This window comes from Veillonella ratti, from assembly GCF_003992115.1.
GTDB classification, from domain to species: domain Bacteria; phylum Bacillota; class Negativicutes; order Veillonellales; family Veillonellaceae; genus Veillonella_A; species Veillonella_A ratti.
On the sequence record NZ_RQUX01000002.1, the window covers coordinates 57,672 to 115,342 of the forward strand.

Annotated in this window: 51 protein-coding genes, 1 tRNA gene and 1 pseudogene (1 of these 53 only partly in view); 16 read left to right on the plus strand and 37 right to left on the minus strand. The window is 43.2% G+C overall.

Annotated elements, in window-relative coordinates; genetic code table 11:
* The 4 genes from EO124_RS01180 to EO124_RS01195 all read right to left on the minus strand — a co-directional run.
* A protein-coding gene (locus tag EO124_RS01180; protein ID WP_241230638.1) for a hydrolase crosses the window boundary here: on the minus strand, positions 1-126 show its 5' end (the start). 624 nt of this gene lie to the left of the window's left edge; 126 of the gene's 750 nt are visible here — the first part of the coding sequence; its start codon is at positions 124-126; the stop codon falls past the left edge of the window.
* 127 nt (positions 127-253) lie between these two features.
* Positions 254-1,681 (minus strand): argininosuccinate lyase, encoded by a 1,428-nt coding sequence (gene argH, locus EO124_RS01185; protein WP_127057978.1) that lies wholly within the window; start codon positions 1,679-1,681, stop codon positions 254-256.
* Entirely contained in the window at positions 1,682-2,893 is a 1,212-nt protein-coding gene (locus EO124_RS01190; protein WP_127057979.1) for an argininosuccinate synthase, read from the minus strand.
* Between the two features lie 113 nt (positions 2,894-3,006).
* Complete coding sequence (locus tag EO124_RS01195; protein WP_127057980.1) at positions 3,007-3,816, minus strand: DODA-type extradiol aromatic ring-opening family dioxygenase; 810 nt, start codon at positions 3,814-3,816, stop codon at positions 3,007-3,009.
* 109 nt (positions 3,817-3,925) lie between these two features.
* On the opposite strand from EO124_RS01195, the gene EO124_RS01200 reads away from it, so the two are divergent.
* On the plus strand, positions 3,926-4,879 hold the full coding sequence (locus EO124_RS01200) for a transglycosylase domain-containing protein (protein WP_127057981.1): 954 nt from the start codon (positions 3,926-3,928) through the stop codon (positions 4,877-4,879).
* Between the two features lie 125 nt (positions 4,880-5,004).
* Here EO124_RS01200 and EO124_RS01205 read toward each other — a convergent pair whose 3' ends face one another.
* From EO124_RS01205 to EO124_RS10320, 4 genes and pseudogenes are all read right to left on the minus strand, one after another.
* Entirely contained in the window at positions 5,005-5,265 is a 261-nt protein-coding gene (locus tag EO124_RS01205) for a putative Se/S carrier protein (RefSeq protein ID WP_127057982.1), read from the minus strand.
* A 33-nt stretch (positions 5,266-5,298) separates the two neighbouring features.
* On the minus strand, positions 5,299-6,003 hold the full coding sequence (yedF, locus tag EO124_RS01210) for a sulfurtransferase-like selenium metabolism protein YedF (RefSeq protein WP_241230643.1): 705 nt from the start codon (positions 6,001-6,003) through the stop codon (positions 5,299-5,301).
* Positions 6,004-6,037: 34 nt separating this feature from the next.
* Positions 6,038-7,072, minus strand: a complete 1,035-nt coding sequence (selD, locus tag EO124_RS01215; protein WP_438873606.1) for a selenide, water dikinase SelD — start codon at positions 7,070-7,072, stop codon at positions 6,038-6,040.
* A 97-nt stretch (positions 7,073-7,169) separates the two neighbouring features.
* Positions 7,170-7,370 (minus strand): annotated as a pseudogene (locus tag EO124_RS10320) (DUF951 domain-containing protein); the annotation flags it as partial.
* Positions 7,371-7,960: 590 nt separating this feature from the next.
* On the opposite strand from EO124_RS10320, the gene rbr reads away from it, so the two are divergent.
* Positions 7,961-8,509, plus strand: a complete 549-nt coding sequence (rbr, locus tag EO124_RS01225; RefSeq protein WP_127057986.1) for a rubrerythrin — start codon at positions 7,961-7,963, stop codon at positions 8,507-8,509.
* A 430-nt stretch (positions 8,510-8,939) separates the two neighbouring features.
* Here the strand turns inward: rbr and EO124_RS01230 are convergent, their stop codons facing one another.
* From EO124_RS01230 to modA, 3 genes are all read right to left on the minus strand, one after another.
* Positions 8,940-9,563 carry an ATP-binding cassette domain-containing protein gene (locus tag EO124_RS01230; protein ID WP_127057987.1) on the minus strand — a complete coding sequence of 208 codons (624 nt, stop codon included), beginning with the start codon at positions 9,561-9,563 and terminating at the stop codon, positions 8,940-8,942.
* A gap of 7 nt (positions 9,564-9,570) precedes the next feature.
* Complete coding sequence (gene modB / locus EO124_RS01235) at positions 9,571-10,239, minus strand: molybdate ABC transporter permease subunit (protein ID WP_127057988.1); 669 nt, start codon at positions 10,237-10,239, stop codon at positions 9,571-9,573.
* A gap of 102 nt (positions 10,240-10,341) precedes the next feature.
* Positions 10,342-11,145: a molybdate ABC transporter substrate-binding protein gene (gene modA, locus EO124_RS01240; protein WP_127057989.1), complete on the minus strand. Its 804-nt coding sequence runs from the start codon at positions 11,143-11,145 to the stop codon at positions 10,342-10,344.
* Positions 11,146-11,475: 330 nt separating this feature from the next.
* Here modA and EO124_RS01245 point away from each other — a divergent pair, with 330 nt between their 5' ends.
* The 7 genes from EO124_RS01245 to EO124_RS01275 all read left to right on the plus strand — a co-directional run bounded on the left by EO124_RS01245 (position 11,476) and on the right by EO124_RS01275 (position 19,070).
* Positions 11,476-12,453: an AEC family transporter gene (locus EO124_RS01245; RefSeq protein WP_127057990.1), complete on the plus strand. Its 978-nt coding sequence runs from the start codon at positions 11,476-11,478 to the stop codon at positions 12,451-12,453.
* Between the two features lie 405 nt (positions 12,454-12,858).
* The gene (gene argC, locus EO124_RS01250) at positions 12,859-13,896 is read left to right on the plus strand and encodes an N-acetyl-gamma-glutamyl-phosphate reductase (protein ID WP_127057991.1); all 1,038 of its coding nucleotides are present in this window, start codon (positions 12,859-12,861) and stop codon (positions 13,894-13,896) included.
* Positions 13,897-13,912: 16 nt separating this feature from the next.
* Positions 13,913-15,133, plus strand: coding sequence for a bifunctional glutamate N-acetyltransferase/amino-acid acetyltransferase ArgJ (argJ, locus tag EO124_RS01255; protein ID WP_127057992.1), 1,221 nt, complete (start codon positions 13,913-13,915; stop codon positions 15,131-15,133).
* Positions 15,134-15,231: 98 nt separating this feature from the next.
* A complete protein-coding gene (argB, locus tag EO124_RS01260; protein ID WP_127057993.1) occupies positions 15,232-16,185 on the plus strand; it encodes an acetylglutamate kinase in 954 nt (317 codons plus the stop codon).
* A 74-nt stretch (positions 16,186-16,259) separates the two neighbouring features.
* Positions 16,260-17,456 (plus strand): acetylornithine transaminase, encoded by a 1,197-nt coding sequence (locus tag EO124_RS01265; RefSeq protein WP_127057994.1) that lies wholly within the window; start codon positions 16,260-16,262, stop codon positions 17,454-17,456.
* 29 nt (positions 17,457-17,485) lie between these two features.
* Positions 17,486-18,412, plus strand: a complete 927-nt coding sequence (argF, locus tag EO124_RS01270) for an ornithine carbamoyltransferase (RefSeq protein WP_127057995.1) — start codon at positions 17,486-17,488, stop codon at positions 18,410-18,412.
* A 94-nt stretch (positions 18,413-18,506) separates the two neighbouring features.
* Complete coding sequence (locus EO124_RS01275) at positions 18,507-19,070, plus strand: biotin transporter BioY (RefSeq protein WP_127057996.1); 564 nt, start codon at positions 18,507-18,509, stop codon at positions 19,068-19,070.
* On the opposite strand, the gene ygiD is transcribed toward EO124_RS01275, so the two are convergent.
* The 5 genes from ygiD to EO124_RS01300 form a co-directional block, all read right to left on the minus strand.
* A complete protein-coding gene (gene ygiD, locus EO124_RS01280) occupies positions 19,071-19,895 on the minus strand; it encodes a 4,5-DOPA-extradiol-dioxygenase (protein ID WP_164726526.1) in 825 nt (274 codons plus the stop codon). It lies immediately after the preceding gene.
* Positions 19,896-20,095: 200 nt separating this feature from the next.
* On the minus strand, positions 20,096-21,070 hold the full coding sequence (gene msrA / locus EO124_RS01285) for a peptide-methionine (S)-S-oxide reductase MsrA (RefSeq protein ID WP_127057998.1): 975 nt from the start codon (positions 21,068-21,070) through the stop codon (positions 20,096-20,098).
* A 136-nt stretch (positions 21,071-21,206) separates the two neighbouring features.
* Complete coding sequence (locus tag EO124_RS01290) at positions 21,207-22,409, minus strand: MFS transporter (protein ID WP_127057999.1); 1,203 nt, start codon at positions 22,407-22,409, stop codon at positions 21,207-21,209.
* A gap of 146 nt (positions 22,410-22,555) precedes the next feature.
* On the minus strand, positions 22,556-23,011 hold the full coding sequence (locus EO124_RS01295; RefSeq protein WP_021840366.1) for a MarR family winged helix-turn-helix transcriptional regulator: 456 nt from the start codon (positions 23,009-23,011) through the stop codon (positions 22,556-22,558).
* 308 nt (positions 23,012-23,319) lie between these two features.
* Positions 23,320-23,847 carry an RrF2 family transcriptional regulator gene (locus EO124_RS01300; protein ID WP_021840365.1) on the minus strand — a complete coding sequence of 176 codons (528 nt, stop codon included), beginning with the start codon at positions 23,845-23,847 and terminating at the stop codon, positions 23,320-23,322.
* 268 nt (positions 23,848-24,115) lie between these two features.
* On the opposite strand from EO124_RS01300, the gene EO124_RS01305 reads away from it, so the two are divergent.
* Positions 24,116-25,483 carry an NCS2 family permease gene (locus EO124_RS01305; protein WP_127058000.1) on the plus strand — a complete coding sequence of 456 codons (1,368 nt, stop codon included), beginning with the start codon at positions 24,116-24,118 and terminating at the stop codon, positions 25,481-25,483.
* A gap of 264 nt (positions 25,484-25,747) precedes the next feature.
* Here the strand turns inward: EO124_RS01305 and EO124_RS01310 are convergent, their stop codons facing one another.
* From EO124_RS01310 to EO124_RS01350, 9 genes are all read right to left on the minus strand, one after another.
* Positions 25,748-26,965, minus strand: coding sequence for a PTS transporter subunit EIIC (locus tag EO124_RS01310; protein ID WP_164726527.1), 1,218 nt, complete (start codon positions 26,963-26,965; stop codon positions 25,748-25,750).
* 148 nt (positions 26,966-27,113) lie between these two features.
* Positions 27,114-27,863, minus strand: coding sequence for a TRM11 family SAM-dependent methyltransferase (locus EO124_RS01315; RefSeq protein WP_127058002.1), 750 nt, complete (start codon positions 27,861-27,863; stop codon positions 27,114-27,116).
* A 19-nt stretch (positions 27,864-27,882) separates the two neighbouring features.
* Positions 27,883-28,743 carry a type II restriction endonuclease gene (locus tag EO124_RS01320; RefSeq protein ID WP_127058003.1) on the minus strand — a complete coding sequence of 287 codons (861 nt, stop codon included), beginning with the start codon at positions 28,741-28,743 and terminating at the stop codon, positions 27,883-27,885.
* Positions 28,744-28,853: 110 nt separating this feature from the next.
* The gene (locus tag EO124_RS01325; RefSeq protein ID WP_127058004.1) at positions 28,854-29,759 is read right to left on the minus strand and encodes a DNA adenine methylase; all 906 of its coding nucleotides are present in this window, start codon (positions 29,757-29,759) and stop codon (positions 28,854-28,856) included.
* Between the two features lie 236 nt (positions 29,760-29,995).
* Positions 29,996-30,385: a (deoxy)nucleoside triphosphate pyrophosphohydrolase gene (locus EO124_RS01330; RefSeq protein WP_127058005.1), complete on the minus strand. Its 390-nt coding sequence runs from the start codon at positions 30,383-30,385 to the stop codon at positions 29,996-29,998.
* 8 nt (positions 30,386-30,393) lie between these two features.
* On the minus strand, positions 30,394-33,438 hold the full coding sequence (locus tag EO124_RS01335; RefSeq protein WP_127058006.1) for a DEAD/DEAH box helicase: 3,045 nt from the start codon (positions 33,436-33,438) through the stop codon (positions 30,394-30,396).
* Between the two features lie 350 nt (positions 33,439-33,788).
* Positions 33,789-33,926 carry a rubredoxin gene (locus EO124_RS01340; protein ID WP_021840286.1) on the minus strand — a complete coding sequence of 46 codons (138 nt, stop codon included), beginning with the start codon at positions 33,924-33,926 and terminating at the stop codon, positions 33,789-33,791.
* Positions 33,927-33,983: 57 nt separating this feature from the next.
* Positions 33,984-35,462, minus strand: coding sequence for an FAD-dependent oxidoreductase (locus EO124_RS01345; RefSeq protein WP_127058007.1), 1,479 nt, complete (start codon positions 35,460-35,462; stop codon positions 33,984-33,986).
* Positions 35,463-35,638: 176 nt separating this feature from the next.
* Entirely contained in the window at positions 35,639-36,301 is a 663-nt protein-coding gene (locus EO124_RS01350; RefSeq protein ID WP_127058008.1) for an NAD(P)H-binding protein, read from the minus strand.
* Between the two features lie 203 nt (positions 36,302-36,504).
* On the opposite strand from EO124_RS01350, the gene EO124_RS01355 reads away from it, so the two are divergent.
* From EO124_RS01355 to EO124_RS01370, 4 genes are all read left to right on the plus strand, one after another.
* Complete coding sequence (locus EO124_RS01355) at positions 36,505-36,876, plus strand: pyridoxamine 5'-phosphate oxidase family protein (RefSeq protein ID WP_127058009.1); 372 nt, start codon at positions 36,505-36,507, stop codon at positions 36,874-36,876.
* 239 nt (positions 36,877-37,115) lie between these two features.
* Positions 37,116-37,556: a MarR family winged helix-turn-helix transcriptional regulator gene (locus tag EO124_RS01360; RefSeq protein WP_164726528.1), complete on the plus strand. Its 441-nt coding sequence runs from the start codon at positions 37,116-37,118 to the stop codon at positions 37,554-37,556.
* A gap of 74 nt (positions 37,557-37,630) precedes the next feature.
* The gene (locus EO124_RS01365) at positions 37,631-38,755 is read left to right on the plus strand and encodes a metallophosphoesterase (RefSeq protein WP_127058011.1); all 1,125 of its coding nucleotides are present in this window, start codon (positions 37,631-37,633) and stop codon (positions 38,753-38,755) included.
* Positions 38,756-39,039: 284 nt separating this feature from the next.
* Positions 39,040-39,115: transfer RNA gene (locus EO124_RS01370), tRNA-Thr, on the plus strand.
* 182 nt (positions 39,116-39,297) lie between these two features.
* Here EO124_RS01370 and EO124_RS10155 read toward each other — a convergent pair.
* The 11 genes from EO124_RS10155 to EO124_RS01420 all read right to left on the minus strand — a co-directional run bounded on the left by EO124_RS10155 (position 39,298) and on the right by EO124_RS01420 (position 53,378).
* On the minus strand, positions 39,298-39,450 hold the full coding sequence (locus EO124_RS10155) for a hypothetical protein (protein ID WP_164726529.1): 153 nt from the start codon (positions 39,448-39,450) through the stop codon (positions 39,298-39,300).
* 126 nt (positions 39,451-39,576) lie between these two features.
* The gene (locus tag EO124_RS01375) at positions 39,577-40,377 is read right to left on the minus strand and encodes a TPM domain-containing protein (RefSeq protein WP_127058012.1); all 801 of its coding nucleotides are present in this window, start codon (positions 40,375-40,377) and stop codon (positions 39,577-39,579) included.
* An 80-nt stretch (positions 40,378-40,457) separates the two neighbouring features.
* On the minus strand, positions 40,458-41,012 hold the full coding sequence (locus tag EO124_RS01380; RefSeq protein ID WP_021841513.1) for a LemA family protein: 555 nt from the start codon (positions 41,010-41,012) through the stop codon (positions 40,458-40,460).
* Positions 41,013-41,081: 69 nt separating this feature from the next.
* Entirely contained in the window at positions 41,082-42,038 is a 957-nt protein-coding gene (locus EO124_RS01385; RefSeq protein ID WP_021841514.1) for a magnesium transporter CorA family protein, read from the minus strand.
* Between the two features lie 189 nt (positions 42,039-42,227).
* The gene (locus tag EO124_RS01390) at positions 42,228-44,324 is read right to left on the minus strand and encodes a heavy metal translocating P-type ATPase (RefSeq protein ID WP_127058013.1); all 2,097 of its coding nucleotides are present in this window, start codon (positions 44,322-44,324) and stop codon (positions 42,228-42,230) included.
* A 465-nt stretch (positions 44,325-44,789) separates the two neighbouring features.
* Positions 44,790-45,356, minus strand: a complete 567-nt coding sequence (locus EO124_RS01395) for a Fe-S-containing hydro-lyase (protein WP_006555916.1) — start codon at positions 45,354-45,356, stop codon at positions 44,790-44,792.
* 21 nt (positions 45,357-45,377) lie between these two features.
* The gene (locus tag EO124_RS01400) at positions 45,378-46,220 is read right to left on the minus strand and encodes a fumarate hydratase (RefSeq protein WP_021841516.1); all 843 of its coding nucleotides are present in this window, start codon (positions 46,218-46,220) and stop codon (positions 45,378-45,380) included.
* Positions 46,221-46,903: 683 nt separating this feature from the next.
* Positions 46,904-47,566, minus strand: coding sequence for a respiratory nitrate reductase subunit gamma (narI, locus tag EO124_RS01405; RefSeq protein WP_021841517.1), 663 nt, complete (start codon positions 47,564-47,566; stop codon positions 46,904-46,906).
* A complete protein-coding gene (gene narJ / locus EO124_RS01410; RefSeq protein ID WP_164726530.1) occupies positions 47,563-48,174 on the minus strand; it encodes a nitrate reductase molybdenum cofactor assembly chaperone in 612 nt (203 codons plus the stop codon). Before narJ ends, narI begins: the two co-directional genes overlap by 4 nt.
* On the minus strand, positions 48,167-49,648 hold the full coding sequence (gene narH, locus EO124_RS01415) for a nitrate reductase subunit beta (protein WP_127058015.1): 1,482 nt from the start codon (positions 49,646-49,648) through the stop codon (positions 48,167-48,169). The genes narJ and narH overlap by 8 nt, the downstream gene beginning before the upstream one ends.
* Positions 49,638-53,378, minus strand: a complete 3,741-nt coding sequence (locus EO124_RS01420) for a nitrate reductase subunit alpha (RefSeq protein WP_127058016.1) — start codon at positions 53,376-53,378, stop codon at positions 49,638-49,640. The genes narH and EO124_RS01420 overlap by 11 nt, the downstream gene beginning before the upstream one ends.
* A gap of 262 nt (positions 53,379-53,640) precedes the next feature.
* On the opposite strand from EO124_RS01420, the gene EO124_RS01425 reads away from it, so the two are divergent.
* Positions 53,641-55,068, plus strand: coding sequence for a PepSY-associated TM helix domain-containing protein (locus EO124_RS01425; protein WP_241230644.1), 1,428 nt, complete (start codon positions 53,641-53,643; stop codon positions 55,066-55,068).
* 100 nt (positions 55,069-55,168) lie between these two features.
* Here EO124_RS01425 and EO124_RS01430 read toward each other — a convergent pair whose 3' ends face one another.
* Entirely contained in the window at positions 55,169-55,849 is a 681-nt protein-coding gene (locus EO124_RS01430; protein WP_021841522.1) for a Crp/Fnr family transcriptional regulator, read from the minus strand.
* 436 nt (positions 55,850-56,285) lie between these two features.
* Here EO124_RS01430 and EO124_RS01435 point away from each other — a divergent pair, with 436 nt between their 5' ends.
* On the plus strand, positions 56,286-57,620 hold the full coding sequence (locus tag EO124_RS01435; RefSeq protein ID WP_127058018.1) for an MFS transporter: 1,335 nt from the start codon (positions 56,286-56,288) through the stop codon (positions 57,618-57,620).
* The last annotated feature ends 51 nt before the right edge of the window (positions 57,621-57,671 follow it).

Sequence of the window (57,671 nt, forward strand, 5' to 3'; positions counted from 1 at the left end):
TTCAAGATCTATTCCGGTTATTTTAAACGCCCAGTCTGTCGCCAATTCTTCGGTATCACGACCGCTTGCCAACACGTCCGTGTCACGGCATTCACCTGAACCAATATAAAATAAAGTGCATACCAAAAATCTAATTATCTTTTTGGTATGCACTATATAGTATAACATGATTTGACGGACCTGTAAAAAAGCCGCTTTAAACACTGAGTAGAAATTAGCCGCTAAAGCGCTTATCGCCTCATTGGCAGTCCCCTTAAATTCTTACAGAATCAAGCTGTGCTGCCCATTTAGCCAATTGCTCTTCTTCTTCAGCCACTTGAGCTACCCCGTTTTTACGTTGACGGGCTACACATTCAGGCGCTGTACCACTGTAGTTTTTACGCCCCGCTACACAGGCTTCAATGGTAATAGCATCGAGAATATCCGCTTCAAAGACAGGGGATATTTTTTTGAAATCTTCCACGGTCAAATCCAATAAAACGCAGTGATTCTGAATGCAATGTTGCACCGCTTCTCCTACAATAGCATGGGCTTCGCGGAACGGTACGCCTTTTTTAGCCAAATAATCAGCCATGTCCGTAGCATTGGAGAAATCGTTAGCTAAGACGGAATACGTACGTTCACCGTTAACGGTCATCTGGCGAAGCATATCCGCCATAATCGACAAGGCAAATTGCAAGGTATCGATAGCATCAAAAATACCTTCTTTATCTTCCTGCATATCCTTATTATAGGTAAGCGGTAAACCCTTCATAGTTGTCAAAAGACCTAGCAAATGACCGTAAATACGGCCCGTTTTACCACGTACCAATTCACATACATCAGGATTCTTTTTCTGCGGCATAATGCTGGAACCGGTGCAATGGGCATCATCGAGCTCAATAAAACCGAATTCCGTGCTAGACCACATGATCATTTCTTCGCTGAGACGACTCAAATGCATCATAGTCGTAGCGGCAAAATGTAAAAATTCAAGCACATAGTCACGGTCACTCACCGCATCCATGCTATTTTCGTAAATTTTGCCGAACGCCAATAATTCCTGCGTATAGCTCTGATCGATTGGATACGTCGTCCCCGCCAAAGCGCCGGCGCCCAAAGGCATTACATCGGCATGTTTATAAATGAGTGGCAAATGATCGAAATCACGACCAAACATGGAGAAATAGGCCATCATATGATGGGCGAAAAGTACCGGCTGTGCCCGCTGTAAGTGCGTATAGCCCGGCATAATCACATCTTGGTGTTTTTCAGCCACTTCAAGGAGCGCTTTTTGCAAATTGACCAACAATTCACCCATGTGAACTACTGTCTTGCGCACATACATGTGCAAATCAACAGCCACTTGGTCGTTACGGCTACGGCCCGTATGAAGGCGACCGCCCGCTTCACCGATAGCATCAGTTAAACGCTTTTCAATATTCATATGAATATCTTCAAGAGCCACGGAGAAGTCAAATGTGCCCGCTTCAATCTGTTTCAAAATATCGTTTAAACCGGCCACGATTGCATCGCAATCAGCCTGAGAGATAATTCCTTGTTTTGCCAGCATTGTCGCATGTGCTTTACTGCCGGTAATATCTTCCGCATACATCCGGGCATCAAAAGCGATAGAGGACGTGAAGTCCTCTACCGCTTTGTCAGTTCCCTTTGTAAAACGGCCACCCCAAAGTTTAGCCATTTATTTACCTGCCTTTTCTTTCATTAAAGCATTAATTTTAAGTGGCAAGCCGAAGAGATTAATAAATCCTTCTGCGTCTGCCTGATTATATACATCATCTTCTTCGAAAGTTACAAATTCCTGATTGTATAAGGAATAAGGTGATGTTGCACCGGCGCTGATGATGTTGCCTTTGTATAATTTCAAGTTAATAGTACCGGTTACCGTTTTCTGCGTTTCATCTACGAAAGCCTGTAAAGCTGCCATCAACGGCGCAAACCACATACCGTCATATACGAGCTCTGCATATTTATTAGCTACCAATTCTTTGTAGTGATAAGTAGCTCTGTCGAGGCAAAGGTATTCCAATTCGCGATGCGCATACATGATGATAGCGCCGCCCGGATTTTCATACACGCCACGAGATTTCATGCCTACCAAACGGTTTTCTACAATATCAACGATACCCACACCGTTAGCGGCCCCCAATTCGTTCAAAGTCTGCAACAATTCAAGCGGAGTGCCTGTTTTACCGTTTACAGCTACCGGTACGCCTTCCTTGAAGTCGATGGATACCATGGTTGGAGTATCAGGGGCTTCTTCCGGAGATTTGCAAACTAAATGCACATCATCTTTAGGTGCATTAGCCGGATCTTCGAGGTCGCCACCTTCATGGGACAAATGCCATACGTTCTGGTCCATGCTATATGGGTGAGATTTAGTAGCGACTACCGGAATATCGTGTTTAGCCGCGAATTCCATGCAATCTTCACGGGATTTGAGTTCCCATTCACGCCATGGAGCAATAATTTTAGTATTAGGAGCCAATGCTTTGATAGTCAACTCAAAACGAACTTGGTCATTCCCTTTACCGGTTGCACCGTGAGCAATAGCGTCGGCCCCTTCGGCTTTCGCCACTTCAACTAATTTCTTGGCAATTAAAGGACGGGCAAAGGACGTACCTAATAAATATTTACCTTCGTATACGGCACCGGCTTTAACGGTTGGCCAAATGTAATCGGCTACGAATTCTTCTTGAACATCAAGAATATACGCTTTGGAAGCACCGGATTTGATGGCTTTCTTTTCAACCGCATCATAATCTTCAGGTTGTCCCAAGTTACAACATACAGCGATTACTTCACAGCCGTAGTTTTCTTTTAACCACGGAATAATTACAGATGTATCAAGACCGCCGGAATAGGCTAATACTACTTTTTTAATATCACTCATTATAAACACCTCTTTGAATAATCAGTTACTTACGTTCTTGTCTTTCATGTGTAACATTATACATAGTTGTGAATATTAATGCAAGCATTTTTGTAAAAAAATACAGAATTTTTTTATTTTTTTACATCATATTGTATTAAGCCATAGGTTTCACCGGCCACCGATGAGAAATGATGAGTCCCTACCGTGGCTTTAAGACCGCTCACGGCGCCCAACACAAAAGCCGCCGTACGCAACGAATATTCTTCGCCCACCGGATAGCCTATATTTTGTAATTCACGCGGCTGTTGGTCCCCCAACGCATACATAACATTAATATTGGTATCGAGGTTTTTATCTTGGCCATTTACCCAATGATTCGGCAATAAATTGGCACTGCCGATAACGGCTACTTGCCGCCCCGATGCCTCGGCTGCCAATTGCACAACTTTGCCGAAGGTGTATAATTCCTCATAACTTAAACGGCCCATAGTCAGGCGCACAATCTGCTTATTCCCCAACCCCTGTTCGGCCAGGAAATGGAGCGGAATGGTAGCCGTATGATGCAAAAAATAGTCATCCGTCGAAATAATCGGCAAACTGTCCAAAATACTGGTCAACGGAATGCCCATGCGTTCGCTTGATTTACGCAAAGCCGCGTTAAATGTACTATCCGTCTCCATGCCAACCGTAAAGGTAGTACCATTGGCCAATGGAATAGCGCCACGCAAACGAGCTTGCGGGCTGTAGCCGATAGCATCATTTAAAGTCAACTGATAGCGACTCAATATTAAAATCGTTTGCGGCTTACTGGCTTTTATGGCTGCTGCCGCTTGCTCCATAGCGCCAATCACTTCATTATAAGCACTGCGATCAGTCGCTACCGCTTCATAATATCGAAGAGGCGCCGGCCAATAGGAAACACTAACAATACGTCCCTTCATCGAAACCTCCTTATAAAACTATAATAGTATTTATTTTATTTATTATATTTTACTATGAATAAGTGTAAAAATCACTAGCTTATTTTTTCACATATGGTATGATAGAGCCATGAAACTATTATTTAAATTATTAATCACTATCATCGTATTGGGACTCGGTTTATACTGGTTTGCGGGCTATACGCCAAACGAAACCGGCCAGCAACGTAGCCCTTACACGGTGAAAGAACAGACCTTAGAGTCCACCGAAGACCAATTGAGCCGTACCGCTCGTATCAATCGTTTATTCCACTTCAAAGAAGCCGTTGAAACGGCTCTTGATCAACGAGTGCCTGACAATCAACGCGTGAAAGGAGACGAAATCAGCCAGAACTTAAAGGATGCGTTGGTAGCTACGGAAGATAAGCGATACTACGAACACGGTGCCATTGATCTTTTCGGCATCGGTCGCGCCTTTTACACAAATGTAACAGCCGGTCGCACCGTTGAAGGTGGTAGTACAATCACTCAACAGCTGGTAAAAAACCTCTTTTTATCCTCCAAACGTATCATGTCACGTAAAGTGGAAGAAGTGATTTTGGCATACCTCATGGAATTGTATTACACCAAAGACGAAATCTTAACCATGTATCTTAATACTATTTATTACGGCAATAATTATTACGGCATCGAGCAAGCTGCCAAAGGCTATTTTGACACCACCCCGGCTAAACTCACTTTAGGCCAAGCAGCATTACTGGCCGGCATGCCGCAAGCGCCCTCCTATTATAATCCGGTGACGAATTACAAAGGCGCTAAAGAGCGACAACGCACGGTTCTTACTTTGATGACGCAGCAAGGTTTAATTACTAACCGCGAAGCGGATAAGGCTTATTATTCCAATTTAAATTTACAGCAAACACCGGCAACAGATTCAGAAATTATGGAAGCGACATCACCGACTGAATCCGATAGCCATGACGACAATACTTCCGATGAAGCTTCATCGTCCGCCGGCTCTAAATCAAACAAATCAAGCACTCATCATTCATCTTCATCCACGAAGTTTTCTATTGATGAATAATATCGGTCTGCTTCTACGGGATGCGCTTTAATAGCCGCCAATAAAATCAACTAAAAACCGCCTGTCAGATACACTCTTTACCGAGATGTATCAAACAGGCGGTTATTTTTTACCCGTACAAACCATCATTCTTGTGTAATTTGCACTTTAGTACATTTTTTAGAAGCTCGGTCATAAGTATACAAACCCGAGTGAGTGATATGTGCCGCTTGTAACAGCTCTAAAATTCGTTCCAAGTCAGACTGGGCACACAGAATACAAAGACCGCACATATTATGCAATGCCGGCGGGGTCGGAATGAGTTGCAATTTAATACCTTCCGCTTGCAACATTTTTTCCGCCTTATAGGCAAAATAATAATTTGTAAATACTATTAAGTTTTCCATAATCGGCCTTTCTCGTATCGGGGCAATGCCACACTACAAGGTTACCATCGACTCTGTGAGCATCGCTTCCGTAATGGCATAAAGATTAGTAATGGAGCCGACAACTACTTTTTCCTTCAGTCCATAAAAATCAAGGCAAATACCGCAAGCAGCAATATCGACGCCGGCTTCAACCAAGTTGTTCAAGTTTTCAAGATGTGGTGATTCTTCCGTCACCATTTTTACACCGCTGTTAATAAAATAGATTTTAGACGGTTTTACATCAGATTCAGCCAGGCAGAACATAAATGTTTTCATCAAAGTGCGGCCTAATTCTTCATTACCTTCACCTAAGTAATCTTTGGTAATTAAAAGGACTTTGCCACCAAAGTTTTGCGATGAAGCAGATGCTGCCGGACTCTTTGGAGCCTCCGAAACGACCTCTGTGATTGAAGACTGAGATGCTGAAGCTTCAGGGGCCACTGCGGCAACTTGTGTACCGGCCGGAACCATAGTTAAATAATGTGTTTTCCCATCAGTCGCTACGGTTACTTCACACTGTCTGGACTTACCAAACTTAGTCACATTATCACGACTGACCTCATTATCTACAAGGGTTGTAATAACTGCTCCCTGGTGTTCTTCCATAGCTTTCTTCGTCGCAATCACCGGCATCGGGCATAAAGAACCGCGCATATCAACGACTACACTGCCCTTTACAAGCCACTCTTTTTTCACATCGTTCGGTACTTCCGTCATAGAGCGTAAATCAGCTCCATAGACCGCCTTAACTTCATCGGACATAAACGTCAAAATCTCCTCTCGCTACCACCTTGCCAATCTGTTTAGCCGCGTAAACACCGGCCTGATGCAAGGATTTAACCAATTCTTCCGCCTCTGACAGGGGCACAGCCAATAACAAGCCACCTGACGTTTGCGGATCAAAACAAATGTCACTCCACACAGATTCCAATTCATCTAAACCGGACACAGCCGTAATCGCTTTGCGATTGCCGTAGGTAGCCGCCGGCACCAGGCCCATCTCGGCCGCTTCGACTACATGGGGAAACAGCGGCAAAGCTGCCGTATCAATTTCCAACGATACATCGCTGCCACTTGCCATTTCAGAGCCATGCCCCATCAAACTAAAGCCTGTAATATCCGTACAGGCATGAACCGTAAAGTTTTTAGCCACTTCACAGGCCAGTTTGTTTAGCATACTCATGCTCGCCACGGCCGCCTGAGTTCCTTCAGGAAAGAGATCTCCTTTTAAGGCCGTACTCATAATACCCGTACCTAACGCCTTTGTTAGAACCAGCGCATCGCCCACTCGGGCGCCGCGATTCCGCCAAACCTTATTGGGCTGTACCTGACCGGTCACGGCGAGTCCAAAGATGGGCGTTTCATTTTCTATACTGTGCCCGCCCAATACAACTACACCGGCTTCTTCAAGCGTTGCCATGGCTCCCTTTAACACATCCGTTAAGGCGCCTGCTTCCACAAGGGGCACCGGAAACCCTACAATGTTCAAAGCCGTCAAAGGACGTCCACCCATAGCATAAACATCACTCAAACTATTGGCTGCTGCAATGCGCCCAAATGTATACGGATCGTCCACGACGGGTGTGAAAAAATCAACCGTCTGCACTAAACCAATCTCTTCGTTTAGCACATATACCCCCGCATCTTCAGCGCCGCCCATAGCCGTCAAAACATGGTCATTCGTAGGGAATTGAACCGATTTGAGCACAGCATCTAATATATGAGGCCCTATTTTACAAGCGCAACCGCCCTTGGCGGCATACGGTGTTAACTTAATCAACCGTATCGCCTCCTGCCGTATTAGCCGGTGCGCTTATATTCACATCCGTTTGTGCCGCCACTTTTGCCTGAGAGGCCGCTTCTTTTTTAGCGGCCTCGGCCGCCTCCGCTTCAGCTGAACGAATCACAATCTTTTTAACCGCTTTTTCAAATTTAGGGCGCGATAACATCACTTGATGACCACAACCGCGACAAACAATCGTAAAATCTGTACCAATACGCTTAACTTCCCACTCCGCGCTTCCACAAGGATGGGACTTTTTCATTTTTACCACATCGCCCACATAATATCGTACAAATGCCATTGCATGTCTCCCTTCTTCGATTTACAATCAACCAATTCAAATTATGTCAGATAACAGTACGGACGCTTACTAATTCTATCCTAATATATTTATTATATACCATTTAGAGTTCCATGCCGAATACATTATATGCAAAATAAAGTAGTATTTTGCTAAAAAAATACTATCAAACGAAACGAATCTGTTATATTTACAATTTCAAAGGGGCCTCGGCTGCCACCCCAATTCGATTAAATTTTTAATTCCTATTAAAATGTAGGAATTCTCATTTTGCAAACTTGAATCGCTGACATTCATTCTCAATTGTGTTTTTAGGGCTATAATGCTGTTTCCAAAGTGCCAATGCTCCAAAAAGTCAGTAAATATGCGTATTGATAAGCTTTATCAAATAAAACTTTTTTAAATTTTTCAAACTTTTAGGCTTGATTTTCTCAATTTCATGGGCTATAATGTAATCAACAATGATTATTCATTAGTTTGAATTGTTGTGAAATAAAAGTTTATTTCTAAGCTATTTTAATTCTTTACTTTATTTCGTAAGTACATTATGAATTGTGTCAAAGTTGTCACAACAAAAAGGAGAGATTAATATGTCAGAATTAAAAGGTACAAAAACTGAACAAAACTTACAGGCCGCTTTTGCCGGTGAATCTCAAGCTAACCGTAAATATACATACTACGCTTCTGCAGCACGTAAAGCCGGTTTAAACAAAATTGCTGACTTCTTTGAAGAAACAGCTGTAAACGAAAGTGCTCATGCTAAAGTTTGGTTCAAATTATTACATGGTGGCGACGTTAGTGCTGATACTGCAGTAAACTTAAAAGACGCTGCAGCCGGCGAAAACTACGAACACACTGAAATGTACCCTGAATTTGCTAAAGTAGCAAAAGAAGAAGGCTTTGCTAAAATTGCATACCTTTTCGAACAAGTTGGTAAAATCGAAGCTCGTCATGAAGAACGTTATCTTGATCTTTTAAGCTATGTAAATGGCGGTAAAGTATTCAAACGCGAAGAACCGGTTGCTTGGATTTGTGCTAACTGCGGTTACATCCATGTTGGTACTGAAGCTCCTCAGATTTGCCCTGTATGTGCTCATCCACAGGCTTTCTTCTCCCAACACAGCGAAACTCTTTTATAATTTAAAGTAAGTAACAATTTTTGTATATACTCAAGTGAGCAACTTATAACCTATATTAAACAAGTGTTATTTAACCATCGACGAGTGTCATTTATTGCATACAACAAGTGTTGTCTCTTATTATCATCAAGTGATGAACCGATATAGAAGATAGAACTCCTAAAAAATTATGTATGCTAACTAATGATTTAGTTGCAGTATACGGGAAATAAGTATTTCCTCTCACTATGTATGAAAAGTTCACATGTTGTTAGCGCCAAGTGGCGTAACATACTATAGAAACCAAGTGGTTTCACCCAAAAGAAAAGGGTCCCTTTCGGGGCTCTTTTCTTTTTTACTGCAAACAACCGATACATCCACGAAATAAGATCGATACAATCACACACAAAAGAGCGGCGTCATACGACGCCGCTCTCAAAATCATATATAGTTATGTGTGCAATAGGCCGTCTTTAAATTGCCAACGACTATCGCCGACCGCACTTGCTTCCGCTTCATTATGAGTAACCCACAAACAAGGGATACGCCATTCCTTGATGATTTTCACAATATCATCCTGCACCTGTTCGCGCAATGTCCAATCTAAGGCTGATAAGGGCTCGTCTAAGAGCAAAATACACGGTTTAGCATATAAAGCCCGCCCCAGAGCTACCCGTTGCTGTTCACCGCCGGATAGATTACCGGCCTTCGTATTCGTATATTGTTCCAGATGCAGTCGCTCCAAAATACGATCGAGCAGTTCTTTATCGCCCCGTTTGCTATAGGTAATATTATGAACCACATTCATATGGGGAAACACGATATTCCCCTGCGGCATATACCCCACTTCACGGCGTTGCGGTTTTACAAATATATTTTTCTCCTTATGAAACCAATACGCTCCATCATGACTAATGAACCCCGCTTTGGGTTTAATTAGTCCGGCCAAGCTTTTTAGCAAAGTAGACTTCCCGTTCCCAGAAGCCCCGGTGAGCGCAGTAATACCTTCGCTCAATATGCCTTTACCTTGCACCAGAATAGTAGGGCGCTGTACTTTAATATCAAATTCTATCATACTGCGCCTACCTTTCTTCACGGTGCTGGAACAAAGAACCTTTAGTAATAAAGTGAACCGTCCACAATAAACCCAACGTGAGGGCGCATATATAAAGGACCAAGCTAAACGCCCCTTCATAATCGCCGAATTCGACCAAGGAGTAAATAGCCAGCGGCATGGTTCGGGTAACACCCGGAATATTGCCGGCAATCAGAATGGTCGCACCAAATTCGCCCAAAGCACGACTAAAAGCTAAGATACTCCCTGTCAAAATACCTTTCCACGCGAGCGGTATAGATATGGTAAAGAATATACGAAGTTCTGAAGCCCCTAAGGTGCGGGCTACATCCTCAACTGCAGGATCAATGGACCCCAAAGCAGAACGCACCGTCTGATAAAACAAAGGAAACCCGATAATCGAAGAAGCGAGTACCGCCCCCGCTTTGGCAAAAACGACTTGCCAGCCGTTAGCATCGAGCCATGCCCCCAAACTATTGCCCGGTGTAAATATAACAAGTAACATAAAGCCAACTACTACCGGTGGCAATACAAGCGGCAAGGTAACAATGGAATCAATCAATGCCTTACCGGGGAACGAATACCGTTTTAATATATAACAAAGCAACAAGCCTACTACCATTATATTAAACAATGCTATGCAAGCTACTTCCAATGACAGCCATAATGGAGTCATACGCCACAACCTTTCAAACGAACTCTATAATCTACAATAGGCGGTTCAGCACCTGAACCGCCTATGCGTCCTTATATACTCTGTCGATGACCGTGCGTCATTTTATTTTGCGCTATTAGCTACACTGGTGAAGCCGTATTTTTGTAATATCTGCTGCGCTTCATTGCTGGTTAAATACTCATAAAATTGCTCAGCCAATTCATTGTCATATTTCGTTACAATGCCGATTGGATAACGAATCGCATCATGACTGTCACTAGGAGCAACCGCTGCCACCTCTACGCGATTTTGCAAGTCCATAGCATCGGTTTTATATACAAAACCGGCATCAGCGGACCCTTCGGCTACATAAGCGCCAACCGCTTTAACATCTTTAGCGTAAACGATTTTGCTTTCTACCTGATTCCAAAGGTTTAATTTGGTCAATGTCTGTTTAGCATATTTACCGGCCGGTACAGTTTCAACGGTGCCGATTGCTAAACGGTTAACGGTAGGTAATTGTTCGATAGTAATTTTTGGCTTATCTTTAGGTACGATTAATACCAAGGAGTTTTCTACCAATGGTTTTACCTTCGTCACTAAATTCTTTTCTTTTAACTGCGCCATATTTTTTTCGTCAGCAGAAATAAAAATGCTGGCCGGTGCACCACTTTCAATCTGTTGGCGCAATGTTCCGGAACCACCGAAATTAAGTGTAATCTGAGTAGGATCTAAATGACGAGATTTCACAAAATTATCTTTCAATTCATTAGCGGCAGCTTGTAAACTGGCCGCTGCCGATACAGTAATTGTTTGAGACTTAGTAGCTTGCGCATCTTTTTTATCGGTATCAGTTCCACCGCAACCGGCTACAACCAATGCCATCGCACTCATAGCAATCAACAATAACTTTTTGTACCCTTTCATGTACATTGCCTCCTTCGCCTCCATCATGTGGCTTTTAATACTACGTTTACACTTCAAATTACAGAGTATATATTTGCCGGATAATCACATAAGTGATTATTTGTAAACCTATTATAGTCTTATTATGACATAAATATAAATAAAATCAAAGGTTTTAATTCCCTATTTTTTAGCGGTATTTAACATAAGGAGTTAATCACATTATTATATAGCCAACAAAAATCAAACTCACTCATCAATTTACTAGTAAAACCGCGACCTTTTAAAGGTTGTTTTTTTATACTCAATTGGGTATAGTATAGATAGATTACACCAAAGGAGGGTATCACCGTGGGGTTATTTTTTCACATTTTTTGGACAAGTGTTGTACCTATTTTAGCCTTAGTAGCGGTAGGTTTTATATTAGATAAAAAATTCAATCTGGATTTACGCTCATTAAGTAAGTTAAACTTCTTTATCTTACTGCCGGCTTACGTTTTCCGCTCATTATATACAGCTAATCTTACCCTCGAAAGTGTCGGTATATCGGTCTGTGCCTTTATTATCCTGTTTTCCAACAGTTACATGGCCTTAGGCGTATCCAAACTTCTTGGCTATGACCGGAAAAAGACCCAAATCGTGCGTAACGCCACGATGTTTAACAATGGCGGCAACATCGGTATCGCCATTGCCACTTTCGTATTCTCCAATGAACCATATATCGTAAACGGTCAAACGCCCTATTTAGATGCAGCCATTGTGGGCGTAATCGCCACCTTTATTATTCAAACAATTTTCTGTAATACCTTAGGCTTTTATCAGGCCGGCACCGGTTTGCTCACACGCCACGATGCACTTAAATTAGTATTCCACATGCCCGTACTCTACGCGGCTCCGGCTGCCCTCTTAGCACGACTTATCCCTTACGATTTAACATCTTTGGTATTATGGTCGCCACTCCATATTTTTGCCAACGCCTTCGTCGGCATGGCCATGATTACCTTAGGTGTGCAAATGAGTCGTACGCCTTATAACTTCTTAAAAAAAGACGTTTTAGTTACTACATCATTGCGACTTATCGGCGGCCCAATCTTAGCAGCCTTTGTTATGCTCCTTTACATCGTATTATACGAACCGGTAAATCCGATTTCCGCCCAAGCTGTAATTATTACCTATAGTGTACCATCAGCTGTAAATACAGCGCTCATAGCCTTTGAAATGAAAAATAACCCGGAACTGGCCACGCAGATTGTTATGTCTACAACACTCTTGTCAGCCGTCACCATGCCGCTGGCCATCCTATTTGCATACTATATGTTCCCGGTTTAAAATTATTACCTGATTCTTTGAGCCATAACGCTGAGACAAATGTCTTAGGGATTGTAATAAATCAACATCAAATTGCATATTAATTCTTAACACCATCAGTGTAAACTGGTGGTGTTTTTCTTTATAATTACTGAATTATTACATATCATCATACTTAACATGTCAATCTTCTATCCTGTCTTACAAGAATTTTTATGATTAATTGTTGCATTTTTATGCAATCAGGTCTATAATGCCAATCATAGAATTTTTATTCAAATAAACTGTATATTTACTTCATCTTCCATTAATAAAACTGTTTAATTGTTGCGTAATTTTCGAAAGTAAATATACATAACGAATACCATAAACCGTATTATTATACCCACATCAAGTGTAAAACCATTCTACAAAGGAGCGATTCATATGACCAAAGTCAGCATCCTCGGTGCTACCGGTTACGCCGGAGCCGAACTCGTAAAATTAATATTACAGCATCCGAATGCTACATTAACCCATATTACTTCGGAAAGTCATACCGGCCAAACCTTGGCCGATGTATATCCTCATATGCGAGGCATTACCGATTTGACTTTGGAAAGTATGAATAATCTGGAAGCCATTGCCAAAGACAGCGATTTTATTTTCATTGCACTGCCTCACGGACACGCTATGGCCGTCGGTAAAGCCCTCGCGAAGACACCGGTTAAAATCATCGATCTCGGTGCCGACTACCGCTTCAGCGACACTAAAGTCTATGAAGCGTGGTACCATGTACCCCACACTCATCCCGATGCCCCCAGCGTTTATGGCTTAGCCGAACTAAATCGGGAAGCCATCAAATCCGCCAAAATCATCGGCAATGCCGGTTGCTACACAACGGCTTCCATTCTGGCGTTGGCTCCTTTAGTAAAAAATCATATGATTCAAACTAATTCCATTATCATTGATGCTAAATCCGGTACCTCCGGCGCTGGCCGAAGTGCTAAACTCGATACCCATTATCCCGAGTTCTACGACGCCTTTAAAGCCTACGGCGTAGCTACCCACCGCCACACACCGGAAATTGAAGCAGCCCTTGGCCAACTTAACGGTTCCCCGATTATGCTTAATTTTACGCCCCACTTAGTGCCAATGAGCCGCGGTATCTTAGCTACAGCTTATGCCAACTTAAACGAAGGCGTAACACCGGACGCAGTAAGCCAAGCTTTTGAAAAAGCCTACGCCGCGGAGCCCTTCGTCCGATTACTCGGCCTCAATGCCTATCCAAACACTAAATATGTACGCGGTTCCAACTTCATTGATATTGCCTGGCATATTGACGAACGAACCGGACGCGTCATCGTCCTCAGCGCCATCGATAATCTTGTAAAAGGCGCTGCCGGTCAAGCCGTTCAAAACTTTAACATCGCTTGCGGCTATGAAGAAACAACAGGACTCAAACTCGTTCCCATGTACCCATAAATTAGGAGGTTCTACCATGAAACAAACAATAACATTAGATACACAATCTCACGGCGTTACTTACGCCAAAGGTTTTGAAGCCATCGGCATTCAAGCAGGCCTAAAAAAGAGCGGCAAACATGATTTAGCTCTAATCTATACTAAACAAAAATCGGCTGTAGCCGGCACCTTCACACAGAATAAAGTGGCCGCCGCTCCGGTCTATGTATCAAAAGAAACAGTTGCTACCGGCACGGCGCACGCCATCATTTCAAACTCCGGTTGCGCCAATGCCTGCACCGGTCCGCAAGGCTTAAAAGATGCTCATACCATGGCGTATCACACGGCCCAAGCCTTAGCTTGTGATCCTACCGACATCATCGTAGGCTCTACCGGTATCATCGGTCAACAATTACCTATCCACGACATCGTAAAAGCCATTCCAAACCTCGTAGATTCCTTATCCGAGGATGGCAGTGAACTGGCCGGCAAAGCCATTTTAACAACCGACACTTACTCCAAGACGGCCTCAACCCATTTCACCGTCGACGGTCAAACCATTCACATGGGGGCCATTGCTAAAGGCTCCGGCATGATTCGCCCTAACATGGCAACCATGCTTTGCTACATCACCACCGATATCGCCATTACTCCGACGCTTTTGCAAAAAGCCTTACACGCCTGTGTCGATAAATCCTTCAATATGATTTCCGTCGACGGCGATATGAGCACCAATGATATGGCCATCGTCCTCGCCAATGGGGCTGCAGGCAACAAAACGATTACCGAAGAAAACGAAGATTTCGAACTTTTTCAAGAAGCCCTCATGGCTATTACCGTATCCTTAGCTAAGCAAATCGCCGCTGACGGCGAAGGAGCCAGCAAATTTATCACCATTGATATTAAAGGGGCTACCGATTTCGAGAGCGCCAAAACAGTGGGCATGTCCATTGCCAATTCGCCACTCGTAAAAACAGCCTTCTTCGGCGAAGATCCTAACTGGGGTCGTCTTATCTGCGCTGCCGGTTATGCCGGCGTACCAATGAATCCGGCCACTACAGTTTTAAAAATCGGCGGTGTTACCATTTTTAAAAACGGCATGGGCGCGGTATATAACGAAGCCACTTTAAAGCAAATCATGAACGAACACGATATTACGGTCACCGTTGAGCTCAACGAAGGCAATGCGAACGCCACTGTTTGGACCTGCGACCTCACCTATGACTATGTGAAAATCAACGGCGAATATCATACCTGATACGGCTATAACCGCACTACCAACCCCATCACATTAGCGTAACGTATCAATCGGACACAAACTACCAAACCAACGAACCTTTCGGAAAGGAGCCTCCTATGATTAACGAATTAAACGCCTTCAACATTGCCACCGTCAACACGCCTGACGAAGTCGCTGCGCACACCACTATCAGTGCCGCCGGTAAAGCATCCATACTCATTGAAGCACTGCCATACATCCAAAAATTTGCCGGCAAAACCATGGTCATCAAATATGGCGGCAATGCCATGATTAGCGAAGAATTAAAGAACAAAGTAATGCAAGACATCGCCCTTATGAAATGTATCGGTATTAAACCGGTCATCGTCCACGGTGGCGGTCCCGATATAACCTCATTTTTAGAAAAAGTGGGCAAAACCAGCCAATTTGTAAACGGTCTGCGCGTCACCGACGCAGAAACGGTAACTATCGCCGAAATGGTATTAGGCGGTAAAATCAATGCCGAAATCGTAAGCCGTCTCAATACCTTGGGCATCCCCGCCATCGGTCTTTCCGGGAAAGACGCCAACTTGCTGATGGCCCATAAAAAATTAGCCGAAGTTCACGAAGCGGGCGGCCAAATCAATCACGTAGATATCGGTTTCGTCGGCGAAGTAACGAAAGTAAACACCGAGATTATTAACGACCTGTTAGATAAAGGCTATGTACCGGTTATCTCCCCGATTGGGGCGGGTAAAGGTGAAACGACCTATAACATTAACGCCGATTATGTGGCGGCTGAAGTAGCCGGCGCCTTACAAGCTGAAAAACTACTCATGCTCACCAATACGAAAGGGATTTATACCTCCCTTGATGACCCGAAGAGCTTCTTATCCAGCATCTTTAAAGCTGACGCTGTCGCTATGATTGAAGATGGCACCATCCAAGGCGGCATGATTCCTAAAGTGGAAGCCGTTCTACATGCCCTCGAGTGCGGCACTAAACGTGTTACCATCATCGACGGTCGCGAACCACATGCCTTATTGCTCGAACTATTTACCAACAAAGGGATTGGCACGGAAATCATTTAAAGTAACCATCACGCCCCACCTTCGGCATCGCCACAGAGCATGCCATGATTAATCCATGACTAAGGAGGTTTCCCATGAATACAACGGATATCATAAACCACGATAAACAAGACTATTTTCCCGTCTTTGCCCGGTACGACATCGTCCTCGACCACGGCGACGGCGCTTATTTATACGATACTAACGGTAAAGCCTATTTAGATTATCTCGCCGGCATCGCCGTTAACGTAGTAGGTCATAACTATCCGCCATTAGTTGATGCTATCGCTACGCAAGCCGCTAAAATGATTCACTGCTCCAATTTATACTACACGGAAGTACAAGCCGAAGCAGCGGCAAAACTCAAAGCCTTAAGCGGTATGGATAAAGTCTTCTTTGCCAACTCCGGGGCGGAAGCTAACGAAGGAGCTATTAAATTAGCTCGTAAATACGCCACCGCCAAAGACCCGGAAAAAGTACAAATCATCACCGCCTTACACAGTTTTCACGGTCGTACTTTGGCTACCTTAACCGCCACCGGCCAAGAAAAATATCATCAAGGCTTTGGCCCCTTGCCGGGTGGTTTTGACTACGTTCCCTTCGGCGACATCGACGCTATCAAGGCAAAAATTAACGACAAAACCTGTGCAATCATGCTGGAAGCCATTCAAGGTGAAGGGGGCGTCCATGTTCCCGATGCGAACTATCTAAAAGAAGTAAAAGCCCTTTGTAAACAGCATGACGCCTTACTCATTATCGATGAAATCCAAGCCGGTATGGGAAGAACGGGTAAATTCTTCGGCTACGAACACTTCGGTATCCAACCGGACATCGTAACACTCGCCAAAGGCCTGGCCGGCGGGGTGCCTATCGGCGCATTTTTAAGCACCCAAAAATTAGCTAATACCTTCCATGCCGGCGATCACGGCTCTACCTTCGGCGGTAATCCCTTAGCTTGTGCCGCCGCCAATGCTGTACTCACCGCCATTAAGGCTGAAAACTTAATGGCTAATGCAGCTACTATCGGCGATTACTTAATCGCACAACTAAAAACCTTGCAACAATCTTTTCCGACGCTCATTACCGAAGTGCGCGGCAAAGGTCTCATAGTTGGCATGGAGCTCACTAAACCGGGCCGCGATATTGTTAACGACTGTCTTGCCAAAGGTCTCATCATCAATTGCACCGCCGGCAATGTCTTGCGCTTTGTGCCGCCACTAATTATTACTAAAGACGACGTTAACACCTTAATTACTATTCTAAAAGAAGTATTACCGGCTTACGCAAACTAGCCGTTCGCACTATATGAAAGGAGCCTATTATGAAAAAAGGTGACGATTTTATTTCCATCCACGACCTCTCCACAGAAGAAGTTTGGCAGCTGCTCGATTTAGCGGCCGATTTAAAACAAAAACAAAAAGCGGGCATTCCCCATCCCTATTTGCAAGGTAAAACCTTGGGCATGATTTTTGAAAAAGCCTCCACCCGTACCCGTGTTTCCTTTGAAACCGGCATTTACCAACTGGGCGGTCAGGGACTTTTCTTATCCGGTCGCGATTTACAAATCGGCCGTGGCGAACCCATCAAAGATACAGCCCGCGTTCTCTCTCGCTATGTGGATGGCATCATGATTCGTACCTTTGCTCATGATACGGTACTCGAACTGGCCGAATATGCCAGTGTGCCGGTCATCAATGCCCTTACCGACTTACTCCATCCATGCCAAGCCATGGCCGATATGATGACGGCCATCGAATACAAAGGAAAAGATTTAAAAGGTAAAAAACTCACCTTTATCGGTGACGGTAACAATATGGCCCACTCCCTCATGTTCGCCTGTGCCAAATTAGGTCTCAACTTTGCCTTTGCCGGACCTAAAGGGTATGAACCGAATCCGGACATTATTGCCAAAGCCGAAGCGGATGCCAAACAATCAGGTGGATCCATTGAAATCTTAAACGATCCAATGGCTGCGGCTAAAAACGCCGATATTTTCTACACCGACGTCTATGCCAGCATGGGCCAGGAAGCGGAATACGAAGAACGGCTACAGATTTTCAAAGGCTTCCAAGTTAACAGTCAATTGCTCAGCGTGGCCAATACCAATCCGATTGTGATGCACTGCTTGCCGGCTCACCGGGAAGAAGAAATTACCGACGAAGTATTTGAAGCTCAGGCTAATGTTATTTTTGACGAAGCAGAAAATCGTTTGCACATGCAAAAAGCCATCATGGCTACGATTATGTAAGATCGCATATTGTAAACCCTATCAAAAGTGTAGGTTGATAAAATAAGCCTCCCCTAGTATACTTAGAACAGGTATAGTAGAGGAGGTTTTTCAAATGAAAACACGTTTATTATTTCGCGCCGCTTTAATGATTGCCCTATTGACAGTGGGTGCGCGTATCCAGATTCCATTGCCTTATTTCGATTATTACACGTTGCAGTTTACCTTCGTACTCTTAGCTGCGGTAATTTTGCCGCCTCGCTACGCTTGGGGCTCCGTTGCCACCTACGTACTCATGGGCCTTATCGGCATCCCTATCTTCGCCGGTGGCGGTGGTCTCGGTTACATTGTACGCCCAAGCTTCGGTTACCTCATTGGCTTCATCATTACAGCCGGTGTGTTGGCTGAATTGAAACAACGTTATAAAATTCACACGCTCAAGTGCTACTTTACACTGAATACTATCGGCATTGTCATCACCTATATCTTTGGCTTATCCTACAAAATCGCCATTCTAGCCTGGTATTTGAACCAGAGTGTACCATTGAGCGATATCTTCTGGGTAGCCTTTGCCTTCGACATTCCGGCCGACTTCATTATGATTGTCATTCTTTCGGCAGCGGAAGTGCCTATCGTAAATGCATTGCAATCCTTAAATCAGCGTGCCACGGCACATTAATTACTTCAGCCCCCAAGTCAAGCTGGTCATGCTTAAGCTGCCCCATACATAATCATGGGTATGAATGGCAACCGGTGGCAAGGTAAGCTCTTTTACATCGCCTTCACCTACTACAGCACCAAGGCAGTAGTAGAACGGCGCCAAGTGATCTGGTGATTCAGCGGCTACACGAGCCCCTTCAAGGGCTTCCCATTTTAAGGCACCAACTAAATCGTTTTCCTTTTCAGGATTTATCTTAGCAAGTATGGCTTCCTCGAACGCTTCCGCTTCGGGGAAGCCTTTATTGCCCATATTCGGATTGATTAAACGCAAATTATGAACAATGTCACCACTGCCTAAAATCAAGACACCTTCATCGCGCAAAACGGATAACGCCTGTCCCATAGCAAACCATTCACGAGCATCAGCCTTATAGTTAACGGATAACTGCACTACCGGAATCTTTGCATCAGGATACATTTTCAAAAGCGGTGCATACGCACCATGATCATAACCGCGGTCTTCTTTGACTGCCACCTGAGCCCCCAAACGTTCCTGAACACGTTCGATTAACGCTTTAGAAGTTTCGGCTGGATACTGCAATTGATAAATCGGATCAGGGAAACCATACATGTCATAAATCATAGCCGGTTTTTCATCCACTTGTACAAAACTGCCGGCCGTATACCAATGTGCCGAAATCATCAAAATAGCTTTTGGACGCGGTGTAAGCTTAGCCAGTGCTTCCCATTCCTTTGTCCAAGGATTATCTTCAATTAAATTCATAGGTGAACCGTGGCCGATAAACAGTACCGGCATTTTAGACGTATTAATTGTTTCACTCATAGTAGAACTCCCTTTCTTACTACATTCACTTTCATCGTATGACTTCATTATAAGATGTAATATAAAATATTACAAGTATTTTTTGAAAATTTTCACTTTTGCCAAACATATAAAAAGCCGGCACAGCAGACTATACTGACTGTACCGGCTTTTACATTATGTCGCTGATTACGACCCAAAACCTTATTTCGTATTAAAATTTATACTTCTCCATCCAATAACGGCAACCAAGCGCCATAGCCTTCTTTGGCCATATCTTCAGCCTTAATAAAACGCAAGGACTTACTGTTAATACAATAACGAAGACCACCCAAATCTTCTTTGCCATCTGTGAAAACATGGCCTAAATGGGAATCGCCATGGGCACTGCGCACTTCTACACGAGGACGACCCGGAATCGAAAGATCTTCTTTATATACTACCGAATTTGCCGTAATAGGCCGCGAGAATGCCGGCCAACCGCAACCGGAATTAAATTTAGCTGCGGATATAAAAAGCGGTTCCCCTGTTACAATATCCACATAAATGCCTTTTTCAAAAAAGTCATCATATTCACCGGTAAACGGATGTTCCGTCGCACTTTCCTGGGTAATGGCGTACGCATCATCACCGATACGAGCTCTTAAGGCGTCCTTATCTTCCTTCACATAAGCCGGCAAATCCACCAATGGTTCGGCCGCTTTATATAAAGCCACATGGCAATAGCCGTTCGGATTTTTATCTAAATAATCCTGATGATAGAGCTCCGCATCAAAGAATTGTTCCAGCGGCAATACTTCTACGGCAAATTTACCGTCCGGATCAACGGCCTTAAAAAGGCGTTCAACACGGGCTTTATCCGCTTCATCGGTATAATAGACGCCCGTACGGTACTGAGTGCCTACATCGCCGCCTTGCTTATTCACAGAATAAGGATCGATAATTCTGAGCAAATGAAGTAGAATTTCTTCCAAGGAAATAATGTGGCGATCATACTCGAGGCGCACCGTTTCCGCATGACCCGTATCATTATGACATACCTCTTCATACGTCGGGTTTTCCGTTTTACCGTTCGCATAACCTACGGCAGTCCCCAAAATGCCGGCTACACGTTTAAAATACGCTTCTACACCCCAGAAGCAGCCACCTGCCACATAGATTGTTCGTTTATCTGCATAAACACTTTGAATAGCCATAAATTGACCTCACTTTCTCTTTTAACTCTCTTTTATCTCTCATTTCATCTCATATAATGCTCTGATTAACATCATATTACATCATATTGATAACACTATACCATTAAATCGAAAATATTGAAAGTCTAAATGTATATTAGAAGGCATCAGCCGCTTTAACACGGCGTTGATACACTTGGTACGCCACGAACATCAAGAGCACGCCGGTTACTAAGAATACATACTGAATCCCAAAAAATGTGGTTACACCACTCGCAAATAGCGGTCCCACCATGCAACCGAACTGGTTGGCCGTCGTGGCCATACCGAATACACGACCGCGAAATGCCGGTTCTGTATAATGAGCTAACGCCGCACTCAACAACGGGTTGACCCCTACGATGAAACAGCCTACCAAAATCTGCAAGCTGCCGAACCAAGTAATGCCAAACGGCATACTTTGTAAAAACAAGAATATACCGGTACCGCAAAGGGCATAAAATACGGCTTTAAAATAGCCCTTACGCTGCCCGAAAGCGGCCCAAATATTGGTTGTTACCGCACCGGCCAAACCGCCGACACTCAAGATTGTACCGGCCAAGAGAGCGGCCCCTTCCATCGTACCTTGCAGCTGTCCTACATAGAGCGCCAAAATAGGCTGCAGCATTAAGATAGCGGCCTGCATAATGAAATACAACCATAATAAATCCGTCAATACTTTACGGTCTTTAACAAAATTCCAATCTTCTCGGAACGAAGTCGTTTCAACTGGCTGCGCATCGCCCATATGCGGTTCTTTTACAAAGAAGAATACCACTGCACTGGCCACGAATAAAACGCCACCGGCAATGAAAAATACAGGCCTCATGCCCACAACCGCTTCAATCAAACCGCCAAGAAGCGGCCCGATAACGTTACCTACGATTAAACCGGTCTGAAAAATCCCCAGCGCCGTACCGGTTTTTTCTTTCGGCACACTGAGGGATACCATGGTCATCGCCGCCGGCATAAAGCCGTTGGCAAAGCCCATCAAAGCTCGTGTCGCAAATAATTGCCACGCATCTTGTACAAAACCCGTTAAAATATAGGAAATACCGATTAAAATACCGGCACGAATGGCCATGAGCTTCTTACCCTTCGTATCCGCCATGCGCCCCCAAATCGGAGCCATGACGCCGGCTACAAAAAACGTAATGGAAAAGACAACGCCGGACCAAATAGCCACGCTATCGTGGCCCACACCTAATTCTAACAAATATACCGGCAAAAACGGTATCAACATCGTGTAACATATGGATAAACCCGTCATACAGCCGGTTAACAGCCATACATTGCGCATTCCGCCTCTCGCATCTGCCATATGATTCCTTCTTTCTTCAAAATTTGCCCTTCGGCAATTCATTTCACAATTTTAAGGCAACATTTGTTGTCACATACTTATAATTTGATTCAAACAAAGCAAAGCTCCTTGATCATACTCAAGGAGCTCACACTAAATAGCTACAATTATACTTTTTGTTCCCGTCCGGTTAGCTGCGCAATCAATTTGTACAACAGTTTATACATGGTAGTGAATTCTTCATCCGTCAGGTTTACCACCTGCGCCATCGCCTTCGGCACATGGGCTACCCGCTGTTGCAATTCGCGGCCTTCATCCGTAATGGAAATAATGACGGTTCGTTCATCTTCTTTGGAGCGCGTCCGTGTTAAAAAGCCTTTAGTTTCCATTTTACGCAGTAAGGGCGTAAGCGTTCCCGAATCGAGATATAAATACTCGCCCAAGGACTTTACATTCAAATGGCTGTGTTCCCACAAAACCATCATCACAATATATTGCGTATATGTTAAATTTAAAGGTTCCAATAACGGCTGATAAGCTCTTACAATCTCCTTCGCACAGGCGTACAAGGGAAAACACAACTGATTCTTTAGAGCCAGTTCCTCTATATTTGTATCTATCAAGGTTTTTCTCCTTATCTCAATTAATTAGTTCACAATATAATTCTATACAATGCGACTACCCCTGTCAAGGTGAGTGCCTCGGCTCAAGAGAGTAACCTGCTCATCTTCCAAACGTTTAGTGCCACGCCCCCATGCATCCGGCTGTGTCAAAAAGAAAAACACCTTTTAGCATCAGCCCGCACTTTTACCATAAAAAGTAAATGCAGATTGTACCACTCAAAGGTGTTCTATAACTTCAAACGTTCTTTTGGTATACTGTATCGCTATTTACTTTTTACTACAGTACCGTCCGTTACAATTGTCTTCAATTAGGCCGGTGTACTCTTACCGGTTACGTCAGCGGAAGTATCGTCAGTGGCTGTCTCATCAGCAGTTTTGCCTTCCGCCGAGTGAGCCTCTTCATCATCTTCGGAATCATCAGATACATCAAACTTTTTGTCCAACACATCCTGCAATGTTAATTTTTCCATATATTCTTTGAATTGAGCCTGCATATGTTCCCATAAAGGCAAGGTCATGCAAGTTTTGCTGCGTGGGCACTGGTTTACTTCATCTTCCAAGCAAGCTACGAGAGCAATAGAATCTTCCGCAGCGCGCAAAATATCATATACCGTGTAATCTTTCGGCTCCATCGACAAGCGATAACCGCCGTATTTGCCACGTACACTCTTTACATAACCGGCCGCACTCAAGCGTGCTACAATGCCTTCTAAATATTTATCGGAAATACGCTGACGTTCCGCAATTTCGCGGATAGACACGTTCTTCTTAGTACCATGTTCTGCAAGGTCAACTAATACGCGCAAAGCATAACGACCCTTAGTTGAAATTTTCATAGTTCATATACCTCTTTCACAGTAGGAATTACTAAATTCATTATATCACAAGATTTATCCCCTATCAAAGAGGGGAATTAAAATTCCTCGCCACATTTCTTTGATTTACTTCCTACTTTTTTGAATTACCTTGCTAATTATCGCTATTTATCTTGCTAATTACGTCTATTTACTTTGTGAATTTTCTCTATTTACCTCTCTACTTTTCTGATTTACCATGATACAATAGGGGTGAATTTATAATTCTAAAACATATAGGAGGTCACATATGTTAGAAAAACTGTTTGCGCTCAGCGAGCGTAAGACAACGGTGAAAGGTGAAATTATCGCCGGCTTAACCACCTTTATCACCATGGCGTATATTCTTTTCTTGGCGCCGAACCTACTCAGCATCGCCGGCATGGATAAAGACGCAGTCCTCATCGCCACAGCCTTAGGCGGCGGTATCGTAACGATTGCCATGGGGCTCCTCGTTAACTATCCAATCTGCTTGGCACCGGGCGTAGGCCTACTCGCCTTTTATACCTTTACCGTCGTACTCGGTATGGGCGTCGCTTGGCAAACCGCATTGGGGGCCGTATTTATTTCCGGTATTGTTTTCCTCATTTTGACCCTCACTACGGTGCGTCAACACATTGTTGAAGGCATTCCGGCGTCTATGAAAATTGCCATTACCGTCGGTATCGGTCTTTTCATCACCATTATCGGTTTGAAATTATCCGGTCTCATGGCCATTACCTTATCCTTGTCGCCGGACAGCTTGGCCCAAGTGATTGCCACCAAAGGCCATTCCACACCGGGTTCTTCGGAAACCATCCTCACCTTAGGTAACCTCATGGATCCACAAGTAGCGTTGGCCCTCTTCGGTCTCGTTTTCACAGCCCTCTTGATGGCCCGCAACGTACAAGGCTCCTTCATTATCGGCGCCGTTGTTACCAGTATCTTAGCGTATGCAACCGGTAATGCCCAGTTACCTGAAAACTTCTCCATTATCGCTGTGCCTGATTTCAGCAAAGCCGCTTTCTTCCAATTAGATATCGGCAGCGCCATGAGTATGGGCCTCGTAACCATTATCTTCTCGTTCACCTTCGTTGAATTATTCGACTCCATGGGTACCTTAATCGGGACAGCCACTAAAGCAGGCATCGCTAATCCTAAAGAAGGTAAATTCCCGGGACTTGGCAAAGCCATGACCGTCGATGCCGTCGGCGTAAGCTTCGGTGCTCTCTTAGGGGCCAGCACCATTACCGCTTTCGTAGAAAGTGCGGCCGGTGTCGGTGCCGGTGGTCGTACCGGTCTAACCGCCGTTACTTGCGGTATCTTGTTCCTCTTGGCATTGCTCTTTGCGCCATTAATCACCCTCGTGCCTAACTGTGCGACAGCGCCAATCTTAATCTTAGTTGGTGCCTTGATGATGGAACCGATTCGCGACATCGATTTCTCCGATTGGACAGAAGCCTTCCCGGCTTTCATGGTAATCGCTTTGATGCCGTTCACTTACAGCATCGCTAACGGCGTATCCGCCGGTCTTATCATGTACCCACTTCTTAAAATCGTTGCCGGCCGTACCAAAGAAGTTCACTGGATTATGTATCCGTTGGCCATCATCGTATTGATTCGTTACATTTGGTATTAATACGAGGATTATTGTGAAAAATCTGAAAAGATTTCACTTTAAGCCCTGAGCCCAAAAACTTAAATAAAGAAAAAAGACTTATCTCCGCTGTTTGCAATAATGCTTAATCACTAAGTTGCTTACAGCTTCGAGATAAGTCTTTTTTATTAGAGCAAATATCGTTAAATTCAAATGCTTACTTCAGGGTGGACAAAAAGTGTGGGTAAAAGTAATGATAAAACCAGATACTTACTGCACTAATTGAATATTAAAATTAACTTTCATTTATTCCTCTATCATCGTTACCTCTGAATACTTAATATCTTTAAATCCAACTATCAAAGTCAGCACAAAACTCAGCCCAAAGGCAATCCCTAAAGCTGTCAAATACCACATAAAAGATGGTCCCATGAATACCGGTAACGTAGTAACCGCCGGAATGGCAAAGGAAGGGGCACTTACTTTGAAAAAGCCTGCCAAGGCACCGCCTAAACCACCGGCCACACAGGCACAAACCATAGGTCGTTTCAAACGCAAAGTAACCCCGAATACAGCCGGTTCCGTAACCCCGAGCAAAGCAATAAGCCCCGCGGAAAAGGCTTCCGTCTTAAATACCTTATTTTTACTGCGCACCGCTACCGCCAGGGCAGCGCCCGCCTGAGCGAACATGGCCGTACCGAATAAAGGCATTAAGGTATCAAAACCGTATACGGCCACATTGTTAATAGCAATCGGGAAAAAGCCCCATTGGAGCCCCAACATGCCGATAAACGGTTGCACCGTGCCCACAATAAGGCCGGCTATCAACGGACTGAGGCCGTAAACTAATTCATAACCGCCGCCCAATAAAGCACCAAGCCAGGTACCGATAGGTCCTAAAATAACTAAGGTAAACGGTGTCATCACGATAATACAAAGGGGTGGCGTAAATAACCCGCGCACCGCTTCAGGGAAAATCTTTTTACCCAACTTTTCTACATATTGCAAACAATATACGGCCAATAAAATTGGAATCACCGACGAGGGATACATAACCTGCCCCATGGGCCAGCCAAATAAATCAGGACCTTGCCAACCACCGGCACCACCTACATGACCGAACATCGTTGCCACGGCACTACCATCGCCGGATTGTCCCATAGTCGCCGCCAAGCTTTGCACCAATGCTTCTACCGACTCCATACCGCCCGCTCCGGGTGCTTTCATGAGCTGTGTCACATCCGGATACACCAACACACACGCCAGTAACATGGCCGTAAAGGGATCTGTATTAAACCGCTTCGCCGCCGTGTAAGCAAGAAAAACCGGTATAAAGTAGAAGAACGCATCGCTCATAGCGTTCAAGATTACATACGTACTCGAACCTTCCGGTACCAAGTGATTTACAGTGAGAAGAATGAAGATACCTTTTAAAATACCAGTCGATACCAGTAAGGCAATAATCGGTAAAAACAGGGCTGATAGTAGATCTATCGCCCCGTCGGCAAAGCTTTTAAGTCGCATATATAGTGAAGTCGTGGCAGACATGAAATACTCCTTTAGATTGAATCTTTAAATATATTTATTGATTATGTATATCAATTTAAACCAATATAAGTATAACAAAAGAGAGCCCTCTCGACAATTTCGAGGGGGCTCTAAGGTCTACCTATTATTTTCTAAATACGAACAAATATTCATGGGCAATCAATAAGAAATTATATTTTACACTATTTGTTTTCCAATACCCCGTCGCCCTACAATTATGTTGCTCTTTAATGATTAATTCTTTTAAAGTAAAGCCGGCGTCTTGGAATATTTTCATAACGTCAAACGACATAGGCTGCATACAGCCTTTTTGTCGCGTATCTCCCATGAGGATTGCACAAAACTTATCTTTCTTTAAAACGCGGTAACATTCATTGACAACCGGTTTCATTGCTTCTAAAAAGTCTTTAATTTTAAGTTGTGATAAATCTTCCGGAATACCATCACTATACTTAATAATATTAGCGTATGGAGGATGCGTACAAATCAAATCAATACTTTCATCCGCAACAAAATCAAGATTTCTGGCATCGCCTTTACGCACCACAACTGTACCATCAGCGCCATCATGTTCAAAATCTATTTTTTCTTCACAACGTGCTAACGCTACATCATTACAATCAACCCCAATAATATTACGATTTAATAACTTAGCTTCAACTAAAGTTGTGCCCCCACCGGCAAATTGATCCAATACTAAATCACCGGGTTGAGAGTATCTTAACAAAATATTTCTCGGAATATATGGTGACCAATTGCCACGCCACTTCGCATCATGGGTAGCCCAATCCCCCCTTTTTGGAAAAGACCAATGAGTTGTCATCTCCAATTCAAAATCTTCAGGTTCCCATTTTTTAATTTTCTTTACAGCCATAACTTACAAATACACTTCCTCATTTTATAACTTTTGAAATAATATCATTTTCCAAATCTTTTATATTATAAATATGGTCCATTATGTCAAAAGTTTCTTCTAAATTATGTCTGGCACTGTTCCAGCCTTTACCATCAGTAAACCAAACAAAAGAAAATCCATCAATCGTATTCAACTCCATCGCCAATGTCTTATAGCTACGAGCTGTTTCATTCAACTTACTACCACCACCGGCATAGAAATTAGTTTCAATACCATATACCATAGCCTCGGTCTTTATAACAAAATCAAATCGTTTTTCACTGCGCCCTCTATCAGAAATCGCAGATAAATCAATTCCCCAATTTCGAGTGATATCACGAATATACATTTCCTTGAAGTAGCTTACATTACGCTCAAAACCAGCTTTTTTAATATATGATTCTACTAAATCCTCCATCAAATGACCACCACGATTTTTACGTCCGTTTGAGTCTAAGCCGGTTTCTACGCCGGTTGCATAATCAATGAGATTACTGATAATATGATTAGCCATTAAATCAAACAAGCCTGTTTTTCTCATGAACATTTTATACGCATCAGCTGAGTAGTTCATCTTTTTAAAATTGAATAAAAACTCCCCATCATCATCTATTGCATAGATTTCGTTTGCTCTAACAGCCAATAGAAGTGGGATGCATTTGAGAACTTCCGGGTATTTAGCTACTAGACCTTCAAACTCAGACTCGATATTTTTTGAGCCAATTAGAGAGTTTAAAATATTTAGTTCAATCCTAATTTTATCAATATTACCATATATTTTTTCAAAATTTATGTAGTACTGATAATTAGCAATACTGTCCTTAAATTCTGCTAGCCAATTAATAAAATCACGTTTCATGATACTATCCTCCCTATACACTATTCCTAATACAATAAATACCTAAAAATAAATTAACAGCAAATAGCTATTAATGAATGCCCCTAAATTTAATTTTGCTTTCAAAATTATTAATTACTAATCAACAATTCGGTAATCTTACCACGTTTTGAGCCCTTGCTATTTATAGCTCGGTTAGCAAAAATTCTTTCGATTTTAAATCCACTATAGATTTCGTCAAAAAACTCATCGTCCGGATTCGTATTTTTGGGATCAGAATTACTTAATAACACACGAACTCCCTTACCATCTAAATGATGTGCGAATTCCGCTAACTCTCGTTGTGAATCATCATTAAATTCATATTCGCTGTATGACGTAAAATTAGCTGTTTCCGAGAGAGGGCGATACGGCGGATCAATATAGACAAAAGTCTGCTTATCTGCAAAATCATCTACAGCTTTATAAGTATCACAAACAATGTGCACTTTAGCTAAAGCTTTAGCAACCTCGACAAGGTTTTCTGCATCACAAATTAATGGTCGCTTATACGCCCCCATAGGTACGTTATAAAAACCATTGCGATTAACCCGATATAAGCCATTAAAGCAGGTACGATTCAGGAAAATAAAGAGCGAAGCCAACTCAATATGTTTATCCGTCAAAGGAGCTGTATTAATATTTTCCAGAAATTTTAAACTTAGCAGCTCATTATATCTATCCCTATTTTTATAAAAAAGCACTTTTCTGCCCTCTTGTTCCATAGGCCAAAACTTTTCTTGATAAGCTTCTAATTGTGCTATAACATCACCAACATTCTGCTGAATGCTTTTATATGTATTTATTAAACTTTTATTTACATCACTGATATAAACATCATCTAAATCATATTTACTCAATATATCAAATAAAACAGCACCGCCGCCAATAAAAGGTTCCGCATATTTATTTATATTTTTATCTTCAAATGGATAATACGCCTCTATGTAAGGGAGCAACTGATTTTTGCCGCCAGCCCATTTTAAAAAAGGTTTCATCGTTCCAATTGCCTCCTTATGTATCACAAATTAAATCTACTAAAATACTGCAACGTCTATTGCGTTTTGATCTTTATTATATAAGTTTAACTACGATAAGTAAATTAAAATACACCAATAGTCAAGAATCCACTATTGGTGCGAGTCAACTACTATTAAAGTAAAACGACTCTAGATAAAACTAAAGCAAAAAGAGGCAAGGAATAAATCCTCACCTCTTATTACAGCACAACTAATTATTTAGCCCAAACTTTTAGTTTTTCAACGACCTCAATATCTGCCGGTAGCCAATCAACACTATCTAACGCATCAATTGTTAACCACTTAGCCGCCTCATGTTCCAACAAAGTAATTTTAGAGTCCACTAGCTCACAAATATAGCAATGCATCGTAAGATGGAATGTATCGTACTGATATTTCACCGTACACAGAAAGTTTTGAATTTCAATATCGACAGCTAATTCCTCTTTAATCTCACGTTTCAACGCTTCCTTAGGCTCTTCACCGGGCTCTATTTTACCACCGGGAAATTCCCAACCATCTTTAAATTCACCGTATCCACGTTGAGTCGCCAAAAACGTATCATCATGTCGGATAATTGCTGCGACTACTTCAATTTGCTTCATTTTATCTCCTATTCTACGTCTATATCCACAGTTGTAATATAGTCATAAATATCTTCACGCACTGGTTGGTCCAAAATATAATGAATTTCAACCGCATTCACAAGCTTATTACTTTGGACCTTAGCTTTTCCTTTTTCAGCCTTTACCGTATTATTAGTTGGTCTCTTAATCGCCTTAGTTTCTCCATTTGATTGCATTGTTCCCAAGTAATAAAACTCTTTAGACTGTTTAGACTTCTTAGACTTCTTAGATTTTTTAGACTTGTTATCATCCTTATTTTTACGCACAAATAGAGCAATTATAATATTATCTTCATTTTTATTTGCTAAACGGATAACCTCTTGCGATGATTCAGTCCGATTTACTCTAGAAAGACCTATTAAATGGCTTCGATGTACAAAGCGGTCCTCATACGCAAGGCTATGAGATATATTTTCTTTTACATAATTTATAAACACCGGCATCGTATTAGTAAGTACATTGTATACATATCCACCCATATTTTTTTCAACAATCTTCTCTGGCCATTCTAGTAAGCGGCACACATCTTCATAGGTATATTTAGCATATAACTGGAACGGTCTTTTTTTGAATAGTTTTCCATACTTTTTTTTGTAATTATGAATGCCATACTCGATATGTTTTTCAATAACATTGGCAAATTCCTCTTTATCCATTGCCTTTGCAAATATCGGCGATTTCTCTATTACGCCATTATTTTCAATAATAAACGGATGGTCTTTATAAAGCTTAACCGCAAAACCAGTATAAAAGTCGCCGGATAACACATTGAATACACTATCATGCAAAGACTTGGAATTCTCTAAATTATACATTGTCTCAAGTTTATTTACAAAATCGCTCCATTTAATAGCATCACTATTAACAATTGTTTCCAAGAGCAATAACTCATGAATACGCTTACCCGGCATATATTTCTGAGATAAAATTTTTATAAACGCCTCTTCATCAGCATTAAAAGCAACTGTATACTCAGGCTCATATTTTTTTAAAAATTCATGATATGACCCAGAATAATTAATGATCATGAACACATCTATAGCACCAAATTTATCAAAATCTTCAAGCGCCGGAATTTTTCCCAATTTATTTTTTAATTTAATATATTCATCTTTTAAAAATTTGACTGCATTAAGTTTAGCCTTATCAATAGCCTTATAAATTCGGTCCTTCGTAACTGCATCAAAGTGAATAGTAGAGCAACCCGGAATCTCACTCGTTCCCTCGCTTACATAACGGCGCATATTGTCTTTATTATAAGTACGGTCGCCAGACAACGCTACCGGAATCATAAAGTTATTATTGTAGTTGCCGATAAAATCTAGCACTACCACATATTCTTTATTGTTCGCCTTACGCAAACCACGACCTAATTGTTGCACAAATATAATCGGCGACTCCGTTGGACGAAGCATTATAACTTGATTAATATCAGGAATATCAACACCTTCGTTAAAAATATCAACCGTCAAAATATAATCTAGTCGTTCAGATTCAGGCACAGTGTCATCGCAAAGACGTTTAATAGCATCTTCTCGTTCTTGCTGCGTATTAGCCCCAGACAAAGCCAATGTACGCCAACCTTTTTTATTAAATGCCTCTGATAATTTCTCAGCCTCTTTTACAGTTGAGCAAAATATGAGGCCTTTAATTCTGTCGCCACTATGGCCATAATATTTAGCATAGTCCATTACGTATTCTACACGATCGTTGCTTACGAGTCGACTAAAGTCTTGAATCTTTACACTTTCATCATCAATTTTTAAATCAGCAATGCCAAAATAATGGAACGGGCATAAAAGTCTATCTTCTAATGCATGTTGCAAACGTATTTCATAAGCAATATTATAATCAAATAACTCATAAACATTAAAGTTATCCGACCGTTCGGGCGTAGCAGTCATCCCTAAATACAAAAAGTTAGGCTTAAAATAGTTCATAACCTTCTGATACGTCGCCCCACCAGTTCTATGTGCTTCATCAAAGATTACCACATCAAAGGCCTTTTTTGAAAAACTGTTTAATGTTGTATCCTTTGATATAGTTTGAATCGTCGCAAAAATAAAGTCACAATTCTTTACAGTTGCATTATTTGAGTTGCCCGATAAAATCCCCATATTACGATTATTACCAAAGACCTTCTTATACGTATCCATGGCTTGCTTTAAGATTTGTTCGCGATGGACAATAAATAGAATCCGTTTAGGTCGTAATCGTTGTATACCAAATGCCGAGGCGTAGGTTTTACCCGTACCGGTAGCCGAAATCAACAATGCTTTTTTCTTGTCCGCCTTGAATAAATTATACAATGAATCCATAAATGCTACCTGCATTGTATTTGGTTTTAACGTTGCTCCCTGTGCTATTAAAGCATTTTGTATAGCAGTCTGTTGTTTCTGAAATTGTAATTGCTTTTTCTTAGCCTCATATATCTTGGTATAGTCATCAATACAGTCCTTATACCATTGACTGGCCGGACTATTCCACATCTCATCAAATTCACCAACTATCGTTTGTGCGTATGCACCTTCAGTTGTAGTAACAACCTTCGTATTCCACTCTTTGTTAACGGATAAAGCATACTGTGTTAAATTAGCACTGCCAATAATAATATGGTACACTTCTTCATCCGAGAAAATATATCCCTTAGTATGAAATCCTTCAGCACCATCACTTTGAGTGCGATAAATTTTCAAGTCAATATTAGATAGCTGTGCAATCTTTGCCAACGCCTTTGGCTCAGTAAAACATAAATAATCTGATGTTAAAATTTGTCCCTTAATACCTTTTTGTTCTAGATCTTTTAAAGTACCAAGCAAGCCTTCAATACCACTATCAGTAATAAAAGCCACGCTAAACTTAAAGCTGTCACAACGATATAACTCACGTTGCAATGTAGCTATTACCTTCGACTTCTCTGTCGGATTATTAAGTACCAATTGAGGTTGGTACATAATATCCGACACTTCATGCTTACTAATAAAAGCTGTTTCAATCCCCTTACGAATCCGTTCAATTTGCTCTTCAAACATGATTTAGCTCCTAAAAAAACTCCCTCTAAGTTGACCAATAGATCAAGTTTAATAAGACATTGACACATCAGTAACTTCAGCACATTAACTACTGAAAGAATATCCAATTAAAGTTGAAAACTATTATACCTGTTGAGATTATTGTAGCAGCTTTTAAATCAAATTCATACAAATTATTTCCTACAAACGCAGAATAGCCCCTGCTCAACCGAGCAAGGGCTATTCTCCGGTAAACATTTATTTTTACCGCACTTCAATTCACTCTAATCAAAAGAGCACCTTCAATCCACTCCACACAAGGTTTCCACTGCTAAACGCCTCGCATGAAGACATTTACTACTTAAAACCTCTTACATCTTTTCAAACTGAGATTTTGGCACGCCGCAAGTAGGGCATTCCCAATCATCAGGCAAATCGGCAAATGCTACGCCTTCAGCTGCTTCATCATACACATAACCACAAACTGTGCAAACATATTTGTCTTTCATACGTCATTCCTCCTTAGGAATCAAACAACAGCCACTTGGCTTATATTCTTCAGCAACTTACAACTCACCCATGATTTCTTTAGCAATCACATAACCTTGGGTGTAGTTGTGGCCCAAGTTAAGACCGAATACATCCAACGGATAATCCGTACTGCCATAGAAATGACCGGCTAAATTGCCTGCCGCGTAAAGACCTTCAATCGGTTTATCGTCATCGTCAACGACTTGCAGCCGTTCGTTAACTACCATGCCGGAGCAAGAAACGGTAAAGCGAATATGACGATGAATACCGTAAAACGGTGGTTTGAGCACCGGGCAGAGATTTTCTTTCGCCACGCCGAATTCCACGTCGCGTCCGTCCGCCGCCATTTCATTATAACGTTTAACGGATGCCAAGAATGTCGGCACGTCTTTTATCTTTAATTTTGCAGCCAATTCTTCTAAGGTATCAGCCTTAAAGGTAGCAATGAGCCCCGGTACAACGCCGGTGTGTTCCACATCTTCTTCCGGCATCCATTTTTTAATGGACTCGAAATCTTCGTAGCCAAGCCCCAGTCGTTTGGCCTGTTCAATATAATCACTGTCAAAAATCTGGCAATAATGACCTTCGTCTTCCTTGCTCGTCAAGTAGCAGTTCATAAGATCCATGCCCAATGCTTCGTCGCAGAAGCGCTTACCGTTCATTTTAACACGCATATACGGCGAATCCATCATCGACGCCGGGCCCGCATCCATATCATGGGCCATCTTAGTATGTCCCACATTTTCCATGCGACCGCCTACCCAGGCAATCATCTTGTGACCGTCACCGTCATAACCGAAGCGTTTGCGTTTCAAATTATCCATATCCGGCATGTAATAATGCATCATTTCAGCATTATTTGCATAGTCACCGGTGGCAAGGACAACGCCCTTCGAGCCGTTCAATTGAATATAGCCGTCCGGCGATTTAGCGATAACGCCGATAACACGACCGGTTTCATCCTGTACGAGCTGTTCACCCGGCGTACCGTAGTAAATATCGATGCCCCGTTCTTCGGCCAGTTTACAAAGAGCCTTCATGCCCTGCCCCGTGTTATACGGTTTCGGTCCAAACACACAAGTAGTAAACTCAATCTTGAAGCCATGTTTTTTCAAAAGTGCCGTATGTACCGGTGTGCCCATGTCTTTTACTTGAGCACCGGCGAGTTTTGCCTGTTCAATCACCCAGCTTACTGCTTCCCCGGAATGGTTGGCCCACATTTCAATGAGGCCCCGTTTCGCCCGGTGATCGGCTGACGCCTCTAAGAGCGTCACCAAACGAGCTACATCATAGGGATCGCTCTTATCCAATAAGACCCCGGCTCCGAAGTTACCGCCCGCCATAGCGGATTTTAACTTCTGTACAATGGCAACTTTAGCGCCCAATTCAGCCGCCTTCAACGCACAAGGCACGCCCGGCGAGCCGGCGCCCACTACGACGATATCATACTGCTTGACATCCTTAATATCCGTAATCGGGTCCGGCTTTTTAAAGAAAGCTAACTGTTCGTTCATAAACATTACCTCTTTTCCACCTGAAAAAAATGTAATACTAAAACAAACGTCATTCAAGCTACTACGTTTACCTCTATTGTACGCCTTATATCTACAAATATCAACTTGAAAAGGACTTCAACTATTTTACAACACAAGTCTCCCTATTAAAACGTATGCCGTCTCACCTTGTGCCTTTATTCCACAGTATCGTAAGCAAGACCGGAATTCCAAATAATCGGCGGTTCCCAAATTTCAAGGGCCCGGTCTTGAATCTTCGTCGACATAATCATAGCTTTAGCCAGCACATCCGTAGGCATCGGCTTTTTATCTTCAAAAAGGCCTTTATCATTAAAAAAGTTCAGTAAGCCCACACTGACAGTCTCGGTCCATCGATCCGTGTGTTTACGCTCCAAAGCCGGTGGTCTGAGAATCGTTGTTTTTGCAAAATGAAGTCCCTTCACAGCCTCTTCCAACTCGCCTTTCATACGAGTATAGAAAAAGTGCGAATTCGGTGACGCCATTACCGTAGATAGCAACACATAATGTGGCACTTCATTCTTTTTAGCGGCTTTAGCAAACTCCATCTGATAATAAAAGTCCACCAACCACTGCTGTTCCTGACTGCCCGCATCCTTACGAGTCGTGCCGAGACACGCAAATAACACATCGCCGGTTACAGACTTTGCCCATAATTCCGGATTATCAAAATCTATAATATGGGTAATCAACTTTTCGTGGATAATTTCCGGATTACGCCGTACAAAAATCTCAACGGAATCAAACATCGGATTGGCCAATACCAACTCCAATAAATCGCGCCCCGTAGCCCCGGTCGCGCCCACTATAATTGCCTTCATAAAACCTCCCACATAGCTTCAAACTGAAGCTATCTTATATCAACTTCATGTATCATTTTACCGATTTTTGATATATATAATCATTTCATATATCAATTTATATCGATATTATGCTATAATAATTATAACGTATTTATGTTCAATAGTACATTTTATTAATCATTGAAATTTTGAATAAACGAAAGAAAAAAGGAGGATTCACAATGTTTCCGGACAAATTTTTTGAAGTATTAAAACACGAAGGTGTTGTTTCCATTACGACTTGGAGTGATAATGAAGCTCATGTAACCAACACGTGGAATTCCTATTTAAAGATTAAAGACGATACAATCTTAATTCCTGCAGCCGGCATGACTTCTACCGAAGCGGACATTAAAAAGAACGACCGCGTTATTGTAACCATGGGCGCTCGTGAAGTAGAAGGCTTCAACGGCTACCAAGGCACCGGCTTCCGTGTAGAGGGTACGGCAAGCTTCATCGGTGAAGGTCCTATTTACGATGAAATGTATGCGGACTTTCCATTCTTAAAACGCGTATTAGTTGTAAAAGCCGAATCGGCTAAACAGTTATTATAATCTGTTTTAAAACGCTATATACATAACTAAATACTATATCCGGTAGAACCGGTAAGCCCACTTCGGTGGGCTTTTTTTCATACAAAAAATATTGACACTTCTAATAAATTCGATGTATCATATATTAGTCCATAAATGGACTGTTAGATTTTCAGACTAACCATAATTTTACAATTAGAAGCTCAAATAGAAGATATATCTGTTTTATATAAATATACTTTTAGTCGATGGAGTGTTTAATGAAACCAACTATAAACGATCAAATTGCAATGTACTGCAATCTGTTAAACGAGTGGTATGTGGCTTATGAGGCCTATGCGAAATCCATGGGCTTATCAAATACGGCACTCGATATTTTGACAACAATTTATGAAAACCCAAATTTCACGCAAAAAGAAATTGCCGATAGCTGTCTTTTGCCAAAGCAAACGGTAAATGCCGTTGTGACTGCTTTTTTAAAAGACGGTTGGGTAACGCTTGAAGAGTTGCCGACGGATCGTCGCAATAAAACTGTCAACTTAACTGCTGAAGGTATGACGAAGGCCCAAGAAATCATGGACAAGATTCATAATTGCGAAGTAACGGCTATGAGTCAACTAAGTGAAAGCGAACGGGAAACCTTGCTAAAACTTACCAAACGATATATTCAAAATTGCAGTAAGGCTATGAGCGTTGAGTAATAGTACCATTTTACAAGCTTACGGCCATATAATTCGACCGATACAACGCATTGGAAAAGAGAGGAGTTCTTATAATGATGTGGTTAATACTATTTGGCAGCCTGTTCCTGTTGGGTGGCGCCAGTTTATTATTTCTTATATATAGCGTAGGCCGCTTGCCGTTTATCGAAATGCTGGCTAACGGCAGCAAACTAATGACCTGGCTCATCAGCGCCCTCATTATTATCGCGCCTACAGCCTTAATCTGGATGTCATATACCGTTACTAATGCCATAATTGTGCTACTTCACCTGACAGTCTTCTGGGGACTTGCCGAAATTCTGCGCATCTTGGCCATGAAATTTGATATCGTCACCGTCTCCCGTTCGATGAGTGCGGCCGCAGGTATTCTGATTACTGTTTTATACCTCGGACTCGGTTGGTATCAGGCTCACCATGTAGCCCAAACCGATTACACCGTTATGACCGATAAAAAAGTGGGCAATCTGCGCATCGCTCTCATCGGGGACTCTCACTTAGGATCCACCTTCGACGCCGACGGTTTTGCCAAACATTTAAAAACGATTGAAAAAGCAAAACCGGATTTGCTCGTCATTGCCGGTGACTTTGTAGACGAGCGCACCACTAAGGCGGAAATGATTAAGGCCACGCAAGCGCTCCAAGATGTTAACACGCAGTACGGCGTATATTATGTATTCGGCAACCACGATAAAGCCCTTTACAGACCGGATTCACGTGATTTCACGGGCAACGATTTAGTAGCCGAGCTTGAAAAAAACGGTGTCATCGTACTTCAAGATGAAAGCATCTTGTTAGATGACCGTTTCTATATCGTAGGCCGTCAGGATGCGTCCGAAGAATTCGATTTTGGTCGCTCCCGTGCAGCTATCGCCGATTTAATGGCTCCGCTCGATCACAGCAAATATATCATCGTGCTCGACCATCAACCGCGCGATTACGCGGCTGAAGCCAAAGCCGGTGCCGACCTCGTATTGTCCGGCCACACCCACGGCGGTCAGATGATTCCACTCAAGCAATTAATCAATTGGTTTAGTATCGGGCAAAACGACCGTATTTATGGCTTGGAACAACGTGACAACACCAACTTTGTCGTAACCTCCGGCATTTCCGACTGGGCCATCCAGTTTAAAACCGGCACCAAATCCGAGTTTGTCATCGTGGATGTAAAAGAGCCGTAAGCTATCAAGCATACACGTTAATGTAAATTAAACATAGAATTGAACGTCGAATTTAATATTGATTAATAAAAATGACTGCAACGAAAATGCTAATTAACATATTCGTTGCAGTCGTTAATTTTGGGAATATTTGAAGCCGTATCACGTAGTTTTGAGGTGACAATATGCAATGGCAATGTGATATTTTAGTTGACTTCAAAATTCATAGAGCTTAATTTTTCAACCTTTTACTTCAACATTCTTGACGTTTTGTCAAAAATCCGCTAAAATAACTAAATAGTCATGCCGGCATAGCTCAGTTGGTAGAGCGGCTCATTCGTAATGAGTAGGTCGTAGGTTCAAGTCCTATTGTCGGCTCCATTATTTTTAAAATTTAGAGGAATATTTCAAATTGCTGATAAATACAGTAATCATAAGCATTTGTGATTCTGTTCAGTGATTTGAAATATTTCTCTTTTTTTCTTATTCACAGGAAGCACTCCCATTTTTTCGCCCATTATTTTTGCCCATTAGAGTATTAAGCTCTAGTGGGCAAAATAACACTATGATTCAAACTTACGTTTTCTATAATTTTCCTTAACATCGCCCACAGAAAGCCAGCCATTGATTTCAAATAAGCCCTCTTCCATCTCGATTAATTTCATCAGTCGTTTTTTCTGTATTTCTTTATATTCTTCTGATTCTATCTGCTTCATAATCTAACCTTCTAATTAACGGACGCCATATATTCCTTACACAAACAATCGCAAGGAAGCATATGGCGTCTTTTCTATTCGTATTCTATTTGATACTTTCCTTTTCACAAAACTACTTTATAATTCTTACCAGCCTCGGCCGGCACCACCGCCACCGCCGGATCCGCCGCCAAAACCACCGCCGCGACCGCTGCCGCCGCCGAAGCCCCCACGACCTCCTCCGCCGCCACCGCCGCGGAAGATAAACATGGTAAGCAGCATCCGGGTAAGTTCCCCGCCAAAGAAAATGGCATCAACCATGAGGAACAAAATAATCCCTCCGCCGATGAGCAACACCTGCCACCATGACAGTTCAATGGTATTGTCAGGTTGTGCCTGTTGATTCACATTTTGGCTTTGTTTACTAATATCCGGATCTACGATTTGAGCCGTTTGCCAGACCGTTCTTACAATGCCCGGTCCAAATTGCCCCTGACGAAAACTCGGGATGGCATAGGTGTCCAATAGTTGCCCGATTTTAGCATCGTTTAAGACCCCTTCCAAACCGCAACCTACGGTGAGAAAGATTTTCTTATCTTCCATCGCCACGGCTAGCACGAATCCATCATCTTTGCCGCTGTGTCCGACGCCCCAACCACGCAATACGTTTAGCGCGTAATCAGCGGGAGCCACATCACCGAATGAAGGCACTACGACAACGGCCAGTTGCCCTTTACCAGAACGATCAAGCATGGTGCCGATGGCATTAATAGTTTGTACTTCTTTGCTCGACAGTACGTTTACCTGGTCGACCACATATTGACCGGCCGGTGGTTTAGCCGGAATATCTGCTGCGTGAACCGCCAGTGCTTGTAAGGCGATGATGGCGGTAAGCAGCAACATCACGACAACTTTCCAAAGGCTGTTTTTACGCATTATCCAAGCCATCAAGCCCTCCTAACCAATCTTTTTTTACAAAACAAAGTTCGTTGCCACAATCCTATGAAAATAAGTATATGGATTTACGGTTAGAACTCCACTTTAGGAGCGGATTGAGCCGCTTGGTCTGCCTGGAAATACGCTTTTGGTTGGAAGCCTAACATCCCCGCATAGATGGATGTAGGGAATGTACGTACTTTAGCATTATATGCATTAACTACATCATTATAATCTTTACGTGCTACGGCAATGCGGTTTTCAGTGCCTGCCAATTCATCCTGCAAAGCGCGGAAATTCTGGTCCGCTTTTAAGTTCGGATAGTTTTCCGTAATCATGAGTAAACGGCTCAAAGCGCTGGATAATTCACCGTCAGCCTGAGACATTTCTTCTACCGTACGGGCTCCGCCCAGTTTAGCACGGGCATCGGAAACGGCTTGAATGGCCGCCTGTTCATGAGACGCATAACCTTTAACAGTGCTTACCAAGTTCGGGATTAAATCGTTACGACGCTGTAACTGCGTTTGAACCTGTGCCAACTTGTTGTTTACACCTTCATCCATGCCTACCAAACCGTTATAGCCGCTTACTACCCAAGCACCGATAGCAATGACAACAGCAATTAAAATTAACCAAGTTTTTTTCATGAGTATCCTCCTTACAAAAAAAGTCTGCGTGAGCCCATGGTTGAGCCGCGCAGACATACATACATTAACTTATAAAAAGTCGTTTTTCCAAAGTAGCAGGCCTACAATGAACGTAACCACCGCGGCAATACCGATTACAAAAGGAAACCCTTCGGCACCCGATTCAGCCCATGGAACGGGTACGTTAACGCCCCACAAACTGAAAATCAAGGTCGGTACGGATAAGATAATCGTTACACCGGCCAAGAGTTTCATCACTAAGTTCAAGTTATTGGAAATAATGGAAGTAAAGGCGTTCATCATATTCATGAGAATATTTGAATACATCTCAACCATTTCAATAGCCTGCTTGTTTTCGATAATAACGTCTTCCAATAAATCTTCGTCTTCTTCATACATTTTAAGCAAATGACGGACATCTTCATGACTACGGAGGCGCAAAATACGCTCCATTACGGTGCCGTTTGTTTTCAAAGCGGACGTAAAATAGGTCATGGATTTCTGTAATTCCAACAGTTGGAAAAAGTCCTTATTTTTAGTCGTATGACGCAATTGAATTTCAATGTCGTCCGTACGGCGGTTAATTTGTTGCAAATAACGCAAGAACAAAGTCGCTGTGCGATACATTATCTGGAACAAGAAACGTGTTTTTTTAAAGGTATAAAACGTAGCAACTTGATTGTTTATAAACGGATATAACACATCCGATTCTTCAAGACACACGGTGATGAAGAAATCAGGTGTCAAAAATATACCGAGCGGCACTGTATCATAGCTGTCGCTACCGCGCAATGCCGGAATATTGATAACAACAAAAATGTAATTTTCTTCAATTTCCACGTGCGAACGTTCTTCCGTATCCAAAGCTGTTTTCAAAACGTCCGTAGGGATTTCCGTCATAATATTGACGAGCGATAGCTCATCGGGGTCCGGATTCACCAAATTAATCCACGAGCCCTTACCCGCATCGGCTACCGTTAAGTCCGATACAAGCTCGCCTTCGTCATGTGTATATACCGTGAGCATACGCCACCTCCCATTCATTAGCTTATACTTCATCATATCCAACAAAGAAGAGGTTCGTCAAGTGTTGAATCGGGTAATTTATAAGAAAAAATCGCTCTTGAAAGAACCTGACTGCTTTGTCTTTTCCCAAGAGCGATTTTACCGTATGAGGCGTTCATCAACGCATTCTAAACGTTTTTGAAAACCTTATTATTTTTTATATAAAATACGAATGGAGTTTAAAATGCAGAGAATGGAAACACCCGTATCGGCGAATACGGCCACCCACATATTGGCAAAGCCGAAGAGCCCCATAATCATAACGAGGATTTTAACCCCTAACGCTACGACTACGTTCTGCCATGCAATAGAAATCGTGTTTGAGGAAATGCGAATTGATTCAACTACAGCGCTGATGCTGGGACGCATATACACTACATCGGCTGCTTCAATGGCCGCATCGGCACCGCTGCCCATGGCACCGCCCACGTCGGCACCGGCCAATACAGGGGCGTCATTGATACCGTCACCTACGAACATGGTGGAACCGTATGTTTCACGAAGTTCTTTCATAACACTTAATTTATCTACCGGCAATAATTCGGCACGAACGTCATCAATACCGGCTTCTTTCGCCATGTACCGGGCACCCGCTTGAGTGTCACCGGTCAGCATAATCGTGCGTAAACCGCGTTTGGCAAGTTCTGCCACAGCTGATTTAGTATCTTCTTTCAAAGCATCGGCAATCAAGATTGTGCCTGCATATTGACCGTCAAGGGCTACCAATACTTCGCTACCGTAATCGGCAGGTTCACCGTAACCTGTAATTTGTAATTCGTTGAATAAACGACGATTACCAACGGCTACTTTAACACCATTTACCACACCGGTCATACCACGACCGGACAATTCTTCGAGATCAACAACTTCTGCTAACTGAACATTGCGTTTTTTAGCTTCATTGGCAATACTTACCGCTACCGGATGAGAGGAACGTACTTCTAAGGCCGCTGCCTTAGCCAATATGTCTGCTTCGTCAAAACCTTCAGCTGTTGTAATAGACTGTACCGCAAATTCGCCGGTAGTCAAGGTACCTGTTTTATCCATAGCAATCGCTTTAATATTACGCAATGCTTCCATGGACAAACCGCCTTTAAAAAGGATGCCCGTTCTGGACCCGCGACCGATGCCGGAGAAGAAAGCGAGCGGTACGCTGAGTACCAATGCACATGGACAACTGATAACCAAGAATGTTAAAGCGGTATATACCCAGTAATTCCAGTTACCGGTAATTAAGGATGGGATTACGGCTACCAAAGCGGCTAACAATACTACGATTGGGGTATACACGCGAGCAAAACGCGTAATAAAACGGTCGATACGAGGTTTGGTAGCGGCTGCATTTTCAACAGCATCAAGCACACGCGTAACCATAGAGTCTTTTAATTCTTTATCAACGCGCATCAAGATGCGGCCACTCTGATTGATACAGCCGGATAAAATTTCACTGCCCGGTTTAACTTGTACCGGAACCGGTTCACCCGTAACCGGCGCTGTATCGATACGTGTAGTCCCTTCAATTACGGTACCGTCGAGCGGAATACGTTCGCCGGCTATTACTTCGATAGTCTGACCGATGCGAACTTCTTCAGGGCTTACTACTTTGGACTGACCTGCTTCATCTACCAAGCGAACTTGTTCCGGACGCATATCGATAGCATCCATAATAGCGCTACGACTTCTGGCCGTTGCTTTTTCTTCAAAATAGGTACCGATACGATAGAAGAGCATAACCCCTACCGCTTCCGGCATTTCTCCGATAATTACGGCCCCCAAAGTGGCCACACTCATGAGAAAGTTTTCATCAAAAACTTGGCCGGAACCGATGTTTTTAATAGCATTCCATAAAACACCCCAACCAAGTAATAAGTAGGTCGCAAGAAGTACACCAAAGGCAATGTCTTCCGGAATGCCGTCTACAAAGGAGTATACGAGCATCACCACAACCCCGATAATAATGCTTACCAGACCGCCGCCGTGAGCATGGTCATGGTCGTGATGATCATGAGCCCCCTTAGTTTTACGTTCGTAGAGCTGTACTTCTACACCATCTTCAATAGAATCACAAACACCTTGAATTTCGGTAATCAAATCATTGGTGTCGGGAACTGTGGACGTAATTCGCAATTGTTGCGTCCCTACGGAAAACGATGCAGCACTTACTGTTTCCATTTTTTTAATCTTGTCTTCGATCTTGGCCGCACAATTCGCACATGTTAAATTTTTAAGTAATAAAATGCGTTCCATTGCTGTTTCTCACCTCTACTATATACGTATGCCACTTACACTAAATACTTACACTATTCCTGCGGTTAGCTTTTACGGCTAACACTACTCTAAATACCCGGATTTTTAACTGTAAAAATCTGTTCCGCAAACATATGAGCAACTATTCATATGTTTCTATAATTTAATTATAGATTCTTTCATCAGCCTTGTCAATATAAAAATACCGGCTATAACAATTAGATATATGTAGCAATCAGCATAAAGAAGAATATATGAGAGACTATTCCTACTATTTTTAGATAAAACAAAAAAACACAGCTATAAAAGCCGTGTTTTAACGTGTAACTACTTTTTTGTTGGAATGCAAGTATATGTTACATTATACAGCTGAGCGGATCCGCCCTTACGGTCGGGCGGTCCCTCAGTTATATATATCATTAGATTGGAACGGATACTACTATCCGTTTAGCTGACTAATACTAATTAGTCTTCTTGACGATAAGGTTCTTGACCGATTTTGTAGAAGTCGTTACCTTCGCTATCGATAACTACGATGCAAGGGAAATCTTCAACAGTCAATTCAGCCAAAGCTTCAGGACCTAAGTCACCGTAAGCAATAACTTTGTAGTCTTTAATGGATTTAGCAATTAAGGAAGCGGCGCCGCCAACTGCTGCGAAGTAAGTTACACCATTTTTCTTCATGGATTCAACAACTTCTTTGGAGCGGGAACCTTTACCTACCATGCCTTTGATACCCTGATCAAGCATTGTTGGGGTGTAAGCGTCCATACGACCGGAAGTTGTAGGGCCGGCTGCACCGATTGGGTCGCCTGGTTTTGCAGGGGATGGTCCAAGATAGTAAACGATTTTGTCGTGCCAATCGATAGGAAGTTCTTCGCCACGTGCCAATGCTTCAGTCATAACTTTATGAGCAGCATCACGAGCGCTGTAGATTTTACCGGTAATCAATACACTGTCGCCGGCTCTTAATGTTCTGGACACTTCTTCAGTTAAAGGTGTCGTAATATGGATTGTTTTTGATTCAGCCATTGTTATCTTCCTCCCCTTGAATTAAAGAATTTCTTCGGCATGACGGCTTGCATGGCAGCAAATTGTCACGGCTACAGGAAGACCGGCAATATGGGTAGCGGCCCATTCGATGTTAACTGCTAATGCTGTAGTGGTACCACCAAGCTGAGGTCCGATACCTGTTTTGTTGATCATTTCCAACAATTCTTCTTCTAATTTAGCATATTCAGGCATATCGTTGCGTTTTTTAGTGGAACGAAGCAATGCTTTTTTAGAAAGTAATGCTGCATAGTCCATAGTACCGCCGATACCAACACCAAGAACCATTGGAGGGCATGGGTTAGGGCCGGCTTTTTTAACGATTTCCATAACGGCATTTTTAACGCCTTCAACGCCATCAGCAGGTACCAACATTTTTACGCCGGATTTATTTTCGGAACCGAAACCTTTAAGTTCCATGTCGATTTTAACTTTGTCGCCAGGAACGATGCTTGTATAGATGATACAAGGAGTGTTGTTACCGGTGTTTTTACGGTTAAATAAAGGTTCTGCCACTACGGATTTACGTAAATAACCTTCTACATAACCTTTAGCAACGCCATCTTGAACAGCTTGCTGTAAGTCGCCACCTTCGAAGTGAACGTCCTGACCTACTTCCAAGAATACGATAGTGTAACCGGTATCCTGGCAGATAGGGCGATCTTCTTCACGAGCGATTTCGGCATTTTTAATGATTTGGTCTAATACAACACAACCAACCGGAGATTTTTCTGTTTCACGACCGGCTTTTAAACCTTCATATACGTCTTGTGGTAAATAGTAAGCCGCATTTTTACACATTTGGGCTACTGTTTCCGTCACTTTTGCTACGTCGATAGTACGCAAAGTAATCCCTCCTCAACTTAAAACGAGATTTTCTGATGACTTAATCATAGCACACATCAAGAGGGCTTTCAAACGCAGTCTATGCAGTTTAATCAAGTATTTATGTCTATTGAGAACTTTTCGCAAAATATCAATTATTGCGATTCTAATCGCACTTCGTTGACAATCGATATACTAAAAGTACACTTGTTTTGTCATATTCAGGTATTAATATGCATAGAATATACATTTAAAAGCGGTCAAAAAATCCCATCTGCATAAACATTAGTCTTTTATATACCCCCTCTTCTAAATCAATGCATAAACCTTTATATTTTTGTGTTAAGCACATTCGTTTTTTCTGTACACACTGCCAATTCATAAGATTACTTTTTGTGGTAAATACACATCTTGCCATTAATTTTTCTAAAAACTCAAGTCTCGCAATTTGAATCAAAGCTGTATTTTAATGATAATAATTACCAATTATATATTTTATTTTCTAATTTTTGACGCTCAACAAACAAAAAATCCGAACAATCCAACCCATTTTTTGACGTTTTACGGACACCTATTCACAATCGGTATAACCTATTCACTAAATTAATCATTAACTTAACCAAAAGAGGCCTCCACACACGGAGACCTCTTTTTGTGTTTTACTATATATAACTATATATGTAATATGCTATTACAAGCATCTACTAGCGGCGGCGATACACGATGGCGCTGCGCCACAAGTACAAGAACGGGAAGCTCAGGCAATGCACTAAACGGCTGAATGGGAAGATAAAGCAAACCGCCATCCAGGAGAACATGTGCACTTTAAACATCATCGGAATATTTAGCATCAATTCCGGTTTTGGTTGCATGATGAGCAAGCTACGGAACCATGGGCCGATATATTCACGATAGTTAAACGCACCATCGGCGTTGAGCATGGTCCCGGCGAAACCCGTCAAAATGGTGAGTCCCAAGAATAAGAAGAGCCATACGTCCATTGACGATGTATTGACTTTCATGTACACCGAGGTAAAACGGCGTTTCATAAGGAGTAAAAAACCTACTACCAATAAAATCCCGGCTACCCCACCGATGTAGAGCGCCCCCATGTGATAGAGATGCTCGTCAATACCAAACATTTCCGTCACTTCCTGCGGTACCAAAATGCCACCCACATGCCCCAAGAACACGAGGAGCAAGGCAAAATGGAATAAAGGACCGGCAATGCGGAGCTGCTTTTTCTCCAAAAATTCACTGGACTTCGTGGTCCACGTCCGTTCCGACACGGTGTAGCGAACGGCGGAACCGAATACTAAAAAGGTAAACGCAAGATAGGGCAAGGCGACCCAAACAAATTCACTCATCCTAAAGTTCCCTCCCAACGTTCTACAATCTGTAATACTACATCAAGCACAAAAGCATGAACCTGTTTACCGTCAATGAGTCGCTGACGAAGCGTTGCCAAGGCGTCTTTGCCGTGTTGTAAAATCTCCAACGCCGCCGCAGGTTCTAAGGTACTGCACAACTCGAGAATGGCCGGCACATAATCCGGCAACTCACGAGCAATGTCATAACCATGCTTTTGAAAAAACTCTTTATATTCCAATAGCTCCGACGCCTGTTCTTCCGCATTCGTCGCATCATAAGAGGTCAGATACATATTGGTGTTACTGCTAAAGTCAAAGACGCGTACATATTCGTCCTCGTATTCGCGTGGCTGTTCATTGAGGATATAATCAAGGACCGCACCGAGACTTTCTTTCAAGGGACTATCCGCCCAAGCACGCCACGCCGCCTGCACGTCCGGCAAAGCTTCACGCCACTCGGCCGAAGGATAGCTCAATAAATAAGCACTTAATTGTAACGCTTCTTTATCCAAGGCAGTCTGATCCGGCAGAACTTGACCCTCTGCCATTTGATTCAGCTTCGTTTGATTAGCTGTTTGTTTCGTTGTTTCCATAGAATTACTCATGGCCACCTCCGGCACATCCGTTACAGCCGGAAGCGCTCGGAGCAGAACCGCTACAACCGCCGAAGGCACAATCACTAAAACCACCTACACCTTGATGCAAACGTTTTTCTTCCTGCGTTGCATTGACGCCGGCCGGGATGCGATAACGATCGCGATATTTAGCAATACCAAGCAAGCGATACATATCATAGAGCGTATGCTCACCATATTTAGTATCAAATTCAGTCGTTGCTTCGCCGCGGGTGCGCTGTTGCATATAACGACGCAAATCAAGCAAAGTATTAAGCACACGGCGGATAACATCTTCATTACCGGCGGAGAAAATCTGTGCCAAATAAGCTACCGGAATGCGCATGGCTTCCGCTTCTGGGAAATGTACCGACGCCGAATCTTTATGTAAAATCGGGCTCATTGGCGGCACATACCATACCATCGGTACCGTACGATATTCTGCATGAAGTGGCAACGCAATTTGCCATTCTTTAATGAGACGGAATACGGGCGATTCTTTAGCCGCTTTAATCCAGTTGTCAGGGATACCCTGTTCTTTAGCAGCTTTCGCAACGGCCGGATCATGCGGGTCGAGCAACACATCAAGCATATTGTCATAAATGTCTTGCGGATTTTCCGTGGAGGCCACCGCTTCCACTTTATCCATATCGTAGAGTAACACGCCTACATAGCGCATGCGACCGACGCAGGTATCGGCACAAATCTGTGGTAAACCGTTTTCCAAACGAGGGTAACAGAATACACATTTTTCAGCCTTATTGGTCTGCCAATTATAATAAATCTTTTTATACGGGCAGGCGGGCACACAATGACGCCAACCGCGACACACATCTTGCGAAATGAGAACAACGCCGTCTTCATCACGCTTGTAGATGGCACCGGACGGACAAGCCGCTACACAGGCCGGATTCAAGCAGTGATTGCAAAGGCGCGGCAAGTATTTCATAAAGATATCGTGGAAATCAAGGGCGATGTTCTGACCCATTTTTTGAAGGTTAATGTCGGCACGAGCCGTATTACCGCCGGCTAAATCATCTTCCCAGTTAGGGCCCCATTCAATTTCCATTTTTTCTTTCGTAATCAAAGAGCGGGGACGCGCCACCGGCTGATTGTTTTTACGTTTGGAGTGAATCAAGGTTTCATAATCATAGGTCCATGGCTCGAAATAATCTTTCAGCTCCGGCTGTTCCGGATGGAAAAAGAGTTTCATCAGACGGTTGCCCTTAGAGCCCGTAGCGAGCTGCAGTTTACCATCTTTTAGAGTCCAGCCGCCCTTCCAACGGTTCTGGTCTTCCCAATGTTTCGGATAGCCGATGCCCGGTTTCGTTTCTACATTGTTAAAATACATGTACTCCGCACCTTCGCGGTTGGTCCACGTGTTTTTACAAGTAATCGAGCAAGTATGACAACCGATACATTTATCTAAATTCATGACCATCGAAATTTGTGCTTTAATCTTCAAGCCAATCAACCTCCTTCATCTTACGCACTACCACAAGCATGTCGCGCTGATTACCGGTAGGTCCGTAATAGTTAAACCCATAACTCAATTGACCGTAGCCCCCAATCATATGGGTCGGTTTCATGTGAATACGTGTCGGCGTATTGTGGGTGCCGCCACGACCGCCCGTAAGCGATGTGCCCGGCACGTTGATGTGACGATCCTGTGCATGGTGCATGTAGACGAGGCCGCGTGGAATACGCGGTGTTACTACGGCACGGGAGGCCACAACACCATTGCTGTTATATAGTTCAATCCAATCATTGTCGGCTACACCGATTTCGTTGGCATCATCTTCGTTGAGCCATACGGATTGACCGCCGCGGAACAAGGTCAACATATGTGGCGTATCAAAGTACATACTGTGGATACTCCACTTGTTGTGCGGCGTTAAGTATTTAAGTGTGATTTCACGAACACCGTCATTCGGCAAGCTTTCACGCATCGGTGCATAGGCCAAAATCGGTTTGAACGTCGCCATCTGTTCACCCCATTCTGCCATGATGTCATGGTCGAGGAAGTAGGACTGACGGCCCGTAATCGTGCGGAACGGCATGAGGAGTTCCACATTATTAGTAAACGGCGTATAACGGCGATTATCTTTGCCGTTGCCCGTGAAAATCGGCGTGCTGATAACGAGGCGCGGTTGTGCTACGATATCTTCAAAAGTAATCTGTTCACCGCTGCGACCGCCCGTCATCTTGGTTAAGTCTTTAAGACCGGTTAATTCTTCCGCCTTCGCCCAGCTCTTATGCGCTACGGCGCCGTTCGTGGCGGAGGACATAGTCAAAACAGCCTGACAAGCTTGGTACGCATCTTCAATAGAAGGACAACCGGCACCTACGTCATCAGTTGTAGAAATCACATGACCGGCACCATCGGTAGCTCCTTCAGGAGCGGTGGAGCCTTGGGCACGACTGCGAATCACACCGTTACGCGCTTTCAGCTCTTCGTATTGTTCAGCGATGTTAACGGCAATACCGTGAGCCCCTACTGTGCCGTTAGCTAAGTTCGGCCCTAAAGCACGTTGTTTTTCAAAAATACGGGTATAATCGCGTTCCACTTCTACGAGCTGCGGCATTGTTTTGCCCGGAATCGGTTCACATTCACCGCGGCTCCAGTCTTTCACAAGGCCGCCCGGCTGAGCGAGTTCCGCTTCCGAATCGTGTCCTAACGGCGTAGCTACGATGTCGCGATATACCGGCATATTCACTTCTTTAGCCAGCTTAGAAACAGCCTGACCCAAAGTGAGGAAAATATCCCAGTCCGTTTTGGCTTCCCAGCCCGGATCAACGGCCGGTTGGAACGGATGCACGAACGGGTGCATATCGGTAGACGATAAGTCGGTTTTTTCATACCAAGTAGCGGTCGGAAGCACGATATCCGAATAGAGGGCGGAACCGGCCATACGGAAATCGAGGTCAATGAGCAAGTCAAGTTTGCCCTTGCCCGCTTCTTCACGCCATTTAATTTCAGTCGGTTTAACAGCCGGCGTATCCGATTCGAGAAGGCCGTCTTTCGTGCCGAGTAAATGTTTCATAAAGTATTCGTGGCCCTTAGAGGACGACGTAATGAGGTTGGCACGCCATACAATGAGGTTGCGCGGGAAGTTTTCCGGTGCATCCGGATCCTGTACAGCAAATTCCAACTCTTTATTTTTAAGCTGCTGCGCTACGAAGCTTTTCACATCGCCAAATTCGGTATAACCCGCCTTAGCAGCATTTTTATAAATATCGGCACTGCTTGTTTTAAACGTCGGATAGGACGGCAACCAACCCAAGCGAGCTGCCAATACATTGTAGTCGCCTACATGACGATAACGCGGTTCTACGAGGGCGGACGTCAAGTCGTTAGTATCCATTTCGTCGCTACGCCATTGGTCGGTAGCGAAGTAGAAGAAGGATGTACCGTTTTGCAAACGAGGTACCGGCTGCCAATCTTTAGCCGTCATAATGGCGCCCCAACCTTCGGCAGGACGTAGTTTTTCCTGACCTACATAGTGAGCCCAACCGCCGCCGTTTTTACCTTCGCAAGCGCAGAAGAGCACAAGATTCAATACGGCACGATAAATAATGTCCGCATGGAACCAGTGGTTGATACCGCCGCCCATGATGATGAGGGAACGACCTTTGGTAGCAATGGCATTATCCGCAAATTCACGCGCCGTGTGAATCACCATTTCCGGTTTAATACCTGTATATTTTTCCTGCCAAGCCGGCGTGAATGGTGTATCGCTTTCATAATTAGCATTCACTTCACCGCCGAGACCACGGTCAACACCGTAGTTGGCTAAGAGTAAGTCGTAAACAGTGGTCACATATACTTCACCGTCAGCCGTTTTCATGCGTTTAACCGGCACACGACGAGATAAGGTGTCCGTATTATCCAAATGACCGAAGAACGGTAAGCTTACAGTTTTTAAATCATCCTTTTCATCGATGAAGGATAATTTAGGACTGATAGGTTCGCCGGTTTCACTATTTTCGAGTTTTAAATTCCATTTCGTTTTGTCAGCCCAACGATGGCCCATCTGGCCGTTAGGGATAACTAATTTATCACTCTTTTCATCGAGCACATAATATTTAAACTCGCTATGTTTCGACAAATCACCCATGTCTTTGGCCGTCAAGAAATGACCGGCCGTGAACTTACCGTCTTTTTCATCCAAACGAACGAGGAACGGGAAGTCGGTATAACGTTTGGCGTAGTCGAGGAACATCGGCGTCTGATTATCAACGTAGTATTCTTTTAAAATAACATGACCCATGGCCATGGCGAGGGCCGCATCAGAGCCGGCTTTTACATTGAGCCATGTATCGGCGGCCGTGGTAGATTCGGCGTAGTCCGGAGAAACGGAAATAACTTTGGTACCTTTGTAGCGAACTTCGGTGAGGAAGTGAGCATCCGGCGTACGGGTTTGCGGTACGTTGGAACCCCATGTAATAATGTAACCGGCATTGTACCAGTCACTACTTTCCGGCACGTCTGTCTGTTCGCCCCATACCTGCGGGCTGGCCGGCGGCAAATCGGCATACCAGTCATAGAAGCTGAGGCAGGCACCGCCCATAAGGTTCATGAAACGGGCACCGGCGGCGTAGCTTAGCATGGACATGGCCGGAATCGGCGAAAAGCCGAAGTTGCGGTCCGGACCGTAGGTCTGCACCGTGTAAAGCATGGAAGCGGCCGCAATTTCAGATGCTTCATCCCAGGTAGAACGGACAAAACCACCCATACCACGGGCGGACTTATACCGTTTCGTTTTCTCAGGATCCGTCACGATAGATTTCCACGCTTCTAACGCGTTCGGATGTTCTTTTTTGGCTTCGCGCCACATATCCGCCAATTCACCGCGAACGTACGGATATTTTACGCGCAACGGGCTGTACATATACCAGGAGAACGAAGCACCACGCGGACAACCACGCGGTTCGAAATCAGGCATATCGGGACTTGTTTCAGGATAATCATGATTCTGATTTTCCCACGTCACGATACCGTTTTTGACAAAAACATTCCAACTGCAGGAACCGGTGCAGTTTACGCCATGCGTGGAGCGCACCACTTTGTCATACGACCAACGGTTACGATACATGGATTCCCAGTCACGGCCGCCTTGGTACACGGCTTGATGGCCTGATTCACTTTTATTTTTAGGTATTAGATAGGAAAATTTTTTAAAAAACGTATTCATGCGTTGTCCCTCCTTGTTATCTTCAGAATACCAAAGGAACGTTTTTGGGTGTGTGATTTATATCACATATATCGATAAAATTAATCCAAAGGGACATTTAGTTAAGGTATATATCAAACTTTTTGATTGTCGATTTTACGTATTAGAGTTTCGGCACAATTTACCTATGAGTAATTTTCATGTAGGATCACAAAACCTTGAAAGCTATTCTTTAGAGGACTAAAATGGCAAAGAAAGGAGTCTTTTTATGAATACGTCAACCATGTATAAACTACACAAGTATCTTAGTATATTTTCATTTCTATTTTTCTTCCTACTCTGCATCACCGGGTTAATTCTCTTATTCAGAGCAGAAATTCAAGGTTCGCATACTATGGGCGCAGCACCTATGAATATTAATACCCTCTGGGACGGCGCCGACCAAGGAGCTGCTCAGTTTACTCAGAAATATCCGACTAAAGAAATCTTAAACATCTCACCGGCTATGGGCTCGCATCTATTGCGCTACCGCATCATCGATAAGAATAACACCCATGAGCCACGTGCCCGTATGGGGATGGGTGGCGATTATATCATTTATAATCCACACAACCAGCAATTGATGCAGCCGCAAAGCGGCAAAGTCACCGTTACACCACTTCGCACCGTGATGCATACGCTCCATGAATTACATACCCGTTTAGCTTTGGATCGATTAGGCTTATATCTCATCGGTATTATTTCCTTAATCTGTGGCTTGGCCGTTGCCAGCGGTGCCTTTTTATACGGACCGTTTTCCAAAACAGCCAAATTACGTAAAACTATGTTGCAAAACCAACGAGTTACTCCGGCTACCGCTAATAACACCCGTACAAACACCGACTCTACCATAATAGCAAGCGATAATGCCAATGCGCATTCTTTCAAAGAGTCATTGCGCAGTCGTTTCGCCAATTTGCATCGTGAATTAATGATGTTAACCGTCATTTTCGGCTTTATTCTCAGCATTTCCGGTACCGGTATTGCCGCCTTCTTTATTTTAAACGACAACTACAATAAAAATGTGGCTTACAATGCCAAAGTCGAATTGAGTGCTCAAAAATCCGATATTTTAACACCATCCGGAGCTATTGCCCGAGTACACGCCAAATATCCGGGGCAACTTCTAATTTCCATGGATTATCCATCCCGTTTTAACGAACAGCATTACGCCTTCTATTTAGGTCGTGAAAACGATGAAGATCCGGCTTTATTCTTGGGACAACCGGTATACGCCAACTTATCCAAAGACGGTCAGCAAGACCATTTTTATTCACAGCCGATTCCCTGGTATTTCACCGGCTTAACAACTCTCATCAATCTACATATTCATAATCACAATACAATAGCCCTTAAAATTGTTTGGGGACTTTGGATGGTTGTGTTAAGTTTGGCTTCCCTATTTGGTGCGTTTTTAACCTTCCAACGTTGGGGCAAATGGGCGTCTTGGCTCAAGGCTCAATCGGTTCCGTCCAACACTGATAAAGCTTCCGTGGCTACAACTACTATTAACACCCAATCAAACATATGGATTCGTCCGATTGCCTGGTCCGTTTTAACCATTATCGGTATGTGGGTTCCATTGACAGCCATGCCGTATCACAATGAAATTGCTTTAATCGCAATGATTTTGCCACTATTGGATATGATTTATATCTTGATAAAAAAGTAAAAGTAAAATTAGATGCATAAAAAATGCCAATAAAAAGAGCAACGAAAACTTCGTTGCTCTTTTTAAATCTTTTTCAAGTTATCAGATAAAAACTAATTGATTATGTCAATGAATCGGCCGGTGCCAAAATTTTAAAGTGATTTTTTTCAAACTCGATTAAGCCGTCGTCCTGCATGCGCGATAATTCCCGAGTCAACGCACTGCGATCCACACAGAGATACTCGCTGAGCGCCACACGACCTAGGGGTACATCAAACTCCATACTACCCCAAACTTTTGCCATATAGGAAAAATATGCCATCAGCTTGTCGCGTAAATTACGCTTCGACACAATTTCCAGTTTTTGCAAAATACGCACATTTTTATCGGCAACAAGGGTCATAATATTCTGCACCAATTGGCGATAGGCCCCCAAATCATTGGCGGACAGAGATAATAATTTATCAAACGGAATGTACAGAGCGGTCACATCGGAGGCGGCATAAAAATTAACCAGCGAAACCTGGTTTGAACTACACGCAAAAGATTCGCCGAATAAATCGCCGCGATTCATAAAGACCAAAATCGACCGATTGCCCCAAATATCTTCACTCATCATGTGAACCGTACCTTTAAGAATTACGCTCACACAAGGCACCTCTTCATCGGCAAGTGTTATATAACCGCCTTTTTTAATTTTCTTCGTAAAAGCGCCCACCGTTTGCAGCAATGTTTTGAAATCTGCTTCATCAATATCACGAAACGCACGCAGGTCTTTTACCATATCAAACGTATACTTCATACGTAGCACCTCAGTTATAATCTATTGTTAAAACGCCCTTTCCCTAAAGCATCATTTATTCTATTATAGCATACTATATATCTAAAGTTATATATTTAGTGCCACATATAGGCTTAAATGCAAGGATTCTTCAAATTGCACAATTTTCATCTTGAATTCCACCCGACAAAGACACAATGAATTTAATTTGAGTTTTTCAAAAAACATCCTTTTACACAGAATCTTACTTTTCAGTGATATTTGTCACATACAAAATCGAATATTTTTCCTATACTCCAATTAGACACGCTTTATGCTCATGACTGTACCTCGAAATAAATCAGCTTGCTACAGCCTTGTATAAAGCCAGAATCGTCATGTTGATAATAGCCGTTATCTATATCGAGAGACCGGATGGCGGCTGATTTTCGCATTACTGTAACAAAGGAGTGTACGCATGTCAGCAACAACTGCCACCCAAAAACTGAGTCGTCGTGAAATCTTGGCACAGTGGAATCCGGACAACGAACAGTTTTGGAATCAATATGGTAAAAAAATCGCGAATCAAAATTTAATTGTATCCACTATCGCCTTGACCATTTCCTTCTGTGTATGGACATTATGGTCAACGATTGCCGTAAAACTCAACGCCATCGGCTTTCACTTCACCGATGAGCAGCTCTTCACCTTGGCCGCTATGCCTGGACTCGTTGGGGCAACGGGACGTCTCATTTATACCTATATGCCAGGCATTCTGGGCGGGCGCAACTGGACATTCGTCGCAACAGCCTTCCTCTTAATTCCGCTTTGGGGGCTCGCCGAGGCATTACAAGATCCGACAACATCGTATGAAACATTTTTCATCTATGTGGCCTTACTCGGTATTGCGGGTGCCAACTTCTCCTCGTCCATGGCCAACATCGGTCACTTTTTCCCCCGTTACAAACGCGGCACAGCCTTAGGCATTAACGCCGGTATCGGTAACCTGGGCGTTTCCATTATCTTCCTGATGGCGCCGATTGTTATGGGCATGACAGTTTTTGCCCCACTCGTAGGGTCGCCGCAAACCTTGAACGATGGCACTATCATCTTTTTACAAAATACCTGCTATGTAGGTATTATTCAAATTCTTATCACCTTGGGTCTAATCGTAAAATACATGGACAACTTGCCATTACCAAAACAGAGCCCTGCTTCCATGATGAGTATTTTCACTAATAAACACACCTGGCTCATGACCTGGATTTATACCTGCGGCTTCGGTTCCTTCATCGGATTTTCCGTTGCTTTGAGCCTGTTAGTAAATAAAGAATTCCCGGAAGTTCCATTCGCTTACGGCGCCTTCTTAGGACCGTTCATCGGTGCCGGTATTCGCCCGGTCGGCGGCTGGTTGGCCGATAAAATTAACAGTGGTACCAAAATCACCATGATGTCGCTCATTGGCATGTTCTTTGCCGCCATCGTTATCATGTTTGGCATTACTACTCACAACTTCCTTATTTTCTTCGCTGCCTTCCTCTTCCTGTTCTTCATGACGGGATTTGAAACGGGCGCATCCTTCCGCATGATTCCGTACATTTTTACGGATGGCATGCAATCTTCGTTAGTAACGGGGTTTACCGCCGCCATGGGCGCTTACGGGGCCTTCTTCATTCCGAAAGTTTTCGGTTGGGCCTACAGCACTTATGAATCGGTAATGCCTGCGTTCTATATAATTTTAGCCTTCATCGCCGTGACCATAGTCATCACCTATTGGTTCTACGCCCGCAAGGGTTCCGGCATGAAGTGTTAATCTCCTATACCTTTAAACTTTGCACTTCCAAAAAAAGAGTAGCCTGACGAC

Bases quoted from the DNA above. Each gene is read 5' to 3' on its own strand.
- argH (WP_127057978.1), bottom strand. From the start codon at position 1,681: ATGGCTAAACTTTGGGGTGGCCGTTTTACAAAGGGAACTGACAAAGCG.
- EO124_RS01190 (WP_127057979.1), bottom strand. From the start codon at position 2,893: ATGAGTGATATTAAAAAAGTAGTATTAGCCTATTCCGGCGGTCTTGAT.
- EO124_RS01195 (WP_127057980.1), bottom strand. From the start codon at position 3,816: ATGAAGGGACGTATTGTTAGTGTTTCCTATTGGCCGGCGCCTCTTCGA.
- EO124_RS01200 (WP_127057981.1), top strand. From the start codon at position 3,926: ATGAAACTATTATTTAAATTATTAATCACTATCATCGTATTGGGACTC.
- EO124_RS01205 (WP_127057982.1), bottom strand. From the start codon at position 5,265: ATGGAAAACTTAATAGTATTTACAAATTATTATTTTGCCTATAAGGCG.
- yedF (WP_241230643.1), bottom strand. From the start codon at position 6,003: ATGACGGAAGTACCGAACGATGTGAAAAAAGAGTGGCTTGTAAAGGGC.
- rbr (WP_127057986.1), top strand. From the start codon at position 7,961: ATGTCAGAATTAAAAGGTACAAAAACTGAACAAAACTTACAGGCCGCT.
- EO124_RS01230 (WP_127057987.1), bottom strand. From the start codon at position 9,563: ATGATAGAATTTGATATTAAAGTACAGCGCCCTACTATTCTGGTGCAA.
- modB (WP_127057988.1), bottom strand. From the start codon at position 10,239: ATGACTCCATTATGGCTGTCATTGGAAGTAGCTTGCATAGCATTGTTT.
- modA (WP_127057989.1), bottom strand. From the start codon at position 11,145: ATGAAAGGGTACAAAAAGTTATTGTTGATTGCTATGAGTGCGATGGCA.
- argC (WP_127057991.1), top strand. From the start codon at position 12,859: ATGACCAAAGTCAGCATCCTCGGTGCTACCGGTTACGCCGGAGCCGAA.
- argJ (WP_127057992.1), top strand. From the start codon at position 13,913: ATGAAACAAACAATAACATTAGATACACAATCTCACGGCGTTACTTAC.
- argB (WP_127057993.1), top strand. From the start codon at position 15,232: ATGATTAACGAATTAAACGCCTTCAACATTGCCACCGTCAACACGCCT.
- EO124_RS01265 (WP_127057994.1), top strand. From the start codon at position 16,260: ATGAATACAACGGATATCATAAACCACGATAAACAAGACTATTTTCCC.
- argF (WP_127057995.1), top strand. From the start codon at position 17,486: ATGAAAAAAGGTGACGATTTTATTTCCATCCACGACCTCTCCACAGAA.
- EO124_RS01275 (WP_127057996.1), top strand. From the start codon at position 18,507: ATGAAAACACGTTTATTATTTCGCGCCGCTTTAATGATTGCCCTATTG.
- ygiD (WP_164726526.1), bottom strand. From the start codon at position 19,895: ATGAGTGAAACAATTAATACGTCTAAAATGCCGGTACTGTTTATCGGC.
- msrA (WP_127057998.1), bottom strand. From the start codon at position 21,070: ATGGCTATTCAAAGTGTTTATGCAGATAAACGAACAATCTATGTGGCA.
- EO124_RS01290 (WP_127057999.1), bottom strand. From the start codon at position 22,409: ATGGCAGATGCGAGAGGCGGAATGCGCAATGTATGGCTGTTAACCGGC.
- EO124_RS01300 (WP_021840365.1), bottom strand. From the start codon at position 23,847: ATGAAAATTTCAACTAAGGGTCGTTATGCTTTGCGCGTATTAGTTGAC.
- EO124_RS01305 (WP_127058000.1), top strand. From the start codon at position 24,116: ATGTTAGAAAAACTGTTTGCGCTCAGCGAGCGTAAGACAACGGTGAAA.
- EO124_RS01310 (WP_164726527.1), bottom strand. From the start codon at position 26,965: ATGCGACTTAAAAGCTTTGCCGACGGGGCGATAGATCTACTATCAGCC.
- EO124_RS01315 (WP_127058002.1), bottom strand. From the start codon at position 27,863: ATGGCTGTAAAGAAAATTAAAAAATGGGAACCTGAAGATTTTGAATTG.
- EO124_RS01320 (WP_127058003.1), bottom strand. From the start codon at position 28,743: ATGAAACGTGATTTTATTAATTGGCTAGCAGAATTTAAGGACAGTATT.
- EO124_RS01325 (WP_127058004.1), bottom strand. From the start codon at position 29,759: ATGAAACCTTTTTTAAAATGGGCTGGCGGCAAAAATCAGTTGCTCCCT.
- EO124_RS01330 (WP_127058005.1), bottom strand. From the start codon at position 30,385: ATGAAGCAAATTGAAGTAGTCGCAGCAATTATCCGACATGATGATACG.
- EO124_RS01335 (WP_127058006.1), bottom strand. From the start codon at position 33,438: ATGTTTGAAGAGCAAATTGAACGGATTCGTAAGGGGATTGAAACAGCT.
- EO124_RS01340 (WP_021840286.1), bottom strand. From the start codon at position 33,926: ATGAAAGACAAATATGTTTGCACAGTTTGTGGTTATGTGTATGATGAA.
- EO124_RS01345 (WP_127058007.1), bottom strand. From the start codon at position 35,462: ATGAACGAACAGTTAGCTTTCTTTAAAAAGCCGGACCCGATTACGGAT.
- EO124_RS01350 (WP_127058008.1), bottom strand. From the start codon at position 36,301: ATGAAGGCAATTATAGTGGGCGCGACCGGGGCTACGGGGCGCGATTTA.
- EO124_RS01355 (WP_127058009.1), top strand. From the start codon at position 36,505: ATGTTTCCGGACAAATTTTTTGAAGTATTAAAACACGAAGGTGTTGTT.
- EO124_RS01360 (WP_164726528.1), top strand. From the start codon at position 37,116: ATGAAACCAACTATAAACGATCAAATTGCAATGTACTGCAATCTGTTA.
- EO124_RS01365 (WP_127058011.1), top strand. From the start codon at position 37,631: ATGATGTGGTTAATACTATTTGGCAGCCTGTTCCTGTTGGGTGGCGCC.
- EO124_RS10155 (WP_164726529.1), bottom strand. From the start codon at position 39,450: ATGAAGCAGATAGAATCAGAAGAATATAAAGAAATACAGAAAAAACGA.
- EO124_RS01375 (WP_127058012.1), bottom strand. From the start codon at position 40,377: ATGGCTTGGATAATGCGTAAAAACAGCCTTTGGAAAGTTGTCGTGATG.
- EO124_RS01380 (WP_021841513.1), bottom strand. From the start codon at position 41,012: ATGAAAAAAACTTGGTTAATTTTAATTGCTGTTGTCATTGCTATCGGT.
- EO124_RS01385 (WP_021841514.1), bottom strand. From the start codon at position 42,038: ATGCTCACGGTATATACACATGACGAAGGCGAGCTTGTATCGGACTTA.
- EO124_RS01390 (WP_127058013.1), bottom strand. From the start codon at position 44,324: ATGGAACGCATTTTATTACTTAAAAATTTAACATGTGCGAATTGTGCG.
- EO124_RS01395 (WP_006555916.1), bottom strand. From the start codon at position 45,356: ATGGCTGAATCAAAAACAATCCATATTACGACACCTTTAACTGAAGAA.
- narI (WP_021841517.1), bottom strand. From the start codon at position 47,566: ATGAGTGAATTTGTTTGGGTCGCCTTGCCCTATCTTGCGTTTACCTTT.
- narJ (WP_164726530.1), bottom strand. From the start codon at position 48,174: ATGAGTAATTCTATGGAAACAACGAAACAAACAGCTAATCAAACGAAG.
- EO124_RS01420 (WP_127058016.1), bottom strand. From the start codon at position 53,378: ATGAATACGTTTTTTAAAAAATTTTCCTATCTAATACCTAAAAATAAA.
- EO124_RS01425 (WP_241230644.1), top strand. From the start codon at position 53,641: ATGTATAAACTACACAAGTATCTTAGTATATTTTCATTTCTATTTTTC.
- EO124_RS01430 (WP_021841522.1), bottom strand. From the start codon at position 55,849: ATGAAGTATACGTTTGATATGGTAAAAGACCTGCGTGCGTTTCGTGAT.
- EO124_RS01435 (WP_127058018.1), top strand. From the start codon at position 56,286: ATGTCAGCAACAACTGCCACCCAAAAACTGAGTCGTCGTGAAATCTTG.